The 55,870-nt window shown below is 76.1% G+C and carries 50 protein-coding genes and 5 tRNA genes (2 of these 55 cut by a window edge); 27 read left to right on the top strand and 28 right to left on the bottom strand.

Features of this window, described 5'->3' with window-relative positions; genetic code table 11:
* The 10 genes from SK069_RS14595 to SK069_RS14550 form a co-directional block, all read left to right on the top strand.
* Nucleotides 1-91, top strand: partial view of a thermonuclease family protein gene (locus tag SK069_RS14595; RefSeq protein WP_319954981.1) — the final stretch only. Its footprint begins 470 nt before the window's first position; only the last 91 of its 561 coding nucleotides appear in the window; its start codon lies off the left edge, out of view; the stop codon is at nucleotides 89-91.
* Between the two features lie 364 nt (nucleotides 92-455).
* Nucleotides 456-1,259, top strand: a complete 804-nt coding sequence (locus SK069_RS14590) for a flagellin N-terminal helical domain-containing protein (RefSeq protein ID WP_319954980.1) — start codon at nucleotides 456-458, stop codon at nucleotides 1,257-1,259.
* Nucleotides 1,260-1,765: 506 nt separating this feature from the next.
* Nucleotides 1,766-4,159 (top strand): glycosyltransferase, encoded by a 2,394-nt coding sequence (locus SK069_RS14585; protein ID WP_319954979.1) that lies wholly within the window; start codon nucleotides 1,766-1,768, stop codon nucleotides 4,157-4,159.
* Nucleotides 4,156-5,445: a glycosyltransferase family 2 protein gene (locus SK069_RS14580; RefSeq protein WP_319954978.1), complete on the top strand. Its 1,290-nt coding sequence runs from the start codon at nucleotides 4,156-4,158 to the stop codon at nucleotides 5,443-5,445. Before SK069_RS14585 ends, SK069_RS14580 begins: the two co-directional genes overlap by 4 nt.
* The gene (locus tag SK069_RS14575; RefSeq protein WP_319954977.1) at nucleotides 5,442-6,071 is read left to right on the top strand and encodes a CHAP domain-containing protein; all 630 of its coding nucleotides are present in this window, start codon (nucleotides 5,442-5,444) and stop codon (nucleotides 6,069-6,071) included. Before SK069_RS14580 ends, SK069_RS14575 begins: the two co-directional genes overlap by 4 nt.
* A gap of 103 nt (nucleotides 6,072-6,174) precedes the next feature.
* Nucleotides 6,175-6,624, top strand: coding sequence for a sugar 3,4-ketoisomerase (locus SK069_RS14570; protein WP_319954976.1), 450 nt, complete (start codon nucleotides 6,175-6,177; stop codon nucleotides 6,622-6,624).
* Nucleotides 6,621-7,859 carry a DegT/DnrJ/EryC1/StrS family aminotransferase gene (locus SK069_RS14565; RefSeq protein WP_319954975.1) on the top strand — a complete coding sequence of 413 codons (1,239 nt, stop codon included), beginning with the start codon at nucleotides 6,621-6,623 and terminating at the stop codon, nucleotides 7,857-7,859. Before SK069_RS14570 ends, SK069_RS14565 begins: the two co-directional genes overlap by 4 nt.
* Nucleotides 7,859-8,962 carry a GNAT family N-acetyltransferase gene (locus SK069_RS14560; RefSeq protein ID WP_319954974.1) on the top strand — a complete coding sequence of 368 codons (1,104 nt, stop codon included), beginning with the start codon at nucleotides 7,859-7,861 and terminating at the stop codon, nucleotides 8,960-8,962. The genes SK069_RS14565 and SK069_RS14560 overlap by 1 nt, the downstream gene beginning before the upstream one ends.
* The gene (locus SK069_RS14555) at nucleotides 8,959-11,349 is read left to right on the top strand and encodes a class I SAM-dependent methyltransferase (RefSeq protein ID WP_319954973.1); all 2,391 of its coding nucleotides are present in this window, start codon (nucleotides 8,959-8,961) and stop codon (nucleotides 11,347-11,349) included. Before SK069_RS14560 ends, SK069_RS14555 begins: the two co-directional genes overlap by 4 nt.
* Before the next feature lie 17 nt (nucleotides 11,350-11,366).
* On the top strand, nucleotides 11,367-12,122 hold the full coding sequence (locus SK069_RS14550; protein WP_319954972.1) for a class I SAM-dependent methyltransferase: 756 nt from the start codon (nucleotides 11,367-11,369) through the stop codon (nucleotides 12,120-12,122).
* 53 nt (nucleotides 12,123-12,175) lie between these two features.
* Here the strand turns inward: SK069_RS14550 and SK069_RS14545 are convergent, their stop codons facing one another.
* The 3 genes from SK069_RS14545 to SK069_RS14535 form a co-directional block, all read right to left on the bottom strand.
* Nucleotides 12,176-14,002, bottom strand: coding sequence for a hypothetical protein (locus SK069_RS14545; protein ID WP_319954971.1), 1,827 nt, complete (start codon nucleotides 14,000-14,002; stop codon nucleotides 12,176-12,178).
* A gap of 8 nt (nucleotides 14,003-14,010) precedes the next feature.
* Nucleotides 14,011-14,835: a sigma-70 family RNA polymerase sigma factor gene (locus SK069_RS14540; RefSeq protein ID WP_319954970.1), complete on the bottom strand. Its 825-nt coding sequence runs from the start codon at nucleotides 14,833-14,835 to the stop codon at nucleotides 14,011-14,013.
* 264 nt (nucleotides 14,836-15,099) lie between these two features.
* A complete protein-coding gene (locus SK069_RS14535; RefSeq protein WP_319954969.1) occupies nucleotides 15,100-16,065 on the bottom strand; it encodes an ArgK/MeaB family GTPase in 966 nt (321 codons plus the stop codon).
* A 256-nt stretch (nucleotides 16,066-16,321) separates the two neighbouring features.
* On the opposite strand from SK069_RS14535, the gene SK069_RS14530 reads away from it, so the two are divergent.
* From SK069_RS14530 to SK069_RS14515, 4 genes are read left to right on the top strand one after another with little or no spacing between them, the layout of a single operon-like run.
* Nucleotides 16,322-17,437, top strand: a complete 1,116-nt coding sequence (locus SK069_RS14530; RefSeq protein WP_319954968.1) for an alkene reductase — start codon at nucleotides 16,322-16,324, stop codon at nucleotides 17,435-17,437.
* Between the two features lie 52 nt (nucleotides 17,438-17,489).
* Nucleotides 17,490-18,485 carry an AAA family ATPase gene (locus SK069_RS14525; RefSeq protein WP_319954967.1) on the top strand — a complete coding sequence of 332 codons (996 nt, stop codon included), beginning with the start codon at nucleotides 17,490-17,492 and terminating at the stop codon, nucleotides 18,483-18,485.
* On the top strand, nucleotides 18,482-19,429 hold the full coding sequence (locus tag SK069_RS14520) for a DUF58 domain-containing protein (RefSeq protein WP_319954966.1): 948 nt from the start codon (nucleotides 18,482-18,484) through the stop codon (nucleotides 19,427-19,429). Before SK069_RS14525 ends, SK069_RS14520 begins: the two co-directional genes overlap by 4 nt.
* Entirely contained in the window at nucleotides 19,426-21,441 is a 2,016-nt protein-coding gene (locus tag SK069_RS14515; protein WP_319954965.1) for a transglutaminase family protein, read from the top strand. The genes SK069_RS14520 and SK069_RS14515 overlap by 4 nt, the downstream gene beginning before the upstream one ends.
* Before the next feature lie 123 nt (nucleotides 21,442-21,564).
* Here SK069_RS14515 and SK069_RS14510 read toward each other — a convergent pair whose 3' ends face one another.
* A complete protein-coding gene (locus SK069_RS14510; RefSeq protein ID WP_319954964.1) occupies nucleotides 21,565-23,616 on the bottom strand; it encodes a methylmalonyl-CoA mutase family protein in 2,052 nt (683 codons plus the stop codon).
* A gap of 200 nt (nucleotides 23,617-23,816) precedes the next feature.
* Here SK069_RS14510 and SK069_RS14505 point away from each other — a divergent pair, with 200 nt between their 5' ends.
* Nucleotides 23,817-24,677 (top strand): MBL fold metallo-hydrolase, encoded by an 861-nt coding sequence (locus tag SK069_RS14505; protein WP_319954963.1) that lies wholly within the window; start codon nucleotides 23,817-23,819, stop codon nucleotides 24,675-24,677.
* Between the two features lie 4 nt (nucleotides 24,678-24,681).
* On the opposite strand, the gene SK069_RS14500 is transcribed toward SK069_RS14505, so the two are convergent.
* On the bottom strand, nucleotides 24,682-25,164 hold the full coding sequence (locus SK069_RS14500; RefSeq protein ID WP_319954962.1) for an OsmC family protein: 483 nt from the start codon (nucleotides 25,162-25,164) through the stop codon (nucleotides 24,682-24,684).
* Nucleotides 25,165-25,225: 61 nt separating this feature from the next.
* The gene (locus SK069_RS14495) at nucleotides 25,226-26,041 is read right to left on the bottom strand and encodes a hypothetical protein (protein ID WP_319954961.1); all 816 of its coding nucleotides are present in this window, start codon (nucleotides 26,039-26,041) and stop codon (nucleotides 25,226-25,228) included.
* Nucleotides 26,042-26,294: 253 nt separating this feature from the next.
* Between SK069_RS14495 and SK069_RS14490 the strand changes: the two genes are divergently transcribed.
* Nucleotides 26,295-26,582 carry an ATP-dependent Clp protease adaptor ClpS gene (locus SK069_RS14490; protein WP_319954960.1) on the top strand — a complete coding sequence of 96 codons (288 nt, stop codon included), beginning with the start codon at nucleotides 26,295-26,297 and terminating at the stop codon, nucleotides 26,580-26,582.
* Between the two features lie 114 nt (nucleotides 26,583-26,696).
* Here SK069_RS14490 and SK069_RS14485 read toward each other — a convergent pair whose 3' ends face one another.
* From SK069_RS14485 to ygfZ, 4 genes are all read right to left on the bottom strand, one after another.
* Entirely contained in the window at nucleotides 26,697-27,083 is a 387-nt protein-coding gene (locus SK069_RS14485; RefSeq protein ID WP_319954959.1) for a hypothetical protein, read from the bottom strand.
* A gap of 112 nt (nucleotides 27,084-27,195) precedes the next feature.
* On the bottom strand, nucleotides 27,196-28,452 hold the full coding sequence (gene ccrA / locus SK069_RS14480; protein WP_319954958.1) for a crotonyl-CoA carboxylase/reductase: 1,257 nt from the start codon (nucleotides 28,450-28,452) through the stop codon (nucleotides 27,196-27,198).
* A gap of 202 nt (nucleotides 28,453-28,654) precedes the next feature.
* Nucleotides 28,655-29,092, bottom strand: a complete 438-nt coding sequence (locus SK069_RS14475) for a hypothetical protein (RefSeq protein ID WP_319954957.1) — start codon at nucleotides 29,090-29,092, stop codon at nucleotides 28,655-28,657.
* A gap of 200 nt (nucleotides 29,093-29,292) precedes the next feature.
* A complete protein-coding gene (gene ygfZ, locus SK069_RS14470; protein WP_319954956.1) occupies nucleotides 29,293-30,360 on the bottom strand; it encodes a CAF17-like 4Fe-4S cluster assembly/insertion protein YgfZ in 1,068 nt (355 codons plus the stop codon).
* Between the two features lie 132 nt (nucleotides 30,361-30,492).
* On the opposite strand from ygfZ, the gene SK069_RS14465 reads away from it, so the two are divergent.
* Nucleotides 30,493-30,858 carry a hypothetical protein gene (locus SK069_RS14465; RefSeq protein ID WP_319954955.1) on the top strand — a complete coding sequence of 122 codons (366 nt, stop codon included), beginning with the start codon at nucleotides 30,493-30,495 and terminating at the stop codon, nucleotides 30,856-30,858.
* 274 nt (nucleotides 30,859-31,132) lie between these two features.
* Here the strand turns inward: SK069_RS14465 and SK069_RS14460 are convergent, their stop codons facing one another.
* Both SK069_RS14460 and SK069_RS14455 read right to left on the bottom strand, forming a co-directional pair.
* Nucleotides 31,133-32,995, bottom strand: a complete 1,863-nt coding sequence (locus SK069_RS14460) for a M28 family metallopeptidase (RefSeq protein ID WP_319954954.1) — start codon at nucleotides 32,993-32,995, stop codon at nucleotides 31,133-31,135.
* 79 nt (nucleotides 32,996-33,074) lie between these two features.
* Nucleotides 33,075-34,088, bottom strand: coding sequence for an ABC transporter substrate-binding protein (locus tag SK069_RS14455; protein WP_319954953.1), 1,014 nt, complete (start codon nucleotides 34,086-34,088; stop codon nucleotides 33,075-33,077).
* Between the two features lie 202 nt (nucleotides 34,089-34,290).
* On the opposite strand from SK069_RS14455, the gene cofH reads away from it, so the two are divergent.
* Together cofH and greA are read left to right on the top strand one after the other, a co-directional pair.
* Nucleotides 34,291-36,558, top strand: a complete 2,268-nt coding sequence (gene cofH, locus SK069_RS14450) for a 5-amino-6-(D-ribitylamino)uracil--L-tyrosine 4-hydroxyphenyl transferase CofH (protein WP_319954952.1) — start codon at nucleotides 34,291-34,293, stop codon at nucleotides 36,556-36,558.
* A 64-nt stretch (nucleotides 36,559-36,622) separates the two neighbouring features.
* The gene (gene greA / locus SK069_RS14445) at nucleotides 36,623-37,093 is read left to right on the top strand and encodes a transcription elongation factor GreA (protein WP_319954951.1); all 471 of its coding nucleotides are present in this window, start codon (nucleotides 36,623-36,625) and stop codon (nucleotides 37,091-37,093) included.
* 57 nt (nucleotides 37,094-37,150) lie between these two features.
* On the opposite strand, the gene SK069_RS14440 is transcribed toward greA, so the two are convergent.
* The 5 genes from SK069_RS14440 to npdG form a co-directional block, all read right to left on the bottom strand.
* Entirely contained in the window at nucleotides 37,151-40,336 is a 3,186-nt protein-coding gene (locus tag SK069_RS14440) for a lamin tail domain-containing protein (protein ID WP_319954950.1), read from the bottom strand.
* Between the two features lie 221 nt (nucleotides 40,337-40,557).
* Nucleotides 40,558-41,307, bottom strand: coding sequence for a coenzyme F420-0:L-glutamate ligase (gene cofE / locus SK069_RS14435; protein WP_319954949.1), 750 nt, complete (start codon nucleotides 41,305-41,307; stop codon nucleotides 40,558-40,560).
* Nucleotides 41,304-41,981 carry a 2-phospho-L-lactate guanylyltransferase gene (gene cofC / locus SK069_RS14430; protein WP_319954948.1) on the bottom strand — a complete coding sequence of 226 codons (678 nt, stop codon included), beginning with the start codon at nucleotides 41,979-41,981 and terminating at the stop codon, nucleotides 41,304-41,306. Before cofC ends, cofE begins: the two co-directional genes overlap by 4 nt.
* The gene (locus tag SK069_RS14425; RefSeq protein WP_319954947.1) at nucleotides 41,978-42,928 is read right to left on the bottom strand and encodes a 2-phospho-L-lactate transferase CofD family protein; all 951 of its coding nucleotides are present in this window, start codon (nucleotides 42,926-42,928) and stop codon (nucleotides 41,978-41,980) included. Before SK069_RS14425 ends, cofC begins: the two co-directional genes overlap by 4 nt.
* Complete coding sequence (npdG, locus tag SK069_RS14420; RefSeq protein ID WP_319954946.1) at nucleotides 42,925-43,596, bottom strand: NADPH-dependent F420 reductase; 672 nt, start codon at nucleotides 43,594-43,596, stop codon at nucleotides 42,925-42,927. The genes SK069_RS14425 and npdG overlap by 4 nt, the downstream gene beginning before the upstream one ends.
* A 24-nt stretch (nucleotides 43,597-43,620) precedes the next feature.
* Here npdG and SK069_RS14415 point away from each other — a divergent pair, with 24 nt between their 5' ends.
* Nucleotides 43,621-44,574 (top strand): hypothetical protein, encoded by a 954-nt coding sequence (locus SK069_RS14415; protein ID WP_319954945.1) that lies wholly within the window; start codon nucleotides 43,621-43,623, stop codon nucleotides 44,572-44,574.
* A 168-nt stretch (nucleotides 44,575-44,742) separates the two neighbouring features.
* Here the strand turns inward: SK069_RS14415 and SK069_RS14410 are convergent, their stop codons facing one another.
* Nucleotides 44,743-45,495, bottom strand: coding sequence for an SDR family oxidoreductase (locus tag SK069_RS14410; RefSeq protein WP_319954944.1), 753 nt, complete (start codon nucleotides 45,493-45,495; stop codon nucleotides 44,743-44,745).
* A 60-nt stretch (nucleotides 45,496-45,555) separates the two neighbouring features.
* Here SK069_RS14410 and SK069_RS14405 point away from each other — a divergent pair, with 60 nt between their 5' ends.
* On the top strand, nucleotides 45,556-46,956 hold the full coding sequence (locus SK069_RS14405) for an amidase family protein (protein ID WP_319954943.1): 1,401 nt from the start codon (nucleotides 45,556-45,558) through the stop codon (nucleotides 46,954-46,956).
* Between the two features lie 129 nt (nucleotides 46,957-47,085).
* On the top strand, nucleotides 47,086-47,886 hold the full coding sequence (locus SK069_RS14400) for an inositol monophosphatase family protein (RefSeq protein ID WP_319954942.1): 801 nt from the start codon (nucleotides 47,086-47,088) through the stop codon (nucleotides 47,884-47,886).
* Between the two features lie 229 nt (nucleotides 47,887-48,115).
* On the opposite strand, the gene SK069_RS14395 is transcribed toward SK069_RS14400, so the two are convergent.
* Nucleotides 48,116-48,198, bottom strand: a tRNA-Leu gene (locus SK069_RS14395).
* Between the two features lie 142 nt (nucleotides 48,199-48,340).
* Nucleotides 48,341-48,841: a hypothetical protein gene (locus SK069_RS14390; RefSeq protein ID WP_319954941.1), complete on the bottom strand. Its 501-nt coding sequence runs from the start codon at nucleotides 48,839-48,841 to the stop codon at nucleotides 48,341-48,343.
* Between the two features lie 66 nt (nucleotides 48,842-48,907).
* Here SK069_RS14390 and SK069_RS14385 point away from each other — a divergent pair.
* Nucleotides 48,908-48,990: transfer RNA gene (locus tag SK069_RS14385), tRNA-Leu, on the top strand.
* Nucleotides 48,991-49,069: 79 nt separating this feature from the next.
* Here the strand turns inward: SK069_RS14385 and SK069_RS14380 are convergent.
* The 7 genes from SK069_RS14380 to pheA all read right to left on the bottom strand — a co-directional run bounded on the left by SK069_RS14380 (nucleotide 49,070) and on the right by pheA (nucleotide 53,340).
* Complete coding sequence (locus tag SK069_RS14380) at nucleotides 49,070-49,774, bottom strand: hypothetical protein (RefSeq protein ID WP_319954940.1); 705 nt, start codon at nucleotides 49,772-49,774, stop codon at nucleotides 49,070-49,072.
* A gap of 181 nt (nucleotides 49,775-49,955) precedes the next feature.
* Nucleotides 49,956-50,120 carry a hypothetical protein gene (locus tag SK069_RS14375; RefSeq protein ID WP_319954939.1) on the bottom strand — a complete coding sequence of 55 codons (165 nt, stop codon included), beginning with the start codon at nucleotides 50,118-50,120 and terminating at the stop codon, nucleotides 49,956-49,958.
* 194 nt (nucleotides 50,121-50,314) lie between these two features.
* Nucleotides 50,315-50,521: a cold-shock protein gene (locus SK069_RS14370; protein ID WP_319954938.1), complete on the bottom strand. Its 207-nt coding sequence runs from the start codon at nucleotides 50,519-50,521 to the stop codon at nucleotides 50,315-50,317.
* Nucleotides 50,522-50,772: 251 nt separating this feature from the next.
* A tRNA-Trp gene (locus SK069_RS14365) sits at nucleotides 50,773-50,843 on the bottom strand.
* 113 nt (nucleotides 50,844-50,956) lie between these two features.
* Nucleotides 50,957-51,415, bottom strand: a complete 459-nt coding sequence (locus SK069_RS14360; RefSeq protein WP_319954937.1) for a hypothetical protein — start codon at nucleotides 51,413-51,415, stop codon at nucleotides 50,957-50,959.
* A 9-nt stretch (nucleotides 51,416-51,424) separates the two neighbouring features.
* The gene (locus tag SK069_RS14355) at nucleotides 51,425-52,429 is read right to left on the bottom strand and encodes a prephenate dehydrogenase (protein ID WP_319954936.1); all 1,005 of its coding nucleotides are present in this window, start codon (nucleotides 52,427-52,429) and stop codon (nucleotides 51,425-51,427) included.
* Complete coding sequence (gene pheA, locus SK069_RS14350) at nucleotides 52,426-53,340, bottom strand: prephenate dehydratase (RefSeq protein WP_319954935.1); 915 nt, start codon at nucleotides 53,338-53,340, stop codon at nucleotides 52,426-52,428. Before pheA ends, SK069_RS14355 begins: the two co-directional genes overlap by 4 nt.
* A gap of 262 nt (nucleotides 53,341-53,602) precedes the next feature.
* Here pheA and SK069_RS14345 point away from each other — a divergent pair.
* Nucleotides 53,603-53,673, top strand: a tRNA-Gly gene (locus tag SK069_RS14345).
* A 291-nt stretch (nucleotides 53,674-53,964) separates the two neighbouring features.
* Here the strand turns inward: SK069_RS14345 and SK069_RS14340 are convergent.
* Nucleotides 53,965-54,642 carry a zinc metallopeptidase gene (locus tag SK069_RS14340; protein WP_319954934.1) on the bottom strand — a complete coding sequence of 226 codons (678 nt, stop codon included), beginning with the start codon at nucleotides 54,640-54,642 and terminating at the stop codon, nucleotides 53,965-53,967.
* A 328-nt stretch (nucleotides 54,643-54,970) separates the two neighbouring features.
* On the opposite strand from SK069_RS14340, the gene SK069_RS14335 reads away from it, so the two are divergent.
* The 3 genes from SK069_RS14335 to SK069_RS14325 form a co-directional block, all read left to right on the top strand.
* Nucleotides 54,971-55,044 (top strand) — tRNA-Pro (locus SK069_RS14335).
* A 128-nt stretch (nucleotides 55,045-55,172) separates the two neighbouring features.
* The gene (locus SK069_RS14330; RefSeq protein ID WP_319954933.1) at nucleotides 55,173-55,604 is read left to right on the top strand and encodes an SRPBCC family protein; all 432 of its coding nucleotides are present in this window, start codon (nucleotides 55,173-55,175) and stop codon (nucleotides 55,602-55,604) included.
* A gap of 118 nt (nucleotides 55,605-55,722) precedes the next feature.
* A protein-coding gene (locus SK069_RS14325; protein WP_319954932.1) for an amidase crosses the window boundary here: on the top strand, nucleotides 55,723-55,870 show its start. 1,322 nt of this gene lie beyond the right edge of the window; 148 of the gene's 1,470 nt are visible here — the first part of the coding sequence; the start codon lies at nucleotides 55,723-55,725; its stop codon lies off the right edge, out of view.

Here is a 55,870-nt window from a genome sequence, read left to right as displayed (position 1 = left end):
CCGGGCGGCCCGGGCGGCAGCCGACGCGGCCCGTCGCGCCGACCGCGGCGCCTGGTCGCTCTGCGGCGGCTTCGGCCGCCGCGCCGACTGACCGACGCTCGCCCCGGCACGGCGGGCCGACGGCCACGGACCTGGGCCGGGAGCGCCGAGGCGGCCGATGGCCGCGCGGCGGCCGGCGGTCCTCCGGGCCGGCTCGCGTGAGATGCGGCGTGCTTCGTCGCGGTCGCGCGTCGGTCGACCTCGACGGTGCACGATCGTGGTGTCGAACGTCGGGGTCGTCGCCCGGACCCGGCGGAGATCGACGTGCGGGCTCAAGGATCCGCGGGCCCCGCCGATCACCAGCCCAACGCCACCGACGGAGCGCTTCGAGAGAGGAGCCCGCGGAGGCACGCAACGGCGACACGGACGTCGCCGCCGGACAAGCCACCACGCAGTTCGATCAAGGAGATCGACGCATGTCTCTGCGCATCAACACCAACGTCGAGGCGTTCAACGCGCATCGCAACCTCGGCAACACCTCGGGCGCCACGGCGAAGTCGATGGAGCGCCTGTCGTCGGGCCTGCGGATCAACCGCGCCGCGGACGACGCGGCGGGCCTGGCGATCAGCGAGAAGCTGCGCGGTCAGGTCGGCGGTCTGGATCAGGCGCGTCGCAACGCGCAGGACGGGATCTCGCTCGTGCAGACGGCGGAGGGCTCGCTGACGGAGGTCCACTCGATCCTCCAGCGCGTGCGGACGCTCGCCGTCCAGTACCAGAACGGCACGCTGAACGCGACGAACCGCTCGGCGATCGACTCGGAGGTCACGCAGCTGACCACCGAGCTCGGCGCCATCGGCAGCCGCGCGGAGTTCAACGGCCAGAAGCTCCTGAACGCCGCCGGCTCGGTGACGTTCCAGGTCGGCGCCAACGACTCCGAGACGACCTCGGTGGCGCTCATCTCGCTGGGCAGCTCGCTCGGCTCGATCGCCGGCGCGACCACCCTGTCCGGGGTGACCGTGGCGACGATCGACACCGCGATCAACAACATCTCGCAGGCGCGGGCGAACTTCGGCGCGGTCCAGAACCGCCTCGAGCACACGCTCAACCACCTGTCGGTGTACCAGGAGAACCTCTCGGCGTCCGAGTCGCGGATCCGCGACGTGGACATGGCGCAGGAGATGGTCTCCTTCACGAAGAACCAGGTGCTGCAGCAGGCCGGCACGGCGATCCTCGCGCAGGCCAACCAGGCCTCGCAGGGCGTCCTCTCCCTCCTGCGCTAGCACCACGGCGCTCGGCCCAGGCCGGGCGCCGGACGGGATCGGGGCGCGGCGAACGCGCCCCCGGGTCCGGGCCACGACGCGCCGCGGAGGGCACGATCCGCGCGCGTCGGCGCTCGCCGACCCGGACGCGGTGCCGCGTGGCGCCGTCGACGCAGGGGGTGGGCGCCCGACGACGCCCGGCGTCCGGGGCCGTGGCGGCCACCGGACGTCCCGCCCTCCCGCGTCGGCACGCCGCCGTCGCCCGGTCGCCGTCGTGCGCGCCTCCACGTCGAGCGCCCAACGAGCTCCAGCGGCCCCGTCCGGCGACCCCCCGGCCGGCCGTCGGGCCCGGAGACCGCGGCGCTGCCCGTCCCGCCGCGTCGTCCCCCCGAAGTCCCCCCAGAACCCACGGATCGCCGGCCCCCGACGGCGAGCGCCGACCCCCCGGCGTCGCGGGCGTCCAGATGCTCCTGGACGCCCGCGTCCACCGGGCTCAAGGGCCCTGCGCGGCCGCCGATGACCCGGCCATGGCGCTGCGTCTGCCCGCCGATCTCGCTGCGTCGTCGGCCCCGCCGGCCGGCGCGCCCCCGGTCGCCGCACCGCCCGCCGCCGAGACTGGCCCGGTCGCGCTCGGCGCGTGGCGCGCGGCGTGGGCCGCCGCCGCGCAGGAGACGCCAGCGCGACGCCACGCCCGCCGGCTGCGCCTGATCGAGGAGCTGCTCGGCGACGCGGGCGGCCACCGCCCCGCCGACCTGACCTCGCGGCTGCTCGCGCTCGCGGACGCGCTCGTCGCCGCGCTCGAGGACGAGCCGCGCGAGCCGCTGCTCCTGAACCACGCCGGGGTCGCCCTCTACGAGCTCGGCGCCCTGCGGGCGGCCGACGCGCTCTTCCGGGCCGCCGAGCGCCTCGACCCGCAGCTGCCGTTCGTCGCCGGCAACCGCGCCGAGATCCGGCGCCGTCGCGCGGCGGGCCTCGGGGGGACCGTCGCGCTGGACGCGGCCGCCGCCCGCCGGCTGAAGGTCCTCGGCGAGCGCGCCCGTCGGGTCGCCGCGCGCGCCCGTCCGGCGGAGGGGCTGACCCTGTCGCTCTGCATGATCGTCCGCGACGAGGAGGCGATGCTGCCGGCGTGCCTGTCGGCGGTCGCGCACGCCGTCGACGAGCTCGTGATCGTCGACACCGGCTCGGTCGACCGCACGGTCGAGATCGCCGAGTCGTTCGGCGCGCGCGTCCTGCACCACCCCTGGACCGGCGACTTCGCCGCGGCGCGCAACGTCTCCTTCGACGCGGCCACCGGCGACTGGCTGCTCTACCTCGACGCCGACGAGGTGCTCGTCGACGACGACGCGCAGCACCTGCGCGCGCTGACCGGCCACGTCTGGCGCGAGGCGCTGTACCTGCGCGGCGCGAGCCACACCGGCGACCTCGACGACGGCACCGCCGTCACCCACGACTCGCTGCGCCTCTTCCGCAACCGGCCCGGCCGCCGGTTCGCCGGTCGCCTGCACGAGCAGGTCCAGGGGCTCGAGGAGCTGACGCCCGACCGCTTCGCGGTGACCGACGTGCGCTTCGAGCACTACGGCTACCTCGGCGAGGTCCGGGCCGCGAAGGGCAAGCGGACCCGCAACCGCGACGCGCTCGCCGCCCAGATCGCCGACGGCGACCGCTCGCCGTTCGTGCGCTTCAACCTCGGGATGGAGCACCGCGCCGAGGGCGAGCACGAGGAGGCCCTCGTGCACTTCCGCGGCGCGTGGGAGGACCTGCGCGGCGTGCCGGACGGAGAGCGCCTCGGCTTCGTGCCGATGCTGGCCCTGCACCTCGTCGACGCGCTCCACGTCACCGGTCGCCGCGCCGAGGCCGCCGAGTGCGCCCGCGAGGTGCTGGACCGCTACCCCGGCTTCACCGACGTCGTGCACGTCGAGGGCGCGCTCGCCCTGGACGCCGGCGACCTGGCGACCGCCGAGGCGCGCTTCCGCCGCTGCCTCGAGCTCGGCGACGCGCCGAGCGCGATGTCCGGCTCGGCGGGCGCCGGCACGTTCCTCGCGGCCCGCGCGCTCGCCGGCGTGCTGCAGCGTCAGGAGCGCCGGCACGAGGCGATCGCGCTGCTCGAGGGCACGCTGCGCGACCACCCGCGCCACCTGCGGACGGTCGAGGACCTCGCCCTGGCCCTGCGCGCCGACGGCGTCGAGGCGGACGAGGTCGTCGCGCGCGTCGCCGCGACCGGCGTGGGCGAGCATCCCGTCGCCCGGTACCTGCTCGGGCGCGCCCTGCTGCGCACCGGGGCCGTGGCCGGGGCGGAGGCCCAGCTGCGGACCGCGCTGGCGGGACGACCCGGATCGGACGCCGCGCGCGTGGCGCTCGTGGAGGCGCTGCTCGCCCAGGGACGCTTCGACGATGCCGCGCGCGAGGCCGCCGCCGTCGCTCCCGAGGGCCCGCACGGCCCGGCGGCGCGGCGCCACGCGTGCTTCGCGCGCCTGGCCGGCGCGGACGACGGGTCGGTGCCCCTCGAGGGCCTCGACCGCCTGCCGCCGGCCGAAGCGGCGCTCTTCGCCGCCTGGGCCACGCCGGGGGCCGACGGTCCGCCGATCGCCGCAGGCGCCGCGCCGCTGGCACGGACGATGCTCGGCGCGCTGCTGCGGCTTCAGCGGTTCGAGGCCTTCGCGCGCCTCGTCGCCGCCCACGAGCGCGTCGACCTGCCCTGGCGCGAGCGGCGCGAGACGCTGGCCGACCTCTACCTCCGCCACGGCTTCCTGTCCTCGGCGGGGGAGGAGTGGCTGCGCGTCGTCGATCGGCAGGGGCCCGACGCCCGCGCGCTGCGGGGCCTCGCGCTCGTCGCCGCGCAGTCCGGGATGACCGAGGACGCCGTCGCGCTGGCCGCCGACGCCGAGGCGCTCGCCGGCCGACCGCTCGAGGAGATCGCGTGACCTCGCGCCACGCCGCCGGCGTGCCGCTGCTCGTCGTGCTGCCGCTGGGCGAGGACCCGGCGGTCGCCCTGCGCGCGCTCGAGGCGCTCGCCGCGCTGGAGCCCGAGCCCGCCCACCACGTCGCGATCGTCGCCCCGGACCATCCGCCGCTGCGCCGCCTGCTGACGCAGCTCGAGGGCGATGTGACGATCCTCGACGCGCCCGATCCGTCCGGTGACCCGGTGGCCGCGTGGATCGCCGCGCTCGACGCGTCCCTGCCCGGCGACGACGCGCTGCTGCTCGCCGGTCCGGTCGCCCCGCCGTCCGGGGCCGTCGGGGCGCTCGAGGCGACGCTCGACGAGAGCGTCGCCGCGCTGCTGCCCGGCACCGAGCCCGGCCGGCTCAGCGCGGTGGCGGCGGACCGCGTGCTGCTGCGCGCCGCGCTCGCGGCGATGCCGGCGCCGGACGCCTCCGCCGCGCACCCCGGCAGCACCGCCCTGCTCCACCTCGCGCTGACGCTGGCCGCCCACGGGGCGGTCCGACCCGCCCCGACCGCCCCGGCCGCGTCGCTCGACGGCGCCGCGCCGACCACGGACCGCGGGGCCGTCCACGCCGGCGGCACCGGCGCCGCCATGGTCGGCGCCGGGGGCCGGCGGGACGCGCGCGGCCGCGGCGCCCACCGCCCCGGCGGCGCGCCGGAGGTCTCGATCGTCGTCCCGACCCTCGACGCGACCGGCCCGCGCCTGCAGGCCTGCCTCCGCGCGCTGCAGGCGCACACCGACGCGCCGCACGAGCTGCTCGTGATCGACAACGGCGCGCCGGCGCAGGGGTTCACCGCCCCGGTGAACGCCGGGCTGCGCGCGGCCCGCGGCCGCTACCTCGTGGTCTGCAACGACGACGTCCGGGTGCGCCCGGGCTGGTGGGCGCCGCTGCGCGCCGCGCTGGACGACGGCGCGCCCGTCGCCTTCCCGCTCACCGTCGACGGCGCGATGCGCGAGGACTTCGCCGCCTGGTGCTTCGCGCTCACGGCCGACACGATCGACCGCTTCCGCGTCGCGCCCGGCGAGTTCCTGCACCCCGAGCTGCGCGTCTGGTTCCAGGACACCGACCTGCTCCTGCGCCTGCGCGCCGCCGGCACCCCGCCGCGGCTCGTGCGCTCCTCGACGGTCACGCACGGCCTGAGCGAGACGGTCGCCACCACCGACCCCGCGCTGCGCGCCTGGATCGACGAGCAGGTCCTCGCGGACCGCGCGCGCTTCCGCGAGCTGCACGCCGGGACGGGGGTCGTCGTGACGGAGGCCGCGTGACGATCACCGACGCGATCGGCCGGATCCAGGAGATCCAGGCGCTCCTGACGCCGCGCGCGGCGACGCCGGCCAGCGGCGGGCTCGCGACCGCGACGCTCGCCGGCACGGCGACCGCGGGCGGCGCGTCGGCGACCGCCGGCTCGCCGTTCGCCGCCGCGTTGCGGCAGGCGAGCGTGACGTCGAGCGCCGTCGGCGCCGGCCCCCGGATGGTCCAGGCGGCGCAGACGCAGCTCGGCGTCGCCGAGCAGCCGCCGGGCTCCAACGACGCGCCGGCCATCCGGACGTACCGCGGCGCGCTGCAGAGCGATCCCGGCGTCGGGCCCTGGTGCGCGATGTTTGTCTCGTGGGCCGCGCAGCAGGCGGGCACGCCGCTCGGGGACACCGGCGGCGGCTTCGCGTCCGTCGACCAGATGTGGGCCTGGGCGCAGCGCTCGGGTCACGCGCTGCCCGCCGGCGCCACGCCGCAGGTCGGCGACATCATCGTCCTGAACCAGCACACCGGTCTCGTGACCGGGGTGCGCCCGGACGGCCGGATCGAGACCATCGAGGGCAACACCTCCGATCGCGTCGCGGCTCGCGACCACGCGCCCGGCGAGGCGATCGGCTACATCCGGATGGGCCGCTGATGCGCGCGCCCGCCGGCTCCGTCCGCGCGCCCGAGCGGCGCGTCCACCACGAGCGCGGACCCGTGCGGGTGCGCGCTGCCTCCGAGCACGAGGAGCGATCGCGATGAGCCTCGACGAGTGCCATCTCGTGACCCTTCCGCGGGTCAACGACGCCCGCGGCAACCTGACCTTCATCGAGGGCGGGCGGCACGTCGGCTTCGACATCCAGCGGGTCTACTACCTCTACGACGTCCCGGGCGGCGCCGAGCGCGGGGGCCACGCCCACCGCGAGCTCGAGCAGCTCTTCATCGCGATGTCGGGGAGCTTCGACATCGTCCTGGACGACGGCAACCTGCGACAGCGCTTCTCGCTGAACCGCAGCTACGTCGGGCTCTACGTGCCGCGGATGGTCTGGCGCGAGATCGACAACTTCTCCTCCGGGTCGGTCTGCATGGTCCTCGCCTCGCAGCCCTACGACGAGGCGGACTACTTCCGCGAGTACGGCGACTTCCGCGACGCGGTGCGCCAGCGCCCCGCCGCGCCCGCGTCGGTCCCGCTCGGCCGGGCGGCATGAGGCCGGCGTCGGCACCGGTCGCGGCGGGCGAGCGACCCGCGTCGCGCGCGGCCGCGGGACCGGCGGCCGCGTCGGCGGGGCGGGTCCCGTTCCTCGACCTCGCCGCGGGCGTCGCGGAGCTGCGCCCCGAGCTCGACGCCGCATGGGCGGCGGTCCTCGAGGGCGGTCGCTGGGTCCTCGGGCCGCGGCTGGAGGCCTTCGAGGCGGCGTTCGCCGCCCACGCCGGCACCGCGCACGCGATCGGCGTCGGCACGGGCCTCGACGCGCTGGAGATCGCGCTGCGCGCCCACGGGGTCGGTCCGGGCGACGAGGTCCTCGTGCCGGCGCACACCTTCGTCGCGACCTGGCTGGCGGTGAGCCGCATCGGTGCCGCGCCGATCGGCGTCGACGTGCGGCCCGACACGCTCACGATCGACCCGGCGGCAGCGGCCGACGCGGTCGGGCCGCGGACGGCGGCGATCGTGCCCGTCCACCTCTACGGTCATCCGGCCGACCCGGGGGCCCTGGCCGCGCTCGCCGACCGCGAGGGCCTGCTGCTCGTCGAGGACGCCGCGCAGGCCCACGGTGCCCGCTGGAACGGCCGGCGCTGCGGGGCGCTCGGCCACGCCGGCGCGTTCTCGTTCTACCCGGGCAAGAACCTCGGCGCGCTCGGCGACGGCGGGGCGATCACGACCGACGACGCGGCGGTCGCGGCCCGCGCCCGGCGCCTGCGCAACTACGGCTCGAGCGTTCGCTACCACCACGACGAGGTCGGCGGGAACTCGCGACTGGACGAGCTGCAGGCCGCGATCCTGCACGTGAAGCTCGACCGGCTCGACGCGTGGAACGCCCGCCGCAGCCGGGTCGCGGCGACCTACCGCCGCGCCCTGGCCGGAGCGCCCGGCCTGACGCTGCCCGCCGTCGACCCGGGCGTCGCGCCGTCGTGGCACCTCTTCGCCGTCCGGCACCCCGAGCGGGACCGGCTGCGCGCGAGCCTCGACGCGGCCGGCATCGACACGCTCGTCCACTACCCGGTGCCGCCGCACCGCTCGGGCGCCTACGCGTCCGGGCCCCAGGGGCGCCGCCGCTTCCCGGTCGCCGAGCGCGCCGCGGAGACGCTGCTGAGCCTGCCGATCGGCCCGCACCTCGACGACGCGTCGGTCGACCGGGTCATCGCCGCGGTCCGGGCCGCCGCCGGTCACCCGATCACCGAGCGGCGTGTCGGGTCGGTCGACGCCGCCGGGCGGGGCGCCTGATGGACCTCGCGCCGCCTCTTCCGAGCCCGCCGGCCGCCGGCGGTGGGACCACGAGGACGCCCGACCTGCCGCCGGCGCTCCTCGGGCACGAGCCCGACGGCGCGTGGCGCTGCGTCTTCAACCGCGCGGCGTTCCACCGCCTGAACCTCGGTCCGGGGGACCGCCTGCTGCAGCTCGACGAGCACCACGAGGGACGCCCGGTCGGCTCGCTGTCCGGCGTCCTGGCCACGCGGGACGGCGTCGCGGTGCTCACCTCCGGGCACTCCGCGCCCTTCGGCGGCCTCGACCTCGTCCGCACGCGCGAGACGCCCGAGCGGATCGACGCCCTCGTCGCCGGCACGTTGTCCCAGGCCCGGGACGCCGGCGCGGCGGTCGTGCGCGTCCGCTGCCGGCCCGAGGCCCACGGGCCGAACGACGGAGCGGCCGTCCACGCGCTCCTGCGCCACGGGCTGCGGATCGAGGCCAGCGACCTGACGTTCGTCATCGGCCTCGACGATCGCGGCGCCGCGGGCTACCGCGACGACCTCAAGCGTCCCGCGCGCCGGGCGCTGCGCCACCTCGAGGAGGACGGCGCCTGGAGCGCGGAGTGGCTCGCCCCCGACGACGACGCCGGCTGGCGGGCCGCGCACGCGCTGCTGGCCGCCAACCGCGCGGCGAAGGGGCGCCGGCTCGCGCTCGACGCGCCCTACGTCCTGGCCGCCCGCGACGCGCTCGGTCCCGCCGTGGTGCGGATGCTCGTCCTGCGCCACGCCGGGGCACCGGTGGCCGCCGCGCTCGCGTACGCCGCGACCGCGGGCGGCTGGTACGTCGTCGCGTGGGGCGACCACGGCCACGAGCTGCCGCGCTCGCCGATGAACCTCCTCGCGCTGCGGGTCGTCGAGGCGGCCGCCGCCGCGGGTGGGCGATTCGTCGATCTCGGCGTCTCGAGCGTGCCGGGCAGCGGAAGATCGCGAGAGGACCCGTCGATGCCGACCGCCACCCGCACCGTCCCCGCCGGGGACGCCGACTCCCCGATGGTCGATCCCGGCCTGGCCCAGTTCAAGACGAGCATCGGCGCGCGCCCCTGGCTGCGCCTGACGCTCGCCGGCACGACGGAGCGGTGAGCACCGTGGACTACTCGGCGATCTACGACCCGGACACCGACTTCGACCTGCACTACACGAGGGCGACCGGCGAGCGGATCCGCTCGTGGCTGCGCCCCGGCGAGTCGGTCCTCGAGCTCGGCTGCGCCACCGGGGCGATGACCGCGCTGCTCGTCGGCGACGGCCGGCAGGTCGTCGCCGTCGACCAGGCGGAGCGCTACCTCGAGCGCGTGAGCGCGCGCCACCTCGTCGGCGTCGAGGTCCGCCGCGGCGACCTCGACCGGCCGCTGGCGGGCGTCGGGCACTTCGACCACGTCGTGCTGACGAACGTCCTGCACGAGCTCGACGACCCGGTCGGGCTGCTGCGACGGATCGCCGCCGCGCACCTCTTCCCCGGCGGCCTGCTGCACCTGTCGCTCCAGAACCCGCGCTCGATCCACCGGCTCGTCGCCTTGGAGATGGGCATCATCGAGGATCTCCACGAGGTCGCCGAGGCCGGTCGCCGCTACGCGACCCGGCGGCTCTACGACGCCGACGAGCTCGCGGGCCTCGCCGAGCAGGCGGGGCTCGAGGTGCTCCACCGCGAGGGCGTGATGCTCAAGCCGCTGGCCAACCGCCAGATGGCCACGCTCGACCCCGCGGTGCTGGAGGGCTTCGTGGCGGCCGCGCGGCACCTCCCGGACCACGGGGCGATGAACCTCCTCGTCCTGCGTCGACGCGGCGGGACGCCGCCGGCGCTCCCCGCGCTCGAGCATCCCGCGCCCCCCGCGGCGCGCCACGTCCCGGCCGACGGCGACGTCGCGCCGGGGATCCGCCCGCGGATCCCCGCCGACGTCGGCCCGCGCGCGACCCGACCCGAGGCCGGCACGATGATCCCCGGACCCCGCCCGATCGGGACCGCCGACCGCGCGACGCCGGTCGTCGCGGTGCCGCCGGTCGAGCGCCGCCCCGAGCGGCCCGAGCGCCCCGCGCCCACGACGCCGCGACCGCCGGAGGGGCGCCGCCGCGACATCGTCGGCGGGACGCTCGCCGCGCTCGTCGCCGCCGACGCGGCCGCGTCGCGCGGCGAGTCCGTGCGGCTGCTGCTGCCCCGTCAGGGCGTCGGTGGGGGCTTCGCCCCGATCCGCCGCGACGGCCATGTGCTCGAGCTCGGCGTGCGGCTGCTGGAGCTCGGCTTCGAGGGCGCTCCGGCCGAGCCGCCGCCGCTGCGGGAGTACCGCCCCGGCCTCGCCGGCCACCGGCCGTGGGCCACGACGGTCGAGCGCTGGGCGCGGGAGCTGCTCGGCGACCGGATCCGCACGATCGCGCCGCCGGTGATGGTCCTGCGCGACGCCGGGCGGATCACGCGGGAGCCCGACCTGCTCTTCACCGTCGACCTCTCCGCGCTCGCGACGTCGCTGCCCGACGCCGTGCGACGGCGGATGCTCGACGAGGTCCGCCACGCCCGGGCGACCACGGGCGAGGACGCGGGGCTCCTGGCGCCCCGCCACGCCGAGCGCCTCGCGGGCGCCACGCTGCTGGAGGCGTCCCTGGCCAACCACGGCCCGACCTTCCACGAGCGCTACGTCGCGCCGCTCTGCGACAAGGTCCTCGGCGGCGGCGCCGCGTCGATCGCCGCGACGCTGCGCCGCAAGGCGTGGGCGCCGCTCTTCCACCCGCGGACCCTGGAGCAGGCGCTCGCCGGCGACCCGATCGGCTTCCATCCGCAGCGGCCGCTGGAGACCGTCGACCCGGACGGCTGCGGCGGCGTCGTCGACGCGCTGCTCGAGCGCCTGGACCGCCGCACGACGCTCCAGGTGATGACCGTCGGCGAGCCGGTGGCGATCGCCCCGGCGGACCGGGGGAGGACCGCGATCCGGTTCGAGGACGGCCGCTCGATCCTCACGCGCCGTCCGCTCCTGGCCTGCAGCGCCGCGACGCTCTTCCGCGCGACCGGCATCGCCTACGACCCGCCGCGGGTGCGGACGGCGATCGCGTGGCTCGACGCGCCCACGCGGGACGTCGCCGACGTCCCGGAGCTCGTCCACGTGCTCGACCCCGCCAACCCCGTCCTGCGCGTCTCGCGCGGCGGGCGCAGCGCCGATCCCGAGCGCGCCCTGCTCACCGTCGAGCTGCGTCACGACACGAGCGCCGAGGGCCTCGTGCCGCGGGCGCGGGACGGCCTCGTCGCGGCCGGTCTCGTCGACCCGACGACCGCCCGCTCGCTGCGCCCGCTGCTGGCCGCGGCCCGACCGACGTTCCCCGTGCCCTCCGCGGAGGTCGCCGCGATCGACGCCGCCGCGCGCGCGGAGCTCGATCGGCTCCGGCTGGACGTCGACCTCGCCGCCGGCGCCGCCTCGGCCGTCGCCGACACGCTGAACGACCAGGTCGTGCAGGGCCTGCAGGCCGCCGCGCGCATCGCCACCTGACCCGTCCCCGGACCGCCATGACACCCTCTGCCTCCGCGCCCCTCGACGCCGCCGCCCTCGACCGCTTCGCCCGCGACTACTACCTGTCGGGCACCGTCGACGACGAGGCGATCGAGGACCTCCAGCAGGTCCGCAGCCTCGATCTGCTGGCGAGCGCCGTGGCCGGCTGCGAGCGCGTGCTCGAGCTCGGCTACGGGATGGGGCGCACGACGACCGGCCTGCGCGAGCGCGGCGTGGCGATCGACGTCCTCGAGGGCTCGCCGCTGCTCGCGGCGCGCGCCCGCGCCGCGCACCCGGGCCTGACGGTCCACGAGGGCCTGTTCGAGGACTGGACGCCGCCCGCGGCCTACGACGCGGTGCTCGCGCTGCACGTCGCCGAGCACGTCGACGACCCGCGCGCGCTCCTGCGCCGGATCGCGTCCTGGGTCCGGCCCGGTGGCCGCGTCGTGGTCGTCGTGCCCAACGCCGAGTCGCTGCACCGCCGGCTGGCGGTCCGGATGGGCCTGCAGCCCCGGCTCGACAGCCTCTCGCCGCGCGACGCGCTCGTCGGGCACCAGCGGGTCTACGCGCTGGACGAGCTGCGCGCCGACATCGAGTCCGCCGGCCTGCGCTGCGGCGCGGAGCTCGGCTGGTTCCTCAAGACGCTGCCCAACGCGATGATGCTCGACTTCCCGCCGGCGCTGCTGGAGGCGCTGTTCTCCGTCTCCGAGGAGCTCGACCCGCGGCTGCTCGCGAACATCGGCGTCGTGGCCGAGCGGCCCGTCGAGGGCTGAGGCGAACGCGCCCGAGCGCCGCGCCCAGCGGCCGGCGGGCGTCGCGGCCGCCCTCAGGCGGTGAGCGCCTCGCGGGCCAGGACGACGTCCCCGGGGCGCGCGATCCGCTCGAGGCCCTCGGCGGCCACGAGCTCGACGTCGAGCTCGTCGTCCTCGCCGACCTGCGCGGTCAGCAGCCCGACGGCGGCCTGGACGTCGGCGGGCGCCGCGACGACGACGAGGCCGGACGCCCGCCCGGCGCGCACGTGGCGGCGTGCGTCGTCGAGCATCCGGCCGATCGCGCCGGCCTGCAGCGGCGGCGCGGCGACCACGCGGGCGCCGGCGGGCGCAGGGCGGTCGAGCGCCGCGACGCGCGCCTGCAGCTCGGTGGCGTCGGCGGGCCGGCGCGCGACCGGCAGGGCGGGCACGGCCTGCAGGTAGGCGTGCTCGGGGCGGTAGTCGATCGCGCCGAGGACGAGCTGCATGACGGCCTCGCTCGGGGTCGCCTCGTCGGTGCGGGGTGCCTGGGGCACGCGCGCGGCGCCGCGGTGCGCCACGGCGGCGGTCACGAGCTCCTCGAGCGCCGCGCTCCATCCCGCGTCGCCGTGGCGCCGGGCGACGGCGTCGGCCAAGGCGCGCCGCGCCGCGCCGCGCTCCGCGGGGTCCCGGTCGCCCGTCGCGCGGACGTGCGCCACGAGCTCGGGCACCGAGCCGACGACGTGGACGGCGCCCTCGAGCATCCCGTGGGGCACGCGCACGCCCGCGTCGGCGTCCGGCGAGGGATCGCCGAGCGAGATCGCCGGCAGCCCGGCAGCGGCCGCGTCGAGCAGGGCGGTCGCCCCGCTGATCGGCCACGTGTCGAGCAGCAGGTCGGCGGCGGCCAGCAGCGGCGCGAGGTCCGCGACGATCCCCAGCGGCCGGATCCGCTCGTGGTCGGGCAGCAGCCGGTCGCCGGGCGCGGGGCCCGCGCTCAGCAGGTGGATCCGGGGATCCGCCTCCACGAGCGTCCGCGCGATCCCGGCGAAGCTCGGCTCGAGCGTCGGCGCGACCTTGTAGCCGGTGCCGACCGACAGCAGGACGAGCGCGTCGGACCCCAGCCCGAGCGCGGCGCGGGCGGCGTCCCGGTCGGGGAGGCGACGCGCGGCGGCCGGCAGCGGCAGCGGCAGGGAGCGCTCGGCGTCGACGCCGCGACGGGCGACGCAGGCCCGCTCGTCGGGCGCCCAGAGCGAGGCGACGACGTCGACGGCCCCGACGCCGGCCCACAGCTGGTGCCCGGCGTGGTTGAAGAGCAGCACCGGCGGACGCCCGACGGGGTCGGCGAAGGCGAGCGCGGGGACGACGTCGTCGGGATGGACGTGCAGCACGACGAGGTCGTGCAGGACGGCGAGCGCGCGGAGGTGCGCGGCGCGCTCGAGCGGCGGCGTCTCGGCGGGCGTGCGCACGACGGCGGTCCCGGCCCGGCGGGCGGCGGTGGCCGCCGACGCGGGCAGCGGCGCGTCGTGACCGAGCAGCAGCAGCGTCGAGCGACGGTGGTCGCGCTCGATCCAGCGCTCGATGACGCGGGTGTGGCCGCCGGTGGCGTAGACCTCGGTCGCGACGTGCAGGACGCGGCGGACGTCGTCGGCGTCCGCGGCCGGCCGGTGGTCGTCGGGGCGACCCGGCACCCGGCGCCGGCCGATGTCGTGCAGCAGCCGCTCGAGGGCGACGTCGGCGAGGCGACCCGGGTGCCGCCGGGCGCTCCAGTGGCAGGCGGCCTGGGCGAGCGCGACCGCCTCGGCGTCGTCGTCGCAGCGGACGGCGGCGCGGACGAAGCGGTCCAGCGTCGCGGCCTGCTCGGCGATCGCGACGCGCGCGGCGGCGAGCCGGCCGGCGTTGGCGCCGGCCTGCAGCGGGTCGGGCACGACGGCCCTCAGCGGACGGCGCCGACCAGCAGGTCCGCGTGGTCGCCCAGCGCGGTGCGCAGGCGACGGCGGATCGAGCCGTTGATCTGGCAGACGCGCGACTCGGACACGCCGAGCAGGTCGCCGATCTCGCGCAGGCGCAGGCCCTCGAAGTACAGCAGCAGCGCGACGCTGCGCTCGCGGGCGGGCAGCTCGCTGACGGCCTCCATGAGCAGCTCGTGCGCCTCGCGGCGCAGGGTCTCCGTCTCCGGCTGGACCGTCTCGTCGTCGGACACGACGACGTCGCTGCGCTCGCGGATCGTGCCGTCGTTGCCGGAGACCGGCGTGGAGAGCGACTCGACCTCGGCCATCGTCAGCTGCTCGCGGCGCTGGCGCAGCTCCTCGACGGAGATCTCCAGGCGCTCGGCGACCTCGCCCTCGGTCGGCTCGCGCTCGGTCTCCAGGCGCAGCTCCTGCGTGGTGCGCTCGGCGTCGCGCTCCCAGCGGCGCAGGGAGCGCGGCGCCCAGTCGCGGCGGCGCAGCTCGTCGAGGATCGCGCCGTGGATGCGCGTCCAGGCGAACTGGTCGAGCGTCGCGCCCTTCGCTGGGTCGAAGCGCTCGATCGAGACGAGCAGCGCCTCGAAGCCGGCGGCCGCTAGATCGTCGAGCTCGCAGTATGAGGGGATCTGGCGGGCCTTGCGGCCGACGATGTGCCGGACCATCGGCGTCAGGAGGAACACGAGGTCGTCGCGGTGGCGGCGCTCGCCGGTGGCGCGGTACTGCTCCCAGATCCGGCCCAGCTGCTCGCCGGTCGCGCGGCGTGGACGGTGGTGAGCGATCGGGGTGGTGCGCATGACTGCTCCTGTCGATCTCGGAGGCCGGACGGGCCTCCTCCTGCCACCAGCGTCGGCACCGCGACCCGGACCCCATGAGCGGGCGTCGACGGATGACCGAGGAGCGGATCACGCGATGACCGGGCACTCGTTGAGGCGTCCAGCCGCGCTCCGTCGCGAGGCGGCATCCGCCCACCGACGGGGGCGCCGCCGCCGCGCTCCTCGACGGGTGGGCGTGACGTCGACGTCGTCGCCGGGACCGAGGCCGGTCGGCGGCGCGCGCGCTCAGGTGGGGCGCGGCGCGGCGGCCTCGAGCACGGCGACGAGCTCGGGGACTGCGTGCCGGTCGTCCGCGTCGGCCAGGACGCGCAGCGCCTTCGCGCGGCCGCCGAGCGCCCGCAGCGCGCGCTCGCCGTGCTCGATCCGGAAGTCGTCGACGGCGGTGCGGCGCCGGGCGTCGCGGCGGTGCGCCTCGACGTCGAGCTGCTCGCGGTGCGCGTCGAGCACGCCGATGAGGTCGTCGAAGCCGGTGGCGGGCGGGACGGAGCTCACGGAGACGACCTTCGTCGTCCGGTTGCCGACCGAGCGCAGCGCGGCGCGGACGTCGCTCTTGGCCCGATCGGCGATCCGCCCGAGGTCGGCCTTCGTGACGACGAGGACGTCGGGGATCTCCATGATCCCGCTCTTCAGGAACTGCAGGACGTCGCCGGAGCCCGGCTGGACGATCACGACGACGGTGTCGGCGACGTCGGCGACGTCCGTCTCCGACTGCCCGACGCCGACCGTCTCGACGATCACGACGTCGAAGGCGACCGCGAGCGCCTGCGCGGCCGAGCGCGTGGCCCACGCCAGCCCGCCGAGCCGGTCGCCGGCCGCGGTCGAGCGGATGAACACGTCGTCGTCGTCGGGGTCGACGAGGATCCGCGCCCGGTCCCCGAGCAGCGACCCGCCGCTGCGCCGGCTCGACGGGTCGACGGCGAGCACCGCCACCGTCCGCCCGGCCCGCCGCAGCGCCGCGACGAGCTCCCCGAGCAGCGTCGACTTGCCCGCGCCCGGCGGCCCGGTGACCCCGACGACGTGCCCGTCCGGCTCCCGCCCGAGCCCGGCGGGGGAGAGCGCCTCCAGCAGCGCCGCCGTCTGCGCCCGCGCCTGCGGCGTCCGGTTCTCGACGAGGTTCAGCACCGCCGGCGCGGCCGCGCGATCACCGTCGCGGAGCCGTGCGGCGAGGGTCGCGCCCAGGTCGTCGTCCATCGCCGCCCATCGTATGGACGCGCGCCCGGACCCGCCGTTCCGCTCTGGCGCGTCGCCCGAGCCCCGGCCCCCGGGGCTGGCACGACACGCGTGGCCGGCGACACGGGCCGCGGCGCGTGCGTGTCGCGCACGGTCCACGCGCCGGACCGCCACCGACCCGCCGGACGCGCCCGCCGCCCGCCGCCGCGCGAACGGCCGGCTCGGCCCGGCCCCCGGCGAAGCGGGGCGCCCGATCCGGTTGGCTAGGGTCGGCCGGGTGACCGACGCTCCGGACTTCGCCCCGCTCCTCCGTCCCCTGCGCCTCGGCGCGATCGAGGCGCCGAACCGGCTCTTCATGGCCCCGCTGACGCGCAACCGCGCGGACGCGGACGGGACGCCGAACGCCCTGATGGCGACGTACTACGGCCAGCGCGCGAGCGCGGGCCTCATCGTCAGCGAGGCGACGTGGGTGACGCCCCAGGGCAAGCCGTACCCCCGCACGCCGGGGCTCGCGAGCGACGCCCATCGCGACGGGTGGCGTCAGGTCACCGACGCGGTCCACGCGGCCGGCGGGCGGATCGTCGCCCAGCTCTGGCACGGGGGCCGGGTCGGGCACCCGGACACGTCGGGGGAGGAGCTCGTGTCCTCGTCGGCCACCCCGCTGGAGCGGCTGACGATCTTCACGGACACCGAGGCGGCGGCGGCGATCCCGGCGCCGCGGGCGCTCGAGGCCGACGAGCTGCCCGGCATCGCCCGCGACTTCGCGGACGCCGCGCGGCGCGCGATCGACGCGGGCTTCGACGGGGTCGAGGTCCACGGCGCCAACGGCTACCTCCTCGAGCAGTTCCTCGCCGACGGCACGAACCGTCGCGACGATGCCTACGGCGGCAGCGCGGAGGCCCGCGCCCGGTTCCCCGCCGAGGTCGTCCGCGCGGTGGCCGACGCGGTCGGTGCCGACCGCACCGGCCTGCGGATCTCGCCGCTGCACGGCGCGCACGAGAGCGTCGAGTCCGACGGGGGCGACAGCCACCGAGCGCTCGCCGACGCGCTGGCGCCGCTGGCCCTCGCGTACGTCCACGCGCTCAGCGACCTGGACTCCGCGCTGATCGCGGACCTGCGCGCCCGCTACGGCGCGCCGTTCGTCCTGAACAGCGGCTTCGCCGAGCGCACCCCGCGCGAGGAGGCCGTCGCGATCGTCGCGGAGGACCAGGCGGACGCGGTCGCCGTCGGCCGCGCCTGGATCGGCAACCCGGACCTCCTGGAGCGCTGGCGCCGGGACGCGCCCACGACGCTCGCGAACGCGAAGCTCTTCTACGCGGCGGGGCCCGAGGGCTACGTCGACTACCCGACGCTCGCGGAGGAGCGGGCCGGCGAGGCGCTCGCCGGCTCGTAGGTCCGTGGAGCACCCGGCGCCTCGCGCGGCGAGGGGCGGTAGAACCGAGGACGTGCGCCGTCACCTCCCGGTCACCGACGCGACGCCGGCCCGTGAGGTGCCAGCGGCGGCGCCGGGAGCGCCGCTGGCGGCCCGCGAGATCGCCGCGCTCGGGGACCGCCTGCGCGCCGGGGTGCGCCGCGGCGTGCGGCTCCGCGAGGACGTGCTGGACACGGTCCTCGCCGCGCTGCTCGCCGGCGGGCACCTGCTGCTCGAGGACCGGCCGGGGGTCGGCAAGACGCAGCTCGCCCGGTCGCTGGCGGGCACCATCGGCGGCCGGTTCAGCCGCGTGCAGGCGACGGTCGACCTGCTCCCCGCCGACATCCTCGGCGCCACGGTCTGGCACGCCGAGACGCGGACGTTCGAGTTCCACCCGGGCCCGGTGTTCGCGAACGTCGTCCTCGTCGACGAGCTGAACCGCGCGACGCCGAAGACGCAGTCCGGGCTCCTCGAGGCGATGCAGGAGCGCCAGGTGACCGTCGACGGGGTCTCGCACGCGCTCGAGTCGCCGTTCGTCGTCATCGCCACCCAGAACCCGAGCCACGGCTACGACGGCACCTACCCGCTGCCGCCGGCCCAGCTCGATCGCTTCCTCGCCCGCCTGTCGCTCGGCTACCCGTCCGCCGCCGACGAGGAGGCGCTGCTGCGCGACGCGCCGGCGGCGGCGCTCGATCCGGTGACCGACCGCGACGAGCTCCTCGCCGCGCGTGCCGGCGTGCAGGCGGTCGCCGCGACCGACCCGCTGCGCCGGTACGTCGTGGCGCTGCTGCGGGCGACGCGCGAGCACCCGCTCGCCGACGCCGGCGCGAGCCCGCGGTCCGGCCTGCAGCTGCTCGCCGCCGCCCAGGCGCGCGCCGCGCTGGACGGCCGCGACCACGTGCTGCCGGACGACGTGCGCGACCTCGCGCACGCGACGCTCGCGCACCGCATCCATCCGGTGGCCGCCGCGCCGCCCGACGCCGGCGCCGAGGTCGTCGCCGACGCGCTCGCGACGGTGCCGGCGCGGTGAGGCGCGCGATCCTGCTCCTCGGGGTGCCGCCGGGGCTCGTGCTCGGCGGCGCCGCCCAGGGGTCGGTGGCGCTCTTCTCCCTCGGCCTCGGGCTGCTCGGCCTCGTGGTCGGCGCCCGGCTGCTCGTGCTCCTCGCCGCGCGCCGCGTGCGGCCGGTCCGGACGCTGCGGGTGCGCGAGGTCGTGGAGGGGCAGCCCCTGCCGCTGCGGCTGGCGTGGCGGCTGCCGCGCGGCCTGCCCGTCCACGTCGAGGTCGCCACGCCGGAGGGCTGGCGCCGGATGCCGGACGCGGGCGGGGAGGCGACGTGCGTCATCGCTCGTCCCGGGCCGCACGTCGTCGGGGCGACCGCGCTGCGCGTGCGCGACGACCTGGGGCTCTGGGCGCGCGTCGTGCCGGTCGGCGCGCCCGAGCCGGTGCTCGTCCTGCCCGCGCCCGCGGCGACCCCGCCGCTGGCGGAGCACGCGGCGCCGCACCGCGCCGGCGAGCCGGAGCCCGACGGGCTGCGGCCGTACGTGCCCGGCTCGCCGATGAGCCGGATCGCGTGGCGGGCCTCGGCCCGGATCGGCGAGCTGCACGAGCGCGCCGCCGAGCCGGGACGCGATCGCCTGCCGCTGGTCGTCGTCGACGCGGCCGGCAGCGACGACCTCGCCGCGGTCGCCTGGGCCGCGCGGACGGCGACCGGCGAGGTCCAGCGGCTGCTGCGGACCGGCGGCTGCCGGGTGCTGCTGCCGGGCGACGACCGGCCCGTCACCGTGGTCGATCCCGTCGCGGACTGGCCGGCGGTGCACCGGGGGCTGGCGCAGCTGGATCCCGGTGCCGCGGTCGCGGAGCGCCTGGCGGTCGGGGGCCGGCGGATCCGGGCCGTCGCGGCACCGCCCGACGCCGGCGCGCTGCTCGCCGCGCTGCCGCCGGGCGTGCGCCGCCTCGAGGGAGCCCGCTCGTGACCGCGCACGCCGTGCCGGCGTCCGCCCCGACGTCGTGGACCGCGACGCGGATCGCGGGCCTGCTGGTGCTCTGGGTCGCCACGGTCCTCGCGTGGCGCCCGCTCCTGGGCGCGGGCTGGTGGTGGTCGGCGATCCCCGCGCTCGGCGCGGCGGCCGTGCTGTCGGGCCACCTCGCCCCGCGGATCGCGGCCCGGGCCGTCGTGGCCTGGCTCCCGCTGTCGCTCCTCCTGGCCGGGGTCCCGCTCTCGGCGCTGGCCCCGCGGGCGCTGGGCGCCAGCGCGGACGACCTCGCGTCGGGCGCGGGGGAGCTCGCGGTCGCCGCGCGCGGCCCGGTCGTCGACGATCCCTGGCCGCTCGCCGCGGCGCTGCTCGTCGCCGGCCCGGTGCTCGTGCTCGTCGGCTGGCTGCTGCGACGCGGCCGGCCGTGGGCGCTCGCGGGCGTCGCGCTCGCGGGGCTGCCGCTGGGGGCGGCGGTCGCGCTGACGCAGGTCGACGACGGCGCCTGGCCGGGCGCGGCGCTCGTGGCCGGCGCCGTGCTGTGCCTCGCGCGCGGTCGGGTCCTGGCGCTCGTGCCCGCGACGGCGGTGCTCGTCGGCGGCACCGTCGCGATCGCCCAGGCCGTCGCGCCGGAGGAGCCGTGGCTGCCGTTCGCCCTCGTCGATCGTCCGGCGCCCTTCACGCGGCTGGACACGGGCCAGTCCTACGGCCCGCTGAACGACCGGCGGACGGGCCGGACGATGCTCGAGATCGACGCCGACGAGCCGGCGCTCTGGCGGATGCAGGCGCTGGACCGCTTCGACGGCCACGGCTGGGCGGTCGGCCGGCGCTGGCGCTTCGGCCGCTACGTCGACGACGCGCTGCCGCAGCCCCGGGCGACGGAGGAGACGATGACCGTCACCGTGCGCGGCCTGCGCAACCAGCTCGTCGTGGCGCCGGGACGCGTGACGGCGGTCGACGGCAACCGATCGCTGCGCGAGGTCGGCGGCGAGGCGCGCGAGGTGGCGCGCCGGCCGCGGTCGGGCGGCACGTACGAGGTCACCGCCGAGGTCGTCCGGGCCGACGTCGCCGACCTCGAGGGCGTCCAGATCCCGACCGACCAGCGCTACGACCGGTGGACGCGCCTGCGTCCGTACGGGGGCGGGCCCCCGCGGGGCGACGGCCTGCAACTGCTGGACTGGTTCGGCGATGACGAGGACCCGTGGCGCGAGGTCCGCCGCATCGCCGACGAGCTGGGCGACGACGCCGGCTCGCAGCTGGAGGTCGTGCGCCGCGTGCGCGACCACCTGCGCAGCTCGGGCCGCTACCGGTACACGACCGACGTCCCGCGGGCCGGCGCCGATCCGCTGCTGGACTTCCTCACGACGACCCGCGCGGGCTACTGCCAGCAGTTCGCGGGCGCCGCGGCGCTGCTCCTGCGGCTGAACGGCGTGCCGACCCGCGTGGTCAGCGGCTTCGCGACCGGCACGCGCGAGCACGGCCGCTGGGTCGTGCGCGACCAGGACGCGCACGCGTGGATCGAGGTGTACTTCCCGGGCACCGGCTGGGTCCCGTTCGACGTCACGCCCGCCGGGGACGCGGCGACCGTCGACGACGTCGACCCGCTGGCGGCGGCCGCGACCGGCCGCGGCACCGGCGGCGGCTCCGGGGGCGGGTGGCTGGCGGGCGGCGCGCTCGCGCTGCTCGGAGCCGGCGGCGCGGCGTACGCGGTCCGGCGGCGGCGGGGGCGCGAGCGGGGCGACGACGGCGAGCTCGGGGAGCTGCTCGCGCGGCTCGCCGGCGCCGCGCCGGCGACGAGCCTGCGCGAGCTTCAGGAGCCGCTCGGCGCGATCGGCCCGTCGGTCGGCGCGCTGGCGCTGCGCGTCGAGCGGGAGCGGTTCGCGCCGGGGGACGCCGGGGACGAGGTCGAGGTGGCCCCGCGCCGGCGTGCGTGGCGCGCGCTGCGCCAGGACGTCGGCGCGGCGCGGGCGTCCTGGCTGCTGGCGCGCGACGCGGTCCGGCGCGCGACCCGCTGACCGGGTGCGGCCGGTGGCCGGCCGCGGCGCCGCAGACCGCCTCGTCGGAGCGCCGCGACGCCTGGTCCGCGGACCGCGGCGATCCACGGGTGACCGGCGGAGCGGCGACCCGTGGAGCGGGGCTCAGGCGGTCGTCTCGGTCTCGAGCGCGCCGCCGGTCGGCGCGTCGACGTCGGCCTCGTCCAGCACGCCGTTGGCCTCGGCGACCAGGCGCGTGATGTCGCGCATGATCACCGAGATGTCGAAGTCCTTCGGGGTGTAGACGCCGGCGACCCCGGCGGCCTGCAGCCCGGCGACGTCGGCCTCGGGGATGATCCCGCCGACGACGACCGGGACGTCCACGCCGCGCTCCTTCAGCGTCTCGATGACCGCCGGGATGAGCTCCTTGTGGCTGCCCGAGAGGATCGAGAGGCCGATGACGTGGACGCCCTCCTGCAGCGCGCTCTGGGCGATCTGCGACGGCGTCAGGCGGATGCCCTCGTAGACGACGTCCATGCCGACGTCGCGGGCGCGGACGGCGATCTGCTCGGCGCCGTTGGAGTGGCCGTCGAGGCCGGGCTTGCCGACGAGGATCTTGATCCGGCGACCGAGCGCCTCCGACACGCGCTCGACCTCGTCGCGGACCTCCTGCAGCGCGCCGCTCGGGTCGGCCGAGGCGGCCTCGCCGACGCCGGTCGGCGCCCGAAACTCGCCGAACGCGCCGCGCAGCGTGCGCGCCCACTCGCCGGTCGTGACGCCGACGCGGGCGGCCTCGATCGACGCGGGCATGATGTTCTCGTCGCTCTGGGCGACCTCGGCGAGGCGCTGCAGCGCCGCCTCGACGGCGGCCTGGTCGCGGCCCGCGCGCCACTCGGCGATCGCGTCCTTCGCCTGCTGCTCGACGGCGTGGTCGACGGTCATGATGCCGCCGTCGCCGGCCGCCGTGAGCGGGGAGGGCTCGGTCTCGGTGTACTTGTTGATGCCGACGACGATCTGCTCGCCGGCCTCGATCCGCTGGATCCGCTCGCGGTGGCTCTCCACGAGCGAGCCCTTCATGTAGTCGACCGCCTCGACCGCGCCGCCGTGCTCGGCGACGACCTGCATCTCGGCGCGGGCGCCCTCGAGCAGCTCGCCGACGAGGCCGTCCATGACCTTCGAGCCCTCGAAGATGTCGGGGTACTCGAGCAGGTCGGTCTCGAAGGCGAGGATCTGCTGGATCCGCAGGGCCCACTGCTGGTCCCACGCGCGCGGCAGGCCGAGGGCCTCGTTCCACGCCGGCAGCTGGAGCGCGCGGGCGCGGGCGTTGCGCCCGAGCGTCACGGCGAGCGCCTCGAGGACGATCCGCTGGACGTTGTTCTCCGGCTGCGCCTCGGTCAGGCCGAGCGAGTTGACCTGGACGCCGTAGCGGAAGCGCAGCGCCTTCTCGTCGGTGACGCCGTAGCGCTCGCGGCCGAGCTCCTCCCAGAGGACGCTCATCGCGCGGAGCTTCGCGTGCTCCTCGATGAACCGGACGCCGGCGTTGACGAAGAACGAGATCCGCGAGAAGACCTTCGGCATGAGCGCCGGGTCGACCTTCTCCCTCGCGGCGTCGAGCACGGCGATCGCGTTGGACATCGCGTAGGCGATCTCCTGGACCGGCGTGGCGCCCGCCTCCTGCAGGTGGTAGCTGCAGATGTTGATCGGGTTCCACTTCGGGACGTGCTCGACCGTGTAGGCGATCATGTCCGCGATCAGCCGCATCGAGGGGCCGGGCGGGAACGCGTACGTGCCGCGCGCCAGGAACTCCTTGATGATGTCGTTCTGGGTGGTGCCCTGGAGCGCCCGCTGGATCGCCTCCGGATCCTCGTCGGGGTTCTGCTCCTCCGCCGCGACGATGTACATCGACAGCATCCACGCGGCCACCGCGTTGATCGTCATCGACGTGTTCATCGTCTTCAGCGGGATGCCGTCCATGAGGACGCGCATGTCGCCGATGTGGCTGACCGGGACGCCGACCTTGCCGACCTCGCCGCGGGCGAGCTCGTCGTCGGGGTCGTAGCCCGTCTGCGTCGGCAGGTCGAACGCGACCGACAGGCCGGTCTGGCCCTTGGCGAGGTTCGAGCGGTAGAGCTCGTTGGACGCCTTCGCCGTCGAGTGACCGGCGTACGTCCGCATGAGCCACGGGCGGTCTGGCTGCGGCAGGCGATGCTCGCTCATCCCCGGGAGTGTACGGCCGGTCGCCCGATCGGGGGGCGATGCGCGGACGTCCACGTACCTCGACGCGGTGTCAGCCCTACCGCAGGTAGCGAATCGGTCGCAGCGGCCCACCGACGGGGGGCGCGCGCCCCCCGGCGCCGGGCGCGCCGGGGACGGCCGGGCCCGTCGGGCGCGGGGCCGAGTTGTCTAGGGTCGTCGGGGTGAGCTCCGACCTGCCCCGCACCATCGACCTCATGCACCTGGGCAAGCCCAAGGCGATGGGCGCCCACTGGTTCGACGGCCACATCATCGATCCGGGCGCGGAGAGCTCGGTCGAGCGGCTGCTCGAGGGCCTGGAGGGCGAGGAGCCCCGGCGCGTCCTGCTGACGCACATCCACTTCGACCACGCCGGCGCGGCCGGCGCGCTCGTGCAGCGGTTCCCGAACCTCGAGGTGTGGGTCCACGAGCGCGGGGCGAAGCACATGATCGATCCGACGCGGCTCGTCGCCAGCGCGCGGAAGGTCTTCGGCGACTACTTCGACATGCTCTGGGGCGAGGTCGTGCCGGTGCCGGAGCAGAACATCCGGGTGCTGCGCGGGGGCGAGGCGATCGACGGCTGGCGGGTGGCCTACACGCCCGGGCACGCCCAGCACCACGTCTGCTACTTCCACGAGGACTCCGGCGTGGCCTACACCGGCGACGTCACCGGCATCCGGATCGACGGCGGACCGGCGCTGCCGCCGACGCCCCCGCCGGACATCGACCCGCCGCTCTGGCACGCGTCGCTGGACACCGTCGCGTCGTGGAACCCCCGCGCGCTGGCGTTCATGCACTTCGGCGTGACCGTCGGCGACGCCGACGAGCAGATCGCGGGCATGCACGACGCCCTCGACGAGTTCGCCCGCGCGGCCCGCACGACCGACGCAATGGGGATGGCCGACTGGATCCGCGCGTGGGTGCTCGAGCGCGCCGGCGAGGAGGGCCTGCCGACGTACTACGCCGCGGGGCCGTTCGAGGGCCTCTGGGCCGGCCTGGATCGGTACTGGAAGCAGGTCGCCAAGCGCCGCGACGGCGAGGCGTAGCCGCTCAGGCCTCGCCGACGTAGACGATCTCGGGCTCGACGAGCACCTCGCTGCGCAGGCTGTTGGCGATGTAGCACTCGCGGTGGGCGAGGTCGACGAGCTTGCGCAGCCGTTCCTCGGCGGGGCGCCCGCGGACGGTGATCGTCGGGCGCAGGACGATCCGCTCGATGAAGGTCCCGCGCGGGCGCTCGGGCATCTCGCCGACGGTGTGGTCGACGTAGGCGACGACGTCGATCCGGGCGCGCGCGGCGACCGCGAGGAACGCGAGCAGCTGGCAGGACGCCGCGGCGGCGACGAGCAGCCGCTCGGGGTCCAGCTCGCCCGGATCGCCGTGGAAGGCGGGATCGCTGGAGAGCGTCAGCAGCTCGTCGACCGGCGGGCAGCGGACGCGGTGCGAGCGGTCGTAGGCGTCGTAGCCCTCGCCGGTCGAGCCGGTCCAGTGCAGCTCGGCGTCGTAGCGGTGGACGTGGGGGAGGTCCTCGGCCATCGGCCAGAGGATCGAGGACCCGGCCGCGTGGGTCAACGGCCCCCGCGCGCGACCGGCGTGCTCAGCGGCGCGCGACGAGCCGGAACGTCGCCTCCCAGGTCCAGGTCGCCTTCGTGTCCCCCGACGAGGAGAGGCGCGTCGTCCGCGAGGAGCTGCTGCGCGAGGGCCAGCCCCCGGTGAACGTGCGGCTGCCGCGGATCGTGAACTGCTTCGTCCCGCGGAACCTCGACGGCGACGCCGACGCGAGGACGTCCATGAGCGACGGCGACGCGTCGTCGTTCCAGGTCGGGGCCGCCGACGGGCCGTCGGGACACGCGCCGTCGAGCGACCCGAGCACGATCGACGGCGCCACGCGCTTCGTGCCGCGCCAGGCGAAGGAGACCTCCTCGCGCAGGGCCTGCCGTCCGCAGCCCTCGTCGTCGGCGGCGCGGTCGGGGTTGCCGGCCTTCCACGGACCGCCGTACGTCGTCTTCAGCGAGCCGGCGCGGACGGTCTCGCCGACGAGCGGCACCGGGTCGGCATCGGCCCCGATGACCGGGGGACGCCTCCCGGCGCCGCGCAGGACCGTCAGGCGGTGCGGGCGCCGCGTGCGCAGCGTCGTCCGCGTCGCGCCCTGGCCGACCTCCTCGCGGGTGCACAGGGCGCCCGTCAGCTGGCAGTCGTCGGCGAAGGACTCCCGGTACTGCCAGGACTCCTGCAGCTCGGCCTTGAACGTCACGGCGTAGATCCGGCTCCCGGACGCCGCCGCCGACGCGGAGGTCGGCACGACGACCGCGGGGGCGGCGAGGACGAGCAGGAGCGGCAGGAGCCGGCGGCGGCGCGCGAGGGCAGAGATCGGGAGGAGCGCGCGGCGCGGCGCGGCGGCGGTGATCGGCATGTCCCCAGCGTGCTGGGACCACCGCCCCGGCGCCACGGGGAGGCCCCCCGGCAAGCACCCCGGACTTCGGCCGGGCACCCCCGGCGAATCACCCCGGCGGCGCGCGATCGGGGATGCGCTCCGTCCGGCGGGCGGCTAAGGTCGAGGTCGGTCGTCGTCGCGACGGCCGCGCGCCGGGTCCAGGACTCGCCCCGGCACACGACCCGGGCATCGGCCCGGCGTCGCGACCCGCGAGCCACTACCCTGCACCGCCGTGAGCCAGACCATCGAGCAGACCCACGCCGCCGGGCCCGGCACCGGCCTCGGTGGCGCCTGGAACGTGATCGTCTGCAACGACGACCACAACACGTTCGACCACGTGGCCACGACGCTGGCCCGCGTCATCCCGGGGGTCGACGTCAACGCCGGCTTCCGGATCGCCGACCGGATCCACCAGGCGGGCGTCGCGATCGTCTGGACCGGCCATCTGGAGCTCGCCGAGCTCTACTGGGAGCAGCTGCGCGACGCGGGCCTCACGATGGCCCCGCTCGAGCAGGCCTGACGCACCCGGTCCCTCGGGACCGTCTCGGAACGACGAAGGCGCCTCACGGGCGCCTTCTTCATGGCCGGAGGCCGGGCGGGCGTCGCGCGACGACGCGCGCGACGCGGCCGGAGGTCAGGCCGAGAGGCCCGGCGAGCTGCCGACGACGGGCGCCGAGGCGGTGCCCTCGTTCTGGACGGGCGCGTCCTGCGTCTCGGGGTCCGGCGCGAGGCCGGAGGAGATGACCTCGTACATCTCGTAGGCCAGCGGCTTCTGGTAGAGCGCGATCTTCGTCGTGCGGAAGTCGATGAAGAACTCGCTGTTCCAGATCCGCGTCCAGTCGGCCTTGGACGCGACGACGATCACCTGGCGGAAGCGGTACGCGTCCTCCTTCGAGCGGTACAGGCGCACGTCGTGCGCGCCGTGGCGGAGGAGGTCGGCCGTCAGGCCCTCGAGCGCCTCGCCGAGCTGGTCGGCCCGGAGTCCGGTCGCGTAGTAGGGCAGGTGGATCGCAAGCGCCATGTCGCTCAGGCTTTCACGTGGGAGGGAAGGACGCGAGCCGGCCGCCACGGAGGCCGACCGGCTCGGGAATCCTAGATGAGTGACCCCGAGGACCGGGGTCAGCGCGGGTGGCTCAGGCGCCGACCTCGGCGCGGATCGCGCCGGGGCCGTCGGCCGTGCGGCCCTCGTCGTCGCTCGTGGCGCCGACGAGCACCGCGATCTTGCCGAGGTGCTGGTTGTCGCGCAGCAGCTGGTGGGCGTCGGCGACCTCGTCGAAGCCGACGGTCTTCCACAGCACGGGCTTGACCTTGCCCTCGTCGATCAGGGCGTTCGCGCGCGTCGCCTCCCAGGCGTTCGCGAAGTGCGAGCCGATGATCTCCTTCTGCTTCATCCACAGGTAGCGGACGTCGAAGTCGAGGTTGTAGCCGGACGTCGCGCCGCAGATGACGACCTTGCCGAACGGCTTCACGGCGAGGACCGAGGTCGGGAACGTCGCCTGGCCGACGTGCTCGAACACGACGTCGGGGGCGCCGCCGAGGATCTCGGTGACCTTCTTCGTGAACGCGCGCGAGGTGAGGAAGCGCTCCTTCTCCTCCTCGGGGGTCTCGCCGCCCTTGCGCATCATGCCGCTGAACTCGTTGCGGTTGATGTAGCCCTTGGCGCCGAGCTGCTTGACGAGCTCGCCCTTCTCGTCGCTGGAGACGACGCCGACGGACTCGGCACCGGCCGCCTTGCAGAGCTGCGTGGCGAAGACGCCCAGGCCGCCGGCGGCGCCCCAGACGAGGACCTTGTCGCCGGCCTGGATCTTCGCCTGATCCATGAGCATGCGGTAGGCGGTGAAGTACGTCAGGCCGTAGGAGGCGGCCTCGGTCCAGGAGAGGTGCTTCGGCTTGGGCAGCAGCTGCTGCGCCTGGACCTTGCAGAACTGCGCGAAGGAGCCCCAGGTCGTCTCGTAGGCCCAGATGCGCTGCGACGGCGCGGCGAGCGGATCGAGGCCGTGGACCTCGACGTCCTCGTAGGAGGCCTGGTTGCAGTGCACGACGACCTCGTCGCCCGGCTTCCAGCGGGTGACGCCCTCGCCGACCTTCCAGACGATGCCCGACGCGTCCGAGCCGCCGATGTGGTGGCCGAACTCCGGGTGGTCGCCGTACTTGAAGATCGAGACCGGCTTGCCGAGGGCGGCCCAGACGTTGTTGAAGTTCACGCCGGCGGCCATGACGCGCACGATGACCTCGAACGCGCCGGGCTGCGGGACGTCGACCTCCTCGAGCTGGATGGCGTCCCTGGGCTCGCCGAAGCGGTCCTCGCGGATCACCCACGCGGCCATCTTCGCGGGCAGCTCGCCCGGGGCCACGTCCACGGTCTGGATCTGGGTCAGGTCGACGGTCATCTGGCCTACTCGCTCCGGTCGTTCGTCGGGGACGGCGGCGAAGCCTACCGGCGGTCGCGTTCTGCGGCGGCTCCCCCGCCGAGCGGCGATTCGCCCCGTCTCATCGGACAATCCGTCCGGTCATCATGTCCCGGATCGGGCGCGGGTGTACGGCGCCCGCTGCGCCGTCCGGCGAGGGCCGCCGGACGGGTCCCGCACGGCGTCAGGGCAGCAGGAGCTCGTCGTCGGAGCTCTTGCGCTCCTTGCCGACGCGCAGCGTGGCGGCCGAGACGGGGGAGTCCCCCGTGGTCGTGATCCGGTACGTCCGGTTCGGCCGGACGACGGCCTGGATCGCCGCGACCCCGCCAGGGCCGATCGGCTTCGTCGCGCGGGCACCGGCCTCGGCGCGGTCGCGATCACGCAGCGTCGTGCGCAGCTCGCCCGACGTCTGGTTGCTGATGAGGATCCGCACCGGGCCGGCGCCGACCCGCGAGGGCGAGAGCGTCACGCCGTCGTCGGTGATCGCGGCCGAGACCATGATCTGCGCCGGTGGGCGCGACCCGGACGGCTTGTCGTCGGGATCCACCCGGCCGCACGCCGACAACCCGCCGACGGCCACCACCGCGACGGCGGCGGTCATCGCGCTCGAGCTGCGCCTCATCTGCATCGTCGTCCTCGATCTCCCCAGTCGCGGAACGCCGGCGGCGGCGCCGCGGCTGCTCGCAACCCTAGCCGAGCGGACGGCGTCGGAGGAGACGGTGTGCCCGGACGGGGTGTCCAGCACGGCGCCGCTCCGGCGGCCGTCGGCCGGCGCGGGGTCCGCGCGAGGCGCCGCCGGCGTGGGCTGCGCGCCGGGGCCGGTCAACCGACGACGGGCCCGCGCGGCTCGTCCGCGAACGGCAGCGCGACGACGCGCGCGCGCACGGGGGAGGCGCTCGTCGGACGGGCGGTGACGACGTCGCCGGGCTCGATCTCGCGCCGCAGCAGCCCGAGCGCGATCGGGCCGCGCCGCGGCGAGTGCACGACCGTCGTGACCCGCCCGACCTCGCGCCCGTCGTCGACGAGCACCGTCGCCTCGGGCACCGCGTCCTCGAGCAGCAGGCCGCGCAGGTGGCGGTTCGGCCGGCCGCGCCAGTGCAGGCGCGCGACGGTCTCCTGGCCGATGTAGCAGCCCTTCGTGAAGCTCACGGCGCGCTCGACGATGCCCGCTTCGGCCGGCATCACCGAGTCGTCGAGCTCGTGGCCCAGCAGGGGGCGCCCCGACTCGACGCGCAGGATCTCGAACGCGGCGGCCGGGACCGGCGCGATCCCGCGGGCCTCGAGCGCGGCGAGCACGCGCCGCACGTCCTCGGCGGTCGCGACGACGTCGACGCCGACGTCGGTGCGCACGACGCGCACCCGGACGCCGTCGAGCGCCGTGGCGCGGTGGTCGTGCTCGCGCTCGCCGAGGCCGGTCAGGAGGTCGCCCAGCACCTCGCCCGTCCGCGGTCCGGCGACGGAGACGAGGCCCTGCTGCAGCGTCCGCTTGTGCAGCTCGGCCCGGAAGCCGATGAGGTGCCGGCGCAGGTGGTCGAACAGCGCCTGCAGGCCGCTGCGCTCGCAGAGCAGCAGCAGCTCCTCGGGCGCGGCGCCCTCGCCGATCGCGAGGACCCGCAGGTCGCAGACGATCTTCCCCTTCGGCGTCAGGAGCGCCGCGTAGCTCCCCTCGCCGGGGGCGAGGCCCTCCACGTCGGCGGTCACCTGGCCGGTGAGGAACGACGCGGCGTCCTCGCCCGTCAGGGCGAGCTTGCCCGACGCGGACCGGTCGAGCAGGCCGACGTCGGTGGTCAGGCGCCGGTGGCCCTCGGCGACCTGCGGCGCGTCGGCGGGCGTGGCCGCGGCGGCGGGCGGAGGGACGACGGCGATCGGGCGCTGGGGCGGATCGCTCATGGCTCGATCGAGCCTAGATGATCGCCCGCACCGGGTCGGCGGGCCGCGTCCCGACGGCCGATCCGCCGGCACGGGGGTGCGAGGGACCGGGCGCCGCTCCGGGCGGCGCCACGCGTCGTATCATCGGGGGCGATGGCGCTCGCCGACACCTTCCAGCGGGTCCTCGACTCGCTGCCCGACGACTGGACCGACCTCACCCTCGATCTGCGGATCACGGACGAGGACCGCTACGTCGAGGCGGCGACGTACCTCACGACGACCTGCAACGCGCAGCCCTACTCGCGCCACGACTGGCACTGGCGCGTGCTCGTGGCGCACCGGTTCGGCCACGCGGCCGCCCCGACCGCGGTGCTCAGCGCGCTGCGGCTGCTCGACGAGGCCGGCTTCGAGGGCGAGCTCGTCGTGCGCGACGTCCGCGTCGGCCGCGCCGAGGCGGTCCAGATGTGGGGACGAGGCGAGACGGCGCGCCAGGAGTTCCGCCGCCTCCGCGCCCACTGATCGGCCCTGACCCCAGGCCCGCCCGCCCGCGGCGAGACGGCGCGCCAGGAGTTCCGTCGTCTCCGCGCCCACTGACCGGCCCTGACCCAGGCCCGCCCGCCCGCGGCGAGACGGCGCGCCAGGAGTTCCGTCGTCTCCGCGCCCACTGATCGGCCCTGACCCCAGGCCCGCCCGCCCGCGGCGAGACGGCGCGCCAGGAGTTCCGCCGCCTCCGCGCCCACTGACCGGCCGACGGTGAGACGGCGCGCCGGTTCGCGCGCCGCCCCGATGCTGCCTAGCGTCGCGCGGTCGCCGCGCCGCGGCGGTCGCGCACCTGCACGGCGACGACGCCACGCGGCAGGCGGACGGTCCGGGTCCCGCAGGCGGTCGTGCGGACCGTGCGCCGGGCCAGCCGGCGGCCGCGGCGGTCCCGCCCCACGACGGTCACCGTCCCGGCCCGGCGGGCGACGAAGCGCAGCAGCACCCGGCCCGACCGCGGACGCAGCGTCAGCCCGCGGGCCGGCCGGCCGCGCGGGGCGGCGACGCAGGCCGGCCCGGGCGCCGGGGCGACCGGGGTCGTGAACGGCGGCGCCGGCTCCAGCGGCCACGGGTCGCCGGCGACGCGCTTGCCGGCGACGCCGGGGATCAGCCCGATCTCGGCGCCGGGCACGGGGTCCAGGTCGTTCACGAGCTCCGCGAAGGCCTGCGCGACCGGGCGCAGCTGCGCCTTGTCGATCTTGTCGAGCGTGTCCTGCTCGTCGTACATGTAGGCGGGTCCCGCGATGAGGCTCACCGTCGGGATCCCCGAGATGAGCGCGAAGGAGGCGTCGGTCGGGATCCCGCCGACGAGCTGCGGCAGCGTGCCGTTGAGGACCGCGGTGCCCTGCAGGTCGTTGCGCACGACGTTGCCGATGAGCTTGCCCTTCAGCGGCAGGCTGAGGTTCTCGAAGATGCCGCGTGGCTCGGTCTGGTCGAGGACCTGCAGTTTGCCGCCGTCGGTGATCCGCGCCTGCTTGCCGACGTGCTCGATCGTGACGTTGGCGACGATCCGGCGGGCGTCGCGGCGCTCGGAGATGTACCGGCGGGCGAACTCCTCGTGCCCCTGGTAGCCGGTGAAGTGCGTGTCGAAGGTCGTGAACATCAGCGTCTTCTGCCGCTTCCGCGCGCCCTGGGCGCCGAAGTGCTCGGCGAGCGCGATGACCTCCGCGGTGCCCGACGCGTCCTCGACGGCGCCCGGCCCGACCGAGTCGTGATGGGACTGGATCTGCACGACGTCGTCGGTCTTGCCGGGCAGGTAGCCGATGACGGTGTCGGAGAGGACCCGGCGGCGCTGGGCCTCCAGCACGAGCCGCCCGGTGCCCTTCGGGTTGCGCTGCATCATGGCGCGCAGGCGCCCGCCGTCGCGCTTCGTGACCCACATCCCGGGGATCGCGACCTTCGCCCGGCGGTAGTACTCGTTGTGGTACCGGTTCGAGTCGAAGTAGTCGTGCAGGATCCCGACGAACCCGACGGCCCCGGCGTCCTGCGCCGCCTTCACCGCGTCGGTCATCGTCGTGACGTACGGGTTGCCGGTGAGGAACGTCGACAGCGGGTTGAGGAACGTGAGCTTCGGATCGTGGAAGAACTCCACGAACGGCGTGAGCCCCGCGAGCGGCAGCACGAACCGCAGGTCGAAGACGGCGATCTTGCCCTTGAGGCTCGGCCCGAGCTTCGGCGCGAAGCCGTGGCCGATGTCGACCATCTCCGCGCGGATCCCGTCGGGACCGGTGCCGAGCGCGCCGGTCGCGGTCTTGTCGGGCACCGCGGAGTGCGAGACGGGGAACGCGTCGATCGCCTGGCCGTCGAAGGAGAGGCCCCAGCGGTCGGCGTGCCAGTCGTAGGAGGGCGCGCGCAGCAGGCCGACGCCCTCGAGGCCGGCCTTGCGGAACCGCTCCGCGACGTAGGAGGCCGCGCGCCGGCCCGCCTCGGTGCCCGTCCGCCGCGGTCCGATCGCCACGAGGTCCTCGATCGTCGAGAAGATCCGGTCGGTCGTCGGCAGCGTCGCGGGCGCCGGGTTCGGCGCGGCGCCGGCCGGGGCCGGCAGCCCGAGCAGCGCGGCGCCGAGCGCCGGCAGGAGCAGGCGGCGCAGCAGCGGTGGACGGCGGACCCGGTTCGGCACGCGAGCACCGTAGGGGCCGTCGCGATGTGCGCGCCGCCACCGTCCGGGGAGGGGCGGTGGGGCGCGCCACACCCCTCGCTCAGCGTCCGGGCGCCCCCGACCAGACGAGCGCGTCGACGTCCGGCGCGCGGCGCGTGATCCCGACGCGCGTCTCCCACGCCGCCCACCGGCGCATCGCGGCGCGGTCGATCGTCAGCGCCTCTCCGTCGGGGTCCAGGAGCGCCGGGCGCACCGCGGCGAGCTGGTCGGCCGCCGTCTGCGGATCGACCGCCTGCTCGCCGGCCCCGGCGCTCAGCGCCTCGACGACGGCGGCGGACTGCGCGGTCGACGCGGTGGCGGCCTCCTGCGTGCCCTGGGCGGCGGCGCGCAGGAAGCGCTCGATCACGGGCCGCTGGCGCCGCAGCGCATCGGGCGTCGTCACGAGGAGCAGCTCGGGGTAGCGCGGCGCACCGAACTCGTCGAGCCGGAAGATCCGCGTGCGCGGACGACGGATGCGCAGCGCGACGCCCTCGGCGTTCCAGAAGGCCGTCGCGGCCTGCACGCGCCCGGAGAGCACGGACTTCACCGACTCGAAGCCGATCGTCACGCGCCGCACGCGACGGGGGTCGCCGCCGTCGCCGCGCACGATCTGGTCGACCGCGGCGTCGTCGCTCGGCAGTCCGGTGACGCCGACGCGCCGGCCCTCGAGGTCCCGCGGGCGGGCGACGTCGGGCGCGGCCACGAGCGAGGCGAGCGGCCGCTGCACGAGCGCGCCGACGGCCACCAGCCGGGCGCCCTCCTGCTGCGCGAGCGCGACGTCGTGGATGTCCATGATCGCCAGGTCGGTGCGTCCGGTGCTCAGGGCCTTGACGTTGTCGCTGCCGGTGCCGGGGACGCGGATCCGCAGGTCGACGCCCTCGCGGGCGAAGAGCCCGCGCTGCTGCGCGAGGTAGAGCCCGGAGTGCACGGCGTTGGGCACGAAGTCGAGCGTCAGGGTCAGCGACGCCGGCGGCGCGGCGGCGGACGTCGTCGTCGCCTCGGGGTCGTCTCCGCCCGATCCCCCGCAGCCCGCCAGCAGCGCCACGCTCGCGAGGAGCAGCAGCGGCCGGATCACCACCCCGAGCGGTCGTCGGCGGAGCGGACGAGCGTCGTGGGTGGACGGGCGGCGAGGGTCCTGCGATCCAGACATGCCCGGGATGGTCCCGACCCGGGCGGCGGCGCGTCGCGCGGTTCATGTGTCCTGCGCACCGGACGGACGGGCCGGGGGTTCGCCCGGCGACACCGGCCCGGGGGAGCGGGTTCGTACACTCCGGCGGGTGAGTCGGCGGGTCACCTTCTCCAGGAACCACACGCTGTCGCTGTCGCGAACGTGCTCGTCGGTCTGCAAGTACTGCGCGTTCGCGACCCGCAAGCCGCATCTGCACCCGCCGGCCGAGGTCGAGCAGATCCTCGACGAGGCGGTCAAGCGCCGCGCGAAGGAGCTGCTGATCCTCACGGGGGAGGAGCCGGATTCCCACCCCGGCGTCCTGCGGCAGCTGCGGGAGTGGGGCTACGAGGACTTCACCGCCTACGTCGTGTGGGCGGGCGAGCGCGCGCTGGAGCGGGGGCTGCTGCCGCACACGAACCTCGGCGCCGTCTCGCGGGAGCAGCTGGAGCGCCTGCGCACCGTGACGGCGTCGCAGGGCGTGATGCTCGAGTCGATCAGCGAGCGGCTGATGGACACGGTGCATGCCGGGTCGCCGTCGAAGCACCCCCAGCGGCGGCTGGCGACGCTGCGCGCGGCCGGCGAGCTGAAGATCCCGTTCACGACGGGGATCCTCGTCGGCATCGGCGAGACGCGGCAGGAGCGCTTCGACTCGCTCGCGGCGCTGGCCGAGGTCCAGCGCGAGCACGGCCACCTGCAGGAGATCATCCTGCAGAACTTCGTCCCCCACGAGCGCTACTACGGGCGCGACGTAGGAGCGATCGCCGACGCGGCGGCGCGCGACTACTGGCGCACGGGGATCGCCGAGGTCTCCGACCTGGGGTGGAAGGACTCGCCGCAGCTGGACCTGCCGTCCTGGGCGTGCCCCGTGACGGTGGAGGACATGGAGGAGCTCGTCGCGGAGACGCGGCGGCTCATGCCCGACGTCGGGATCCAGATCCCGCCGAACCTCGCCGACTGGTGGCCGCGGCTCGTGGCCGCCGGTGCGACCGACCTCGGCGGCCTCAGCGCCAACGGCGACCACATCTCGCCCGAGCACCCGTTCCCCTCGCCGGCCCAGGTCCGCGACCTGCTCAAGCCGCAGGGCGTCGCGCTGAGCGAGCGGCTCTGCGTCTACGGCAAGTACATCGACGAGGAGTGGATCGATCGGGCGGTGCTCGACACGATCACCGTGAAGTACTGGTCGTTCATCCCGCGCGGCAAGAGCGGGCGGGGGGAGGCGCCGTTCGTCATCGACCGCGACCTCGTCGCGCCGGCGCTGGAGCAGGCCCGCGACGGCGTGGCGCTGAGCGAGCAGGAGCTCTCCGCGCTCTTCGTCGAGCGCGACCCGTCCGCGGTCGAGGAGATCCGCTGCGCCGCCGACGAGCTGCGCGCCGAGCTGGCGGGCGACACGGTCACCTTCGTGGTGAACCGCAACATCAACATCTCGAACGTCTGCACCGTCGGCTGCGCGTTCTGCGGGTTCGGGCAGTCCAAGCGCTCCCCGGACGCCTACGACGTCGGCGAGGAGGAGTTCGCCCGCCGGGTGCAGGAGGCGGTGGCGTACGGCGCGACCGAGCTGTGCATCCAGTCGGGGATCCATCCGGACTGGGCGCTGGAGGACTACCTGCACTGGCTGCGCCGCGCGAAGGAGGAGGGCCGCCGGCACGGCGCCGAGCTGCACCTCCACGCGTTCAGCCCGATGGAGGTCGACCACATGACGACGATCTCCGGGCTCTCGCTGCCGGAGGTCTTCGCGGCGCTGCTGGAGGCCGGTCTCGGATCGACCCCGGGCACCGCGGCGGAGGTCCTCGACGACGGCGTCCGTCAGCGGATCTCGCCGAACAAGCTGCCGGCGTCGCGGTGGGTCGAGGTCATCGAGGCCGCGCACCGCGCCGGCGTCCCCTCGACGTCGACGGTGATGTTCGGCCACATCGAGGAGCCGTGGGAGCTCGCCCGCCACATGCAGGTGGTGCGCGGCGTGCAGGAGCGCACCGGCGGGATCACGGAGTTCGTGCCGCTCTCCTTCATCCCCTTCCAGACGCGCCTGGGCCGGACGCACGGCGTGCAGGAGCTGTCGATCGAGGACAACCTGCGCCACACCGCCGTCTTCCGGCTCGCCCTGGGCCGAACGATCGCCAATGTTCAGGCGTCGTGGGTGAAGATGGGCCTCGAGGGCGCGACCGAGGCGCTGCGCTGGGGCGTCAACGACCTCGGCGGGACGCTCATGGAGGAGAACATCTCGCGGCTGGCCGGCGCCGATCACGGCGTCCGGCGCGACCCGCCCGAGCTCATCGCCGCCGCCCACGCCGCGGGCCGCCCGGCCGCCGAGCGCTCGACGCTGTACGCGATCCGCCGGGAGCACCCGCTGCCGGTCGCGTCCGGCGCCGCGGGCCGCTGAGCCGGAGCATCGACGGCCTCCGCGGGGGCGGACGGCGGCGCAGCGGGCACGTTACGGTGGGGTGATGAGCACCGCCGGTGAGTCGATCACGCCCGAGGGCCTCGAGGCCCTGAAGGCCGAGCTCGACGAGCTCGAGGGTCCCAAGCGGCGCGACATCGCGGCGCGGATCCAGCGCGCCCGGGAGCTCGGCGATCTGAAGGAGAACGCCGAGTACCACCAGGCCAAGGACGACCAGGCGCACCTCGAGACGCGGATCGCGGTGCTCGCCGAGCGCCTGCGCAACGCGGTGGTGACCGAGATCTCGACCGACGAGAGCGAGGTCGGCTTCGGCGCGACGGTGAAGCTCGTCGATGAGGAGAAGGGCCGCGAGCAGGTCTGGACGCTCGTCGGCGCCGCCGAGGCGGACGTCTCCTCGGGCAAGCTCTCGATCGAGTCGCCGGTCGCCCAGGCGATCATCGGCCGGCGCCTGGGGGAGACGGTCACCGTGAAGACCCCGCGCGGCGACCGGCAGCTGAAGGTCGCCGAGATCAACTGAGCCGATTCGGCCGCGGTCGGCGGGCGCGCCGGGCACCGGTGCCCGGCGCGCCCGCTGCTAGCGGACCGTGATCCGCAGCGCCTCTTCGACCGTGCGGTTGCCGACGGTCACGCGGACCGGCACGCGGTAGGTGCCGCGCCGGGCCTTCGCGCCGACGCGCAGCGTCAGCCGGCCGGTGCGCGACGTGCCGGCGGCGACCCGGGCCACCGTCGTGCGAGCCGCCTGGGTGCGCCTGCGCCCGGAGAGGGCGCGCGGCACGCGCAGCTCGAGCCGCGCGCGGGCCACGGCCGTCGTGCCGGCGTTGCGCAGCGCGACCTGCACGCGGGCGCGGCTGCCCCGGCGAACGATCACCCGGGACCCGGCGGAGCGCTCGGACCCGAGGAGGACGCCGATGTCGATCGCCAGCCCGGCCGGCCCGCGCTCGCCGGCAGGGCCCCGTGGACCGGCCGGCCCGGCGGGACCGGTGGCCCCGTCCTTGCCGTTCGTTCCGGCCTTGCCGTCCGCGCCGTTCGTCCCGTCGACGCCGTCCCGCCCGTTCGTGCCGGCCTGACCCTGCGGGCCGGTCGGTCCCTGCGGGCCGGTCGGTCCCTCCGGGCCCTCGGGTCCCTCGGGACCCGGATCGCCGCCCGGGCCCTGCGGCAGGGTCGTGCTCGTGCCGGTGAGCGGCACCTCGTATGGGCCGGCGTTCGTGGTCAGGACGAGCATCGCCGTCGAGGTCGTCGAGGCCCGGCCCGGCGCGAACCGGATCCGCACCGTGCAGCGGGCGTCCGGGGCGAGCTCCTCGCCGGTGCAGCGATCGCCGCTGAGGAGGAAGTCGTCGGCCGATGCGTCGTCCTCGTCGGTGATCCGCAGCTTCGCGATCTCCAGCGGGGCGTCACCGACGTTCCGCACCGTCACGGCCTGCGCGGCGCCGATCGTGCTCGCCGCCTGATCGGCGAAGGTCGGCGTCGTCGCCTCGACCTGCGGGCCGACGGCGGCGCCGAGGGTCACCACGGGCGGGTCGTGGTCGGAGACGTGGAGCCCGAGCGCGGCGTTCTCCGCGTAGTCGTTGGAGACGTGGGCGTAGCGGACGTCGCGGACCGCCGGCAGCAGGCCGGAGGTCACGAGCGCGTGGTCGAGCGTCTGCAGGCGGCCCTGGTAGGCGAAGCTGTACCGCTCCTGCTCCGGGACCTGGCTCCAGAGGTTCGTCAGCGTGCCGCCCTGGGTGGCGGTCGTCAGCGGCGACTCGTCCTCGAAGGCGTTGAGGTCGCCGACGACCATCGTCTCCTGGCCGAGGGCCTTCAGCCGCTCGGCCTCCTGCCGCACGACGGTCGCCTGCTGCACGCGGCAGCCGTCGACCGACGACTTCGAGGCGAAGTGGTTGCTGAGGACCGTGAAGCGCAGGCCCGGGCGCGGCTCGACCTCGAGCGCCAGCGGCGGCCGGTCGAAGAGGAACGACGTGTCGCCGCAGGTCAGTCCACCGCTGGTGACGACGTCGCGCCCGACCTGGCGCGCGGCGCCGTGAACGGTGACGCCGTCCTTCACGAGGAAGCCGACGTCGATGCCGCGCTCGTCACGGCCCTCCTCCGCGTGGGCGGTGTAGCCGCCGATCCGCGCCGCGAGGTCCGCGAGGACGTCGCGACTCGATCGGTTGCCGGCCGTGCCCTGGCTGTCGCCGATCTCCTGGACCGCGACGACCTCGGGAGCGCGCATGCGGTCCCTGATCGCGACCGCGAGGCCGTCGAGCTTCTCGTCGTACTCGGCCTGCGTCACCGTGCGCAGATCGAGCTCGGCCCCCGGCGGGAAGAGGTTCTCGACGTTGAACCCGGCCACGCGGACCTGGCCGGCGGCGGGGGCGGGCAGCGTCGGAACGGCGGGGACGTCGCCGTCCTCGGTCACCGTCGGCTTGCCGGTCTCCTGCACGACGATGCCGTAGTTCGCGTAGCCGAAGCCGAGCGGGCCCGTCGCGTCCCGGACCGTCGCGAAGAGGTTGCCGCGCACGAGCGTCGTCGAGGGCGGGCGGACGTGCGGGTTGCTCGGGTCGCCCGCGCCGGCGTCGTCGACGAGCGCCAGCAGGCTGGGTGCCTCGTCCTGGCGGAAGATCCGGCCCTTCGCGTCGCCGGGCGTGACGAAGAGCTCGCCGAACTTCGTCGTGCCGCCGCTGTTGGCGGTGCCCGCGGCGAGCGTCACGCGCATGCCCTCGAGGGACTCGTAGTACGTCCGCGTGCCGTCGGAGGCGACCGCCTGGGCGTCGGCCTTCGCGCGGTCCAGGACGACCGGGGGCGGCAGCACGCCGTCGCCGAGGATCTGCGGCTCCTGGCCGGTGGTCTCGGCGATCATCGTCAGGCCGAACTTCTCCTTGACCTGGCCGTTGATGCGGACCTTCTTGCCCAGGAGCTGCTCGCGGTCGTTGCCGGGCCCGCGGACGTAGCCGACGAAGATCCCCTCGGAGGTCGCCGGGTCGGCGTCCTCCTTGCCGGGCTCGGTCTGGACGTACACCCCGGCGTCCTCGGGGAACGTCGTCGTGAAGTTCGCGCCCATCTCGTCGTCGATGCCGGTGACGACGCCCTCGATCGTCACCGCCTGACCGGTCTTCGGGCTCGTGGCGCCGCTGCCCTGGATCGCATGGATCGGCGTGACCGCCGGGTCCTCGGGATCCGGGCCTCCGCCGCAGGCGGCGCCGCAGGCCTGCGGGGTCGCCGGGTTCCGGACCGTGAAGTCCGCGACGTTGTCGTTCGTGTCGGCGCCGAGGGCGTCGCGTCCGTGGGAGACGTCGCCCGAGCTGCTCGTCGGGAGCGCGAGCCCGGCGCCCTCGCGGTACGCCGCAGGCGCCTGCGTGCTGCCGAAGGCGTCCTCGACGGCGTCGGCGGCGGTCCGCAGCTGGATGCCGCCGGTGTCGGTGATGCCCGTGGCATAGGTCAGGTCGGGCGTCGCCGCGCCCGAGTAGCCGCTCGCGGCGGTGTTCGCGATGAGGTAGCGGCCACCCGCCGGCAGGCTCGTGCCGGCCGGGACGGTCGCGCGGACGCTGTTCGTGCCGGCGTTGTTCGCGCCCTGGATCTTCCAGCCGCCGATCGAGACGGCGGCGGCGGACGCGTTCCGCAGCTCGATGAACTCGTCGTTGCCGCCGGCAGGTCCGCGGAAGCGGACCTCGTCGATGACGACGCCCGAGGGGGAGGCGGACGCCGGCGGCGCCGCGATGGCGGTCACGAGCAGCAGGCCCGCGACCGTGAGCGCGCCGTGGACGGCGCGCGAGGGACGGATCATGTGTGTTCGCCGTGGGGACGGGGACGGGATGCGCGAGGCCGGACGGACCTCGCGGCGCGAACCTACGGTCGGCCGATGCGGGCCGGGTGACCACGCCGTGACCCTCGCGTGAATCCGGACGCGTCAGCGCGCGGACCGGTCGAGCGTCGCGCGCGAGGGGCCCCTCTCCCGCGCGCGTGCCGCCGGTCGCGACGGGCGCCTCGGGCGCGCCGCCGGGCCGGTCAGGCGGCGCCGAAGAGGTCCTCGTCGGCGGCGCGCCGGAGCGTCGCCGCGCCCGGCCCGTGCTCGTCGGTGCGCCAGCGCGCGAGCCCGGTGACGAGGACCGCCGGCCGGCCGTCGTCCTTCAGCCGCGCGAGGTCGGCGGCGCCGGCGACGTGGTCGGCGATCGCGATCTGCGTGGCCAGGAGCTCCCGGCCCTCGCGGTCGGCCTGGCCGCGCCGGTCGTCGAGCGCCACGAGCCCGGCGCAGCCGATCGCGACCTCGGCCTGGCCGTGGCGCCACGGCCGGCCGAAGCTGTCGGCGATGACGACCGCGGGCCGGCCGGGCAGCGCGTCGCGCAGCCGGCGGGCCGACGCGTCGGGGTCCACCGGCAGCGTGACGACGGAGCCCGCGGCGACGTTCGACCCGTCGACGCCGGCGTGAGCGGCGACGAACCCGTGGTGGGTGCGGCAGATGAGCACGCCGCGGCGGGCGCGGACGACCTCGCGCGTCTGTCCCAGCACGACCTCGACGACCGCGGGGTCCTTGTCGAGCTCGCGGGCGAGCTCCCGCGCGCGGGGTGAGGGCACGACGTCGGCCAGGCGCACGACGGCGCCCTCGGCCTTCGACACGACCTTGTGCGAGACGACGAGGACGGCGTCGTCGGGGAAGGGCGCGGGGTGCGCCGCCGTGAGCAGGGCGGCGAGGTCGTCGCCGGGGCGGACCTCCGGCAGCGGCGGCAGCGCGCGGACGGTGAGGTCCGCGCCGCTCACAGGATCCGCGGCAGCAGGCCGCGGGTGTGCGACGCCCCGCCGCGATGCTCCTCGAGGTGCTGGCGCAGCGCCTCGAGGTCCTCGCCGGTGTCGACGTCGAGCACGAGGCTCCGCGGCTCGGCCTCGTAGACCGCGGCGCCCGCGGCCCGCGCGGCCTCGGCGTGGCGCGCGCGGCTGCCGGGCCCGAAGGCGGCGGCCATGATCCCCGGCGGGCGCAGGACCAGGCCGTTCGTGCCCGTCCCGTGGCGGTCCGGGACGATCGTGACCTCCGGACCGAGCGGGGCGGCGGCGTCCGCCGTCGCGGCCGGGTCGGCGGCGAGCAGGCCGTCGACCTCGTCGGGATCGAGCACGGGGCAGTCGCCCGGGACGAGCAGGACGCGCTCGGCGCCCCGTCCCACGGCCCACTGGATGCCCGCGGCGACGGCGGCGCTGTGGCCCTGGTCCTGCTGGTCGGTGACGACCTCGGCGCCGTAGTTCACGGCGATCTGCTCGGCGATCTCCTCGCCGGTCACCACGACGACGCCGTCGACGAGCTGGGCGCGTCGCAGCGCGATCAGGACGTCGGTGACCATCGCCTGCATGAGCGCGACGCGCGAGCGGGCGGGCAGCGCGTCGGCCAGGCGCGTCTTCGCGTTCGCGAAGCGCTTCACGGGAACGATCGCGATCGTCTTCACGCCGTCCCCTCCGTCGTCGCGCGGAGCTCGTCGGCGAACGCGAGGACCTCGCCCGCCACGCGGCGGCGCGCGTCCGGGTCGCCGAGCAGCGTGTCGGTCACGCGCAGCGCCAGGCCGCCGGGGCTCGGGATCGGCTCGTCCGTCACGAGGCCGTCCAGCAGGTCGCCGTAGTAGCGGGCGGTCCCGAGCGCGTCGGCGCTGACGCCGGCCCAGTGCAGGAACGACGCCGTCGGGCCCTTCACCACGGCGCCCTCCACGAACGGGGCGACGGCCACGACCGGCGCCGCGCTGGCGCGGATCGCGTCCTCGATGCCGGGGACGGCGAGGATCGGGCGGATCGAGATCACGGGGTTCGAGGGGCCGACGACGATCGCGCGGGCGGTGCCGATCGCCGCGAGGGCCTCCGCGGTCGCCTGCGCGTCCTGCGCCCCGACGAAGCGGACGTCCTGGACGACGGGCTCCGGGGGCATGCGCAGCCGTCGGATCATGAACTCCTGGAAGTCCCACCAGCGGTCGTCGGCCTGCACGAGCGTGCGGACCGGCTCGTCGCTGGGCGGCAGCACCCGGGCGGCGACGCCGAGCGCCGCGGCGTGCTCGGCGAGGACCTCGGTCATCGTCGCGCCGTCGGCCAGTCGCCGCGCGCGGCGCAGGCAGAGCGCGAGGTCGCGATCGCCGAGGTTGAACCAGATCTCGTCGCCGAGCTCGCGCAGCATGTCCATCGCCGCGAACGTGTCGTCGGCCAGGCCCCAGCCCCGCTCGTCGATCCGGTCGGCGAGCCAGAACGTCACGAGGTCCGCGTCGGGCGCGACGTGCGCCCCGTGGATCTCGACGTCGTCGCCCGGGTTGGCGAGCACGACGAGGTCGCTCCCCGCGTGGTCCAGCAGACCACGGGCGAGCTTCGCCCCGCCGGTCCCGCCGGCGAGGACCACGACCGCCCCGGAGGTCACTCGATCCCCGTGATGCGGATGCCGGCGTGCGTCTTGTGACGGATGTTCACGCCGATCAGCATCGCGGTGAGCGACTCCGCGATCCGGGACTGCTCGAGCCGCCCGCCGTCGACGGCGCGCAGGCCGTCGATCACGGACAGGAGCTCGATGACGACCTGCTTGTCGGCCTTGCGGTCGCCGCAGATCAGGGTGTCCTGGTCGAGCGGGTGCTCGAGGTCGGCCAGGAGGTCGGCCGAGAGGGTGTGCAGCCCCGAGACGACGCGCACGCCCTTGGGGACGAGGGACTGCGCCTGCTGGGCGGCGGAGCCCTGCCAGACGCCGACGAGCTGCGTCGGCTTGCCGCCGATGGCGGGCGCGAGCGGCACGGTCGCGTCGAGGACGATCTGGTCCTCGCGCAGGACCTCGGCGAGCCCCTTGAGGGTCGCGGCCTGGCTCGAGAACGGCACGGCAAGCACGACGACCTGCGCGGCGGCGGCGGTCGCCTCGTCGTTGGCGAGGCCCCGGATGTCGCCGCCCGGGACGGCGCCCAGGGCGCGGTGCGCGGCCTCCTCGGCACGCGCGGCATCGCGTGACCCGATGATCACTCCGGTGCCCGCATGCGCGAGCCTGAGGGCCAGCCCGAAGCCGAGCTGACCGGTTCCACCGAGGATCGCAACGGGACCGGGCACGACGGGGGAGTATAGGAGGGGTCGATGCTCGTTCGTCCTCACCGCGGCAACACCGTCGGCGCCGCCGCCGTCGTGCTCGCGGCGTTCGTCGTCGAGGTCGAGCTGCGTCTGGATCTGACGACCGCCGCCCGCCTCGGGCTGACGGCGACGCTCGCCCTCCTCACGGGCGTCCTGGCCTGGGGATCGCCGCGCGAGGCCCCCCGCCTGCGCGCCTACCAGGAGGTCCTCCACGCGCTCAGCGGCCTGGCGCTCGTGGCCGCCACGGCGCACCTGACGCTGCTCGTCGCGCCGGACGCCGAGGCGGCGCCCGTCGTCGCGGTCGCCGCCGCCGCGGGCGTGCCGTGGGTGAGCCTCGCGGTCGCGCGCGGGTCGGTGCTCTCGCTGCTGGTCCGCGCGGTCCTCGTGGCCGTGACGCTCGCCGGCGCGGCCATCGCGGTCTCCGCGCCGGACGCGCCGCTGGACGTCCTGCGCTGGGCGCTGCTGGCGATGGCGCTCGGGCTCGTCCCGGCGATCCTCGTGCGCCTGGACCACCGCTACCGCGAGGCGGTCGTGCTGGCCGACGTGCTCGCCGCGGTGGCGATCGCGCTCGGCGCGAGCTTCCTGCTGCCGACGGTCGCCGCGCTGCGCGACCCGCTCGGCCTGCCCGCCGAGCCGGGCGGCGCGGCGTGGGGGTGGGAGGCGCTGCTGCTGAGCCTCGGGTTCGTGCTCGTGGGGCTCTCCTCGGCGGTCCGCGAGCAGGGACCGGGCTGGCTCGGCGCGATCGCGCTGCTCGTGGCGCTCGCGGTCGTCGCCGACGGCGGCGACGGCCTGCTCGGCTGGCCGGCCCTGCTGCTCGGCGTCGGGCTGCTGCTGCTCGTCGTCGGCCTGCGGCCGGTGCGCCACCCCGTCCGCGACCCGGACGCGGTCACCGGGCGCCCGGAGGCCGAGCCGGTCCCGCTGCGGCGGCCGGTCCTGCTGCCGCCGCCCGAGGACCGCTGAGCCGCCCGGCGACCGACCCCCGGGCCGCTCCGACCCGTGGGCCGTCGGACGACGCCGGGGCCCCGACCCCCGGCGGCCGGTCGAACGATCGGGCATCCCGGTGCCCGGGACCGCCACAGCGTCCGAGCGCGACGCGCGGATGCGGGCCGCGGCCGGCGAGGCGCCGGGTCAAGCGTCGTCGCGCCGGTGGATGTCGCGCGCCGTCGCCTGGTCGCGCGGGCGCAGCACGATCCGGTCGAGGCTCACGTGCGCCGGGCGCGTCACGGCGAAGGCGATGACGTCGGCGACGTCGTCGGCCTCCAGCGGCGTCATGCCACGGTAGACCTCGGCGGCGCGGTCCTCGTCGCCGTCGAAGCGCACGACGGAGAACTCCGTCTCCACCGCGCCCGGGTCGATCTCGATCACGCGCACCGGGCGGCCGAGCAGCTCGAGCCGCAGCGTCCGGTTCAGGGCGTCGACGGCGTGCTTCGTGCCGGTGTAGCCGGCGCCGCCGGGGTAGGTCTCGAACGCCGAGATCGAGCCGACGTTCACGATCCGCCCGTCGCCGGAGGCCTCCAGCGCCGGCAGCAGCGCCTGCGTCACGCGCGCCAGCCCGAGGACGTTCACCTCGTACATCGCCCGCCAGCGCTCGAGGTCGGCGTCGGCGATCGGCTCCAGGCCGCTCGCGCCGCCGGCGTTGTTCACGAGCACCGCGCACGGCCCGACCGACGCCGCGAAGGCGGCCACCGAGGCCTCGTCGGTGACGTCGAGCGCGTGGGCACGGCCGCCGATCTCGTCGGCGATCGCCGCGATCCGGTCGGTCCGCCGCGCGCCGAGCACGACGTCGAAGCCGTCGGCGGCCAGGCGCCGGGCCGTGGCGGCGCCGATGCCGCTGGAGGCGCCGGTGACGACGGCGACGGGGCGGGGCGCGTCCTGGCTCATCGCCCGGTTCTACCAGCGCGCCGGCGGGGTCCCGTCGCGGCTGGGGTAGCGTGGCCGCCGATGAGTACCGACGAGCTGTTGTGGTCCGGCGCCAGCGCCCAGGCGGCGGCGCTGCGCGAGGGGTCGGTGACCGCGCCCGAGCTGCTGGAGGCGGTGCTCGCGCGGCTGGAGGCCGTCGAGCCCCAGCTCAACGCCTTCCGCCGCGTCGACGCCGAGGGGGCGCGGGCGGCGGCCCGCGCCGCGCAGGAGCGCCTGGACGCCGGCGAGCGCACGCCGCTGCTCGGCGTGCCGGTCGCGGTGAAGGACGACGCGGACGTCGCCGGGGACCCGACCGGCTTCGGCGGCCGGGCGCAGTTCCCGCCGCCGGCCGCCGACGCGGCGTTCATCGCCCGGCTGCGCGAGGCGGGTGCGGTGCTCGTGGGGCGCACGAACGTCCCGGAGCGCTGCATCTGGCCGTTCACCGAGACGCTGACGCGCGGCGCCACGCGCAACCCGTGGTCGCTGGACCACACGCCCGGCGGCTCGTCGGGCGGCAGCGGCGCGGCGGTCGCGGCGGGCGTCGTGGGCCTGGCGACCGCCTCCGACGGCGGTGGGTCGATCCGGATCCCGGCCGCGTTCTGCGGGCTGCTCGGGCACAAGCCCACGCGCGACCTCGTCCCGCTGGACCCGGTCGAGGAGGTCTGGAACGGCCTGAGCGTCTACGGCGCGCTGTCACCGACGGTCGCCGACACCGCCGCGTTCCTCGACGTCTGCGCCCGCGACGGCGACCCGGCCGAGGGACCGCCCGCGGGCTCCTACCGCGCCGCGGTCGCCGCGGATCCGGCGCCGCTGCGGATCGCGCTGGCGTGGCGGGGCCCGGCCGGCCCGTCGCCGATCGAGCGCCGCCGCCGCGCGGCGGTCGCGCAGACCGCCGAGCGCCTGCGTTCGCTGGGCCACGAGGTCGTCGAGCGCGAGCTCCCGATCCCGCCCGCGGCGGTGCCGGCGTTCCTCGTCCGGTTCCTGCGTGGCGCGGCCGACGACATCGCGACGCTCCCGCACCCGGAGTGGCTCGACCGCCGCAGCCGCGGCATGTGGCGGATGGGTCGCGCGATCCCCGACGGGGTGCTCGAGCGGGCGACGGCCCTCCACGCGCGGGTCGCGCGCGACCTGCTCGCGTTCTTCGACGACGTCGACGTCGTGCTGCAGCCCTCGCTCGTCGGGCGGCCGTGGCGGATCGGCGCGTTCCAGCGCCGTGGCGGCCTGACGACGACCCTCGCGGTCGCGCTCCGGTTGCCGACGCTGCCGGTCTGGAACGCGCTCGGCTACCCGGCCACGAGCGTGCCGGTCGGCCTCGACGACGAGCGGCTGCCGATGGCCGTGCAGCTCGTCGCGCCCCCGGGCGAGGACCGCCGGCTGCTGGCGCTCGCCGCCCAGCTCGAGCGCCAGGACCCGTGGTCGGCTCGCCGGCCGACCGCGGTCTGAGGCGGGTCCGGCGCGCCAGCGGGTCGCCGCGTCGTCGATGACCGGCGGACCCGCGCGAAGCGTCCGATCGGGCGACGCGGTCACGTGCTGGCGACCGGCCCGGCCGCCGTCCTTGCCACGATGCAGGGGATGAGCACGCCGGCCGCCGCCGACCACGACCTCGACGAGCTGCTGGACGTCGCGCTCGACGCCGCCCGCGCCGGAGCGGCCGAGCTGCTCGCCCGCGCGGGCGACATCGGCGCGCTGCGGATCGCCACGAAGACGACGGCGACCGACCCCGTCAGCGAGGCCGACCTCGCGAGCGAGCGGGCGATCCGGGCGGTGCTCGCCGAGCAGGTCCCCGACGACGGGATCGTGGGGGAGGAGGGCGACGATGTCCTGGGCACCACCGGTCGTCGCTGGATCGTCGACCCGCTCGACGGCACGGTGAACTTCCTCTACGGCGTGCCGCAGTGGTGCGTGAGCGTCGCCTGCGAGGGCCTCGTCGGCGTCGTGCTGGACCCGCTGCGCGGCGAGACGTTCGCCGCGACGGCCGACGGCCGCGCGACGCTCGACGGCGTGCCGCTGGTCCCGCGGGACCCGTCGGTGGAGCTCGGCCACGCGCTCGTGCTCACCGGGTTCGGCTACGACGCCGAGGTCCGCCGCGCGCAGGCGACGATCGCCGCCCGCGTGCTGCCGCGCGTGCGCGACCTGCGCCGCGCCGGGGCCGCCGCGCTGGACCTCGCGTGGGTCGCCGCCGGCCGCGGCGACGCGTTCTTCGAGTACGGCGTGAAGGCCTGGGACACGGCGGCGGGCGAGGTGCTCGCGAAGGCCGTCGGCCTGGAGGTCGTCCGCCTGGAGCCGTTCGGCCCGCTGCAGCCCGGGATCCTCGTCGGCCCGTCGGGCCTCGTGACGGAGCTGCGGGAGCTCGTCACCGAGCCGCCGGCCTGATCCGAACTCCTGACGTTTGGCGGCGTCGAGGCCCGACCGGATCCGGGCAGCGCTGGACTCCACCGATCGGCGCAGCCTCGGGGTCGAGGACCACGACGGTGCCCGGGCCGGAGGTGACGACGATCGGGAACCATCGGATCCCGTAGCGCCGGCGCCGGTCGGGGCGCCGGTCGGCCCAGCTGGCCCCGTGGCCCGGCGGCGGTCCCGCGCCGCCCGTCGCGGCGGGGAGTACCCGGAGTGGGATTCGAACCCACACGCCCTCGCGGGCAGCGGATTTTGAGTCCGCCGTGTCTACCGTTCCACCATCCGGGCAGGATGGCCGGGCCGGGGCCCGGCGAGGGATCCTAGGGCCTCTCCCGGGAGAGAGGCCCCTAGAACGCGAACCGGCCCACGCGGGGCCGGGGTGCTGCCGGGCGCGACCGCTCGGCGGTCGCGCGGGACGGCGGGGCGCCGGTCAGGCGGGCAGCGGCTGGCCGTTGCCCGGGTTCGAGCGCACGCCGTCGTCGCCGGCACCGACCTCGTGCTCGACCTCGGTCTGCCAGTTCTGCGAGAAGCCGATGATCGACACGACGATCACGACGATCTGGGCGAGGAGGATGAGGATCGTCACGAAGCCGAGGTCCGCGGAGAGCGACGCCTCCTTGAACCCGCGCTGATCACGGGCGTACCAGCCGTCGATCGACACGAGCGCGAAGATCCCGATGAACGTCGCGAGGCCCGCGGCCATCGGCAGCACGCCGCGGCTCCAGCGCAGGACCTGCACGATGAAGATGACGTTCACGGCCATGAACACGACCTGGATGGACTTCGCGTCCTGCAGCAGGTCCCAGCCCTTGACCGTCACGATGCCGATGAGGATCGTCGACACGAGGAGCGCCGCGACGACGAGCACGCGGGTGAGCTTGCTCGAGCTCTTCTCGCGATTCGGCCATTCGATGATCGTCTGCGGCGGCATGGCGAGGGCGAGCCTACACTTCCTGGCGGCGCCGTCGCAGGCGGATTCGCTGGATGGCGCGCCGCCGCGGGCGTGGTGGAATCGGTAGACACGCTGGCCTTAGGAGCCGGTGGCCCTGAGCCGTGCGGGTTCGAGTCCCGCCGCCCGCATGCCCGGGAGCCCGTCCGCGCGGGTCCCGCACCGGACGCATGGACCGGACATGGTGACCGGACGGCGTGCCCCAACCGGCTAGAAGTAGTGGCTCGCGACGGCCACCTCGATCCAGGCCGAGGCCAGGACGACGGGCACGCCGATGATGGCGCAGGCGACGGTCGCCGCCAGCAGGTCGTGCGCGCGGTCCTCGCGCTGCAGCCACAGCGCCGCGGCCAGCGGCAGGAAGACCGCGATGAGCTCGGGGACCGCGTGGGGCAGGAGCCGCAGCAGGACGGCGTCCGGCGACATCCCGAGCACCGAGGAGGCGTCGGCGAGCGCGTGGCCGAGGATGTAGGCCTGCTGGCCGATCGAGTAGAGCGTCAGGCCGGCGACGACGATCAGCGCCGGACCCGCGGCGTGGTGGTGCACCGCGCGGTTCATCCCCGACATCTCCTCCGCCTGCAGCGGCAGCGACCGCCGCGCGAGGTACGTCGCCAGGCAGACCATGAGGTGCAGCAGCAGCACGGTGAGGTTGCGGCCCGACACGAACGTCATGTCCGCGAACCGGGTGCGTGGGTCGGCGGCGATGAGCTGCCCGCCCCGGCTCGGGTCGGCGTGGGCGACGTTGCCGATGACGAGCGTCGCGACGAGCAGGATCGCGGCGATCAGCGCGCTGATCGCGACCCAGGGCGCGAGCTGCCGCGGGTGGGAGAGCCAGTTCCGCAGCGCAGCCCCGGTCTCCTGCCGGGCGGCCCGGTAGGCGACCTCCCGCGCCGCGCTGACCTCGTCGCGCGACGCCATCGGGCCGATGGTAGGGCAGCGACCCCGACGGCGTGACGGGCCTGGACGCTCGGCGTCCCGGAGCGTTCCGGCCGGCACCGGGACACGGCGCAGCGCGGCGGTCCGGTCCGGGAACGCGAACGCCCCGGCGGTGCCGGGGCGCTCGGACGATGCGGTGACCGGGGACGGCCCGGTCGGGCGTTCAGACGCCGGAGTCCTCGGTGTCCATCGGGACGGGCTCGGCGGGGGCGCCGGCGTGCAGGCGACGCGCTTCCTTGCGCTGGGCCTTCTCGATGCGGCGCTCGCGCAGCTTCTGCTCGCGGTTGAGCTTGGCGAACGTCGTCTTCTTCTTGCGATTCGATCCCATGGGATCTCCTCCTCTGGTGGTGCGCGTCCCTGGCGGCCGACGCGTCACCGGACGGGTGACCGTTGGTCCGCCGCAGCAGGGCTCGGCAGGTCGCCACCCCTCGACCGCGCCCGTGAGGGCGCAGGAGCGGTGGCCGGGCTCGGCGGCGGCGCGGACGCGCCGTCCGCCGCCGAGGTCCTACGTCCGGGTCGGGCTCAGCCGACGACGACGACGTTCGCCGCGGACGGGCCCTTCGGACCCTCCTCGGCGTCGTAGCTCACCGTCGCGCCCTCGGCGAGGGTCTTGAAGCCGGAGCCCTGGATCGCGCTGTGATGCACGAACAGGTCCTTGCCCGGCTCGCTCGGGGTGATGAACCCGAAGCCCTTCTCGTCGCTGAACCACTTCACGGTTCCGGTCGCCATACGACCACTCCTTCGGCGTTTGTGCGGGCGTAACGCTGAGGGTGCTCAGGGCAACAACTGCAAGACGCGGCACTGCTTGGACGGTCGAGCGGACGCCCGACCTGCCACCGAGCATACGGCACGCGCGCCCGGACCCCGTGAGCGGGCGCACGGGACGCCCGCCGACGCCGTTCCCGGGGCAGCGCGCGCCGCAGGACCGGCCCGGCGGTCCGGGAACGCGAACGCCCCGGCGGGGCCGGGGCGTCGAGAGGCGGGGGATCGAGGAATCGAACCTCGCGTTGCGGTTTTGGAGACCGCCGTGTTACCGATACACCAATCCCCCAGGGGAGCGGCCATGATAGCCACCCCTCGCGGGCCGCGGCGGCCGGTCGTCCCGGCCGCCGGAGCGCGAGGGCGCGGGGGACGCGGGGCGCCCGGACCGCGTCCTCGAGGGGCCTAGCGCGGCAGCTCGCAGGTGCGGGCGTCGTCGCTGCCGCTGACGGTGATGACGAACCGCGTCGCGCTGCCGAGCTGATCGGCGTAGGCGCCCTGGCGAGCGGCGTCGCACCAGAGCTCGGCGATGCCGGAGTCCGGGGCGGTCGCGCGAGCGCCGTCGCCCTCGACGGTGATCTTCGGCTGCTCGCCCTCGGTCGTGGGCTGCGGCGTGGCGGTCGTCGGCACCGGCGTGCCCCCGCTCTGGCTCGGCGGGTCGGCCTGCGCGGTGACGGTCGCGATCGTCGGGGTGGGCGAGGTCGCCGTGGGCGTCGTCGCGCCGCCGGAGCTCGTGGCGCTCGTCGTGGCGGAGGACGCGGGCTCGTCGTCGTCGGAGCCGCAGCCGGTGAGCGCGGCGGCACCGGTCAGCGCGACGACGGCGGCCAGGGCGATCGCGGGGCGGGGTCGTGCGGTCGGACGCATGCCCCCGGTCTATCGCGTCGCGGGGACGGTGCGCTCCACGCGCAACCGGTCGCCCACGATCCGCGGCCAGCGCACGGCGACGCCGGCGCGGCCGAGGTCCAGCAGCGCCGGCCAGCGCGCGTCGAGCTCCGCGGGCTGCCACGCCAGCGGCTGCCAGCGGGCGGCCTGGATCGCGTCCTGCGCGGCGACGCCGGCGTTCCACAGCGCGTGCAGGCGGTCGCGGTCACCGGCGCGCAGCGCGTCGGCGGCGGCGCGCAGGTGCTCGGCGGTCGCGTCGAGGATCTCGGCGGTCGGCACGGCGTTCGCGTGCAGCACCTCGCCCCAGAGCCCGACGGGCGCACCGGCGACGCGCGTGACGTCGCGCAGCGCCCCGCCCGACAGCGCGGTGGCCAGCGGTCCGCCGGCCGGCGGCTCGGCGGCGATCCGCGCGCTGGCGCCGGCGACGAGGTGGGGCGCGTGGCTCGACGCGGCCAGCGCGTCGTCGTGCTCGTCGGCCTCGCAGGCGAGCAGGCGCGCGTCGAGCGCCTCGAGCACCGGCGCGACGGTCACCAGGGGCTCGAGGGGGCGATCGCCGTCGACGGGCGGCGGGCAGATCGCCCACGGCGCGCCGCGCAGCAGCCCCGGGTCGGCGGCGTCGTGCCCGCCGCGCTCCGCGCCGGCCAGCGGATGCCCGGGCAGGAACCGGGCGGCGTCGGGCCCGGCCCGGCGCGCGACCTCGTCGACGACCGGCAGCTTCACCGACGCGGCGTCGAGCACCACGACGTCCGGCGACGCCGCCAGCGCCGCGGCGACGACCGCCGCCGTGGCGTGAGGCGGCACGCAGACGACGAGCACGTCGACCTGACGGGCGGTCGCCTCCGGTGAGCCGTCGGCCGGGACGCCGTGACCCTCGCACCACGTGCGCGGGTCGGGCCAGACGTCGCAGCCGCGGACCGCGAGCCCGGCGTCGCGCAGCCCGAGCAGCAGCGAGCCGCCGATGAGGCCCAGGCCGCAGACCCCGACGCGGGGGCTCACGAGGCGGCCTGCTCGTCGGTCCGAGCGAGCATCTCGTCCAGCCGGCTGCCGATCGCGTCCGGATCGACGGCCGGGGCGGGGCGGGGGCGCCCGGCGTCCTCGGGGTAGCTGCCGAGGAACCGCACGCCGACCGACGCGCGCAGGAGCGCCCGGGCGGCGTCGCGCATCTGCGGCTCGCGCAGGTGGCCCTGGGCCTCGACGAGGAAGACGTACTCGCCGAGCAGCTCCTTCGTCGGGCGCGACTTGATGGCGGTGAGGTTGATCCCGCGCGCCGCGAACTCCTGGAGGAACCCGGCGAGGCTGCCGGGCCGGTCCGAGGCGGGGTCCAGGACGAACATCGAGCGGTCGCGGCCCGTGGGGGCGGGCGAGCGGCGTCCGAGTCGCAGGAAGCGGGTGGCGGCCCGCTCGTCGTCGCGCAGGCCGTGCGCGGCGGCCACGAGGCCGAACTGCTCGCCGGCGTCGGCCCCCGCCAGCGCGCCCCACCCGGGCTGCGCGGCCTCGGCGACCTCCCGGCAGGCGACGGCGTTCGAGCTGGCCGCGCGGGTCTCCAGGCCGTGCTCGCGGATGAACCGGCCGCACTGCGCCAGGCCGACGGCGTGGGAGGCGACGCCCCGCAGCGGGGTCTCGTCGCCGGGCAGGCGCCAGAGCGTGAAGGCGATCTCCAGCACGCGCTCGGCGGTGATGACGACGTCCTCGCCGGTGGCGATGAGCAGGTCGACGTTCGCCGCGACGGGCCCGTCGAGGCTGTTCTCGAACGCCACGACGGCGCTGTCGGCGCGGCCGTCGGCGAGGGTGGCGATGACCTCCTCGGCCCGGTCCAGCGGCAGGAGCTCCTCGCCCGCGTGGGCGAGGTCGAGGGCCGCGCGGTGGGTGAACGTCCCGGCGGGTCCGAGGTAGGCCAGGCGCGGCATGGCGTCGCATGATCGCCGATCGCGGGGTGAGCGGGTGCGGTTGGCGTGGCGACGCTGCTCGTCCGGCGCGCGCCGCTCCGGCGACGCGGGGGAGGCCGCGACGCGGTGCGCACCCCCGAGACGCGGTGCGCGCCCGCCGGCCGCCCGTCGGTTCTCGGGCGGTCGCCCTGCCCTGATCCGCCGAGGTGCTCGCGCGGGACGTGCCGTGCGTGTCGGCCACGCGGCGTGGGACGGCGTGCGGCGCCTAGACTGGTCGGGCACCGCGGGCGAAGTGTTGTGGTTGCACAGGAGCCTTCCAAGCTCTTAGGGCGGGTTCGATTCCCGTCGCCCGCTCCTGGAACGCACGAGGGCCGCGACGGATGTCGCGGCCCTCGCGCGTTGGGAGCACCGGTGGTGGGTGGGTGGTACGACCGGGCTCGCAGGACCGGCCGTTGCGCGCCGGTCCGCCGCCGTCCTCTGAGGCATCCCCCCGGATCTCCGGGTCGGCGGACGTGGGGAGCCGAGTCGGGTCGCGGCGACGATGCGCCGCGGTGCCGCCCGGCGAGGTGGGTGGCCGCCCCGCCCGGCCGCTCGCGGTGCGCGGCGGCCAGGCGGGGCGGCGGTCTTGGCGGTTCGATGTCCATGTCAGTCGTTCTGGGTCGAGAGGACGAGGAAGAGCAGCTGGCTGATCGCGGCCAGGGCGCCGACCACGTAGGTCGAGGCGGCGGCGGTCAGGACGCGGCGGCTGCCGGCGGCCTCCGTGCCGCCGACGAGTCCCAGCTGGCGGAGCTGGACGCCGGCCCGCCGCGACGCGTCGAACTCGACGGGCAGCGTCACGACGTGGAACAGCACCGCGATCGCGTAGAGGCCCATCGCCAGCCACACGAGGCCCGCCTGCTGGAGCAGGAAGCCGCCGATGAGCAGGACGATCCAGAAGCTCGACGCGAACGCGACGGCCGGGAACATCGCCGTGCGGAACGCCAGCGGCGCGTAGGCCTGCTGGTGCTGCAGGGCGTGCCCGACCTCGTGCGCGGCGACCGCGGCGGCCGTGACGGAGCGCTGCCCGTAGACGGGCTCCGACAGCGCGACGGTGCGCGTGCGCGGGTCGTAGTGGTCGGTGAGGGCACCGTTGGTGGGGACGACCCGGACGTCGGTCGCGCCGTTGGCGGCGAGGATCCGCTCCGCGATCTCCGCACCGGTGAGGTGCGTCGTGGTGGGCTGCTGCGAGTAGCGCGCCACCGTCTTGCGCAGCCAGTTCTGGGCCAGCAGACCCAGGATCAGCGGCGGGACGGCGAACAGCGCGTAGAGGAGGAGGTCGTTCATCGTGTGCTCCGAACCCTGTGGATCCGGTGATGGAGATGAAAGCGCCCCTTCCTGAGCCGAAGGCCGTCGTTCTCTGAGCGACGCGTAAGAGTTGCTCGTCGCGAGATAAAGCGGTCGCGGGGGTGCGGCGGCTGGTGCGGGCCCGCGGGTCGGCTTGCTCGCCCTGAGCGGGGAGAACACGACCAGGACCGAACCGCGGGGGCCGCGTTCGCTTGCTGGTCGTCTTCGCCGCCCCGACGGTGGAGAACACGACCAGCGCGCTCCGCTGACGCGCGGCGTCGCCCGACCCGCAGCCCGACGGCCGCTGCGCTACCCTTCTGCACCGCGCCGGGGAGTGGCGCAGTCTGGTAGCGCACCCGGCTGGGGGCCGGGCGGTCGCAGGTTCAAATCCTGTCTCCCCGATGTCACGAAGCCCTGCCGACGGCGGGGCTTCTGCGTTCCGGTGCACCACCGGAGACGGGGGTCGTCGGGCGGTCCCCGAGGACTCGCGCACCGGCGTGGACGTCGCCGCGGCGGGGTAGAGCGGACCCATGCCGAACTACACCGGGACCGTCGAGAGCCCCAAGCCGGTCGAGGAGGTCTTCCGGTACATGGCGGACTTCTCGAACACGGCCGACTGGGACCCGAACATCACCGAGGCGGCGGTGACGAGCGCCGGCGACCCCGTCGCGGTCGGCGCCACGTTCCACGTCGTGCAGGGCAGCGGGTTGACGAAGGTCGAGCTCGACTACGAGACGGTCGAGCTCGTCGACGGTCAGAAGGTCGTGCTGCGCTCCGAGACGGGCAGCCTCGTCTCGATCGACACGATCACCGTCGCGCCGAAGGGCTCTGGCTCGGAGGTGACCTACGACGTCGACATCGAGCTGAAGGGCGCGCGCAAGCTCGCCGAGCCGGTGATGGCCGTGCTGCTCAAGCGGATCGGCGACCAGGCGCGGAAGGGCCTGCAGGAGCAGCTGGCCTGAGCGGCGCACGGCGAGGTGGCGCCGAGCGCGTCGGCGGCGGACGCGTCGACGCCGGACGCGACGGCGCCGGACGCGACGGCGGTTGCCGTCCGTGGGGCGCCCGTCGATGATGGCGCCCATGGAGCTCGAGGAGTACCGCCGCCACGACGCCACGGGCCTCGCACGGCTGATCGCCGAACGGCAGGTGTCGGCGGGCGACCTGCTCGCCGCCGCGCGGGAGCGCGCGGAGGCCGTCAACCCGCGGATCAACGCGATCGTGCGGGACG

Origin of the sequence: Patulibacter brassicae (assembly GCF_033949425.1) — a bacterium.
GTDB lineage: Bacteria > Actinomycetota > Thermoleophilia > Solirubrobacterales > Solirubrobacteraceae > Patulibacter > Patulibacter brassicae.
The sequence above is the reverse complement of the archived record's forward strand: the minus strand, read 5'-3'. Positions and strand labels throughout refer to the sequence as shown.

Bases quoted from the DNA above. Each gene is read 5' to 3' on its own strand.
- SK069_RS14475 (WP_319954957.1), bottom strand. From the start codon at position 29,092: ATGAGGCGCAGCTCGAGCGCGATGACCGCCGCCGTCGCGGTGGTGGCC.
- SK069_RS14330 (WP_319954933.1), top strand. From the start codon at position 55,173: ATGCCGAACTACACCGGGACCGTCGAGAGCCCCAAGCCGGTCGAGGAG.
- SK069_RS14370 (WP_319954938.1), bottom strand. From the start codon at position 50,521: ATGGCGACCGGAACCGTGAAGTGGTTCAGCGACGAGAAGGGCTTCGGG.
- SK069_RS14560 (WP_319954974.1), top strand. From the start codon at position 7,859: ATGGACCTCGCGCCGCCTCTTCCGAGCCCGCCGGCCGCCGGCGGTGGG.
- SK069_RS14565 (WP_319954975.1), top strand. From the start codon at position 6,621: ATGAGGCCGGCGTCGGCACCGGTCGCGGCGGGCGAGCGACCCGCGTCG.
- SK069_RS14570 (WP_319954976.1), top strand. From the start codon at position 6,175: ATGAGCCTCGACGAGTGCCATCTCGTGACCCTTCCGCGGGTCAACGAC.
- SK069_RS14535 (WP_319954969.1), bottom strand. From the start codon at position 16,065: ATGGACGACGACCTGGGCGCGACCCTCGCCGCACGGCTCCGCGACGGT.
- SK069_RS14380 (WP_319954940.1), bottom strand. From the start codon at position 49,774: ATGGCGTCGCGCGACGAGGTCAGCGCGGCGCGGGAGGTCGCCTACCGG.
- greA (WP_319954951.1), top strand. From the start codon at position 36,623: ATGAGCACCGCCGGTGAGTCGATCACGCCCGAGGGCCTCGAGGCCCTG.
- SK069_RS14360 (WP_319954937.1), bottom strand. From the start codon at position 51,415: ATGCGTCCGACCGCACGACCCCGCCCCGCGATCGCCCTGGCCGCCGTC.
- SK069_RS14400 (WP_319954942.1), top strand. From the start codon at position 47,086: ATGAGCACGCCGGCCGCCGCCGACCACGACCTCGACGAGCTGCTGGAC.
- ygfZ (WP_319954956.1), bottom strand. From the start codon at position 30,360: ATGAGCGATCCGCCCCAGCGCCCGATCGCCGTCGTCCCTCCGCCCGCC.
- SK069_RS14440 (WP_319954950.1), bottom strand. From the start codon at position 40,336: ATGATCCGTCCCTCGCGCGCCGTCCACGGCGCGCTCACGGTCGCGGGC.
- SK069_RS14465 (WP_319954955.1), top strand. From the start codon at position 30,493: ATGGCGCTCGCCGACACCTTCCAGCGGGTCCTCGACTCGCTGCCCGAC.
- SK069_RS14410 (WP_319954944.1), bottom strand. From the start codon at position 45,495: ATGAGCCAGGACGCGCCCCGCCCCGTCGCCGTCGTCACCGGCGCCTCC.
- SK069_RS14500 (WP_319954962.1), bottom strand. From the start codon at position 25,164: ATGGCCGAGGACCTCCCCCACGTCCACCGCTACGACGCCGAGCTGCAC.
- SK069_RS14340 (WP_319954934.1), bottom strand. From the start codon at position 54,642: ATGAACGACCTCCTCCTCTACGCGCTGTTCGCCGTCCCGCCGCTGATC.
- SK069_RS14415 (WP_319954945.1), top strand. From the start codon at position 43,621: ATGCTCGTTCGTCCTCACCGCGGCAACACCGTCGGCGCCGCCGCCGTC.
- SK069_RS14485 (WP_319954959.1), bottom strand. From the start codon at position 27,083: ATGGCGCTTGCGATCCACCTGCCCTACTACGCGACCGGACTCCGGGCC.
- SK069_RS14495 (WP_319954961.1), bottom strand. From the start codon at position 26,041: ATGCCGATCACCGCCGCCGCGCCGCGCCGCGCGCTCCTCCCGATCTCT.
- SK069_RS14390 (WP_319954941.1), bottom strand. From the start codon at position 48,841: ATGCCGCCGCAGACGATCATCGAATGGCCGAATCGCGAGAAGAGCTCG.
- SK069_RS14585 (WP_319954979.1), top strand. From the start codon at position 1,766: ATGGCGCTGCGTCTGCCCGCCGATCTCGCTGCGTCGTCGGCCCCGCCG.
- pheA (WP_319954935.1), bottom strand. From the start codon at position 53,340: ATGCCGCGCCTGGCCTACCTCGGACCCGCCGGGACGTTCACCCACCGC.
- SK069_RS14375 (WP_319954939.1), bottom strand. From the start codon at position 50,120: ATGGGATCGAATCGCAAGAAGAAGACGACGTTCGCCAAGCTCAACCGC.
- ccrA (WP_319954958.1), bottom strand. From the start codon at position 28,452: ATGACCGTCGACCTGACCCAGATCCAGACCGTGGACGTGGCCCCGGGC.
- SK069_RS14405 (WP_319954943.1), top strand. From the start codon at position 45,556: ATGAGTACCGACGAGCTGTTGTGGTCCGGCGCCAGCGCCCAGGCGGCG.
- SK069_RS14590 (WP_319954980.1), top strand. From the start codon at position 456: ATGTCTCTGCGCATCAACACCAACGTCGAGGCGTTCAACGCGCATCGC.
- SK069_RS14540 (WP_319954970.1), bottom strand. From the start codon at position 14,835: ATGCGCACCACCCCGATCGCTCACCACCGTCCACGCCGCGCGACCGGC.
- SK069_RS14510 (WP_319954964.1), bottom strand. From the start codon at position 23,616: ATGAGCGAGCATCGCCTGCCGCAGCCAGACCGCCCGTGGCTCATGCGG.
- SK069_RS14550 (WP_319954972.1), top strand. From the start codon at position 11,367: ATGACACCCTCTGCCTCCGCGCCCCTCGACGCCGCCGCCCTCGACCGC.